Origin of the sequence: Nonomuraea fuscirosea, from assembly GCF_003001935.1 — a bacterium.
Classification (GTDB): domain Bacteria; phylum Actinomycetota; class Actinomycetes; order Streptosporangiales; family Streptosporangiaceae; genus Nonomuraea; species Nonomuraea fuscirosea.
In genome coordinates this window covers 57,004-97,763 of sequence record NZ_PVNG01000033.1, presented here as the reverse complement: position 1 = coordinate 97,763, position 40,760 = coordinate 57,004, and the positions used below count along the sequence as shown (strand labels likewise).

Here is a 40,760-nt window from a genome sequence, read left to right as displayed (position 1 = left end):
TTGCATGTGTTAAGCACGCCGCCAGCGTTCGTCCTGAGCCAGGATCAAACTCTCCAAACAATGTCTGGAAACAATCCCAACAAAAATCCATCAAGTACAAATGACTTGACGAGGTGTTGCATGAAAATCATGCACTGGCTTTTAACACACTGTTGAGTTCTCAAGAAACGGACGCGTACATCCGCACCGAAACCACTTCCGTGATCCCCGCTCGGAGGCGTTCACTCCGTTCGTTCTTCCGTTGTGTCTTAATTCTTTCAGCCGTTCAAGTCTCTGTCAAATTGACCGGACTCACTCGACCTGCGGGAATTAAGCTCTGCCCCCTTTCGGAGACAACCCCTCAAACTTACCAGCCGTTTCGAGTGGACGCGCACGCCGCACCGAAGTGGTGGTGTCTGGAGGTGGCCCCGAGTGAGTCCGGCGATCACGCCGTCCCCGTGGGACTGGTGAACTCTATGTACGCCTCCGGGAACCGTCAAATCGATGGTTCGCGCACCCGCCACGGGTAGGAACCGGGCGTGCCAGATCGATCCGTGCCCAGGGCGCTCACCATCCTGGTGGGCGCCGCCGCCGCGGTGGTCGTGCTCTTCGGGGTCCGTGAGGTGGCCTCCATCGCCGGCCCCGTCGTGCTGGCCCTCGTGCTGGTCATCGCCGTCTCACCGGTGCGGGCCCGGCTCAGCGGCTGGAACGCCCCCGCCTGGGTGCAGGTGGCGGTGCCGTTCCTCATCGTGGTGCTCGTGCTGCTGGCCATGGTCGCGATCCTCACCATCTCGGCCACCGAGCTCGCCGCGCTGCTGCCGTCCTACACCGACCAGTTCGCACGCCTCCTCGCGGACGCCCAGCACTGGGCCGTCACCCACGGGCTCAGCAACGACATGCTCAGCAAGGCCCTGGAGGCGTTCGATCCGGGGCGGGTCCTGGGCCTGGCGCAGTATCTGCTCGGCAGTCTGATCGGCGTGTTGTCCGCACTCTTCCTCATCGTGGTGCTGTTGCTGGCGATGTCGCTCGACGCGCCCGTGACCGCGCGCATTCTCGCCACCGGCGAAGGCGAACGGCCGCGGCTGGTGACGGCATTGGCCACGTTCGCCCACAAGACGAGGCGTTATCTGATCGTCTCCACTGTTTTCGGATTGATCAATGCGATTCTCGACATGGTCGCGCTTTCCCTGCTGGACGTGCCGCTGCCCTTGTTGTGGGGCGTGCTGGCGCTCATCGCGAATTACATCCCCAACATCGGATTCGTCATCGCGCTTCTGCCGCCGACGATGCTCGCCCTGCTGGACGGCGGAGTGCGGACGATGGTGCTCGTCATCGTGGCCTACATCGTCATCAACGTCGTCACGCAGTCGTTCATCCTGCCGAAATTCCTGGGGGACGCCGTCGGGCTGTCCACGACGATGACGTTCATCTCGCTGATCGTCTGGACTTTCGCCCTGGGGCCGCTCGGCGCGATTCTCGCCATTCCGCTGAGTCTGCTGACGCGGGCCCTGCTGATCGACAGCGACCCGAACGCGAAGTGGGTGCAGGGCCTGGTGTCGGGCAAACTCCCCAGCGCAGGGGCAGGCCACTGAGCGATGATTTCCTGCCGTGGCCGAGGTCCGTAACCTTCGACCGTTCCGCCGAGCCTGCCCGAGGAGCCCCGTGACCCACGACGAGAAGCCGTCCGATATGACGACCGGCCCCCGAGGCGTCTGGCCGCTGGTGCATGCCGAGCGGGCGGCCCTGGCGGCCGATCTGGCGGATCTGACCGAGGCGGAGTGGGCGACGCCGTCACTGTGCGCCGGGTTGAGCGTGCGGGAGGTGCTGGCGCATCTCACCTCGTCGGCGAGCCTGAACGGCGTCCGCTGGCTGGCCGGCGTGATCCGGTGCCGGTTCGACTTCGACAGGCAGGTGGCGATGCAGCTGGCCGAGGAGCTGGGCGCGACCGGGGCGGAGACGCACGCGAGGTTCCGCCGCGTCGTCACGAGCACGACCAAGCCGCCGCTTCCCGTCCTGGCGCTGCTGGGCGAGACGATCGTGCACGGCGAGGACATCCGGCGGCCGCTGGGCCTGCGCCGCGCCTACCCGATCGGGACCCTCACCCAAGTGGCCGAGTATTACCAGGGCTCCGACCTCGTCGTCGCGGCGAAGAGACGGATCGCCGGTCTGCGGCTCGTCGCCGACGACGGCCCGTTCGCCACTGGATCCGGACCGCTGGTGTCCGGCCCGACCCTGGCCTTGGTGATGACCACGACCGGGCGTTCGGCGTACTGCGACGAACTGGACGGGGACGGTGTCGAGATCCTGCGGGAGCGGCGCGACATGAGGTGAGCTCAGGCCCGAGGGAGCCGCGATCCGTCAGATGAGGCGGCTCAGCTGGACGCCGCTCAGGCGCTTGACGTCGTTGGCCAGGTGAGCCTGGTCGGCGAAGCCGGCTCTGACCGCCACCTCCGCCGGCGGGACGCCCGTACGGGCCAGTCGGAGCGCGCGCTGGAAGCGGACGACGCGCTGGAGGGTCTTGGGCGCGTAGCCGAACGAGGTCACGCTGCGCCGTTGCAGCTGGCGTTCGCTGTAGCCGAGGTCCCGGGCCACCTGGGAGACCGAGCGCCCGCTGCCGAGGGCCGCGGCCATGGCGTGCGCGGCGGGGTCGGCGGGAGCCGCCGCCAGGCGTCTGCCGACGGCGGCCCGCATGACGCCGAGCCGCGCCTCCGCCTCCGCGACGCGCACCGCCAGGGGGTCGGTGGCGGAGGCCGGCCGGCGCAGGACAGGCGGCGCGGGCGGACGGTCCGGCAGGCCGAAGCCGGGGCTCTGCGGACGCCATCGCGGCAGAGGAGTGGGCGGCGGGTCGGTCAGGTCGGTGAGCAGGGCCTCGTGCCCTGGCAGGTCGGTGAGCGGGACGCGCTGGTCGCGCAGCTCGTGGAGGGGGACGCCGAAGAAGCCGCCGACCGCGCCGGGCCGGAAGCGGATGCCGACGAGGGTCTCGCCCGGTGCGACCGACGCGGGCATGGGGCCGGTGTCGGGACCGGCCACGAAGAGGCCGGAGGCGCCCCAGATGAGGTCGACGCAGGCGTCGGGGACCACGAGCTGGGTGAACGACGCCTCGCTGATCCGGTGCCAGCCGCAGGCGATGCGGTCGGCGAGGCCGGGGCCGGGGTGCCGTTCGGCGTACATGCCACCAACGTACGTGAGCCCTCTGACAGAAACCGGGTCAGGCGGGGAGTCTTCCGTATGCGCGCAGCGTCTTGAGCCGCTCCATCGTGATGTGGCCGCCCCATTCGTGCTCCAGGAGAGGCGTCCACATCGCCCAGTTCGCCGTCCAACCCCCTTCCTCGGTCTGCGCGGCGAGGAGGGCGTCGAGGTGGGTGTCCAGGACGTCCTGCGGGAACAGCGGCAGCCGCAGCGGGGCGGGCGCGAAGTCCAGCGGGAAGTGCACGTGCCCGGACGCGGCCAGGTCGAAGGAGACGGCGGCGAGGAGGTCGTCGCGCACGCGCGCGAGCTCCGCCTCGGCCCGCTCCCGGTCGGGCACGCGGTCAAGGAACGTCACCACGGCGCCGGCCTGGTAGGCGCCGGGCTCCTTGAGCGCGGCGATCCGCGACCAGCAGAACTCGGTGGCGGGGGCCAGCCAGGGATGGTCGACGCCGTGCTCGTGCAGGAGCGCGGCGAGCGCGGCGGTGGGGACGAGGTCGCCGGGCGGGTCGTCGTCCGTCTGCCACCAGGGGGCGCGTGGCGTGTCCATGACGGACGGCAGCACCCACGGCACGCCGCCGTCGGAGGTGGTGATGGAGGCGAGGTAGTCGCAGGCGGCGGTGACCATGGGCGAGTCGAACGCGTCGATCTCGTCCAGGATCCAGAACGCCACCTCGACGGGTTCCGGCTGACTGCCCGCGCCGCGCAGGTCGGGCTCCAGCGCGTTGCCGAACCCGCCGTCGGCGTTCTGGTAGCCGCGCAGCGCGTCGAGCACGCGCTCGCGCGGCCCGCCGCGGAACATCGCCTCGAAGCGCAGCCGGTCGATGAGCCTTCCGTGCAGGAGCAGGTACTGCTCGGCGTGGTCGAGTACGTCCATGTCGGTATCTCTTTCTGAGGTGGGGTACGCCGCGAAGCTATCCGAGGGCCCACGCCGGGCGATTGTAGAAACCGGACGTGCTTTATTGCGTTGCCCGCCGGAAGAGGCCCTGCCTACAGTGACCGGCATGTCATGCACATTCTGCTCCTCGGTGTTCACCCGCATCCGCCACAGCCGGGCTCTGGCCCGCTAGCGGACGCGACGACCTGAGCTGAGCGTCCGCAGGCGCGCCCAGGGCCCTCCGAGACCGACGAATCTCGAGGACCCGGAAGGGCAGTGCTGTGGCGCAGAACTACGCGCACGGAAACTATTCACACACCCAGCGGAAACAGGTCAGGAACGGCGGCGGAGGCCGTACGCCCGCGGATCGGGCGCGGCGCACGCTGTCGCAGAACTTCCTGGCCGACGATCACGCCGTCGAGCTGATGATCAAGGCCGCCGCGCCCAGGGGGCTGGTGCTGGAGCCCGGCTCCGGCCCCGGTGTGCTCACCCTGGCGCTGGCCGGGGCGGGTGCGCGGGTGATCGGTTACGAGATCGATCCGCGGCTGGCCGGCCGGCTGGCCTCCCGTACCCGCAGCGATCCCCGGATCGAGGTGGTGCGGGGTGACTTCACGGCCGCGCGGGCGCCGCGTGAGCCGTTCGCGGTGGTGGGGAACATCCCCTACGCGATCACGTCGCGGATCGTGGACTGGTGCCTGCGGGCGCCGGCCCTGACCTCGGCGACGCTGCTCACGCAGCGGGAGTACGCCCGCAAGCGCTCCGGCGACTACGGCCGGTGGAGCCTGGTCACGGTGGAGTCGTGGCCGTGGTTCTCCTGGCGGCTCGGCGACACGATCGGCAGGCAGAGCTTCAGGCCGGTGCCGTCGGTGGACTCGGCGATCCTGCGCGTGGAGCGCAGGCCGCGGCCGCTGGTGTCCGGCGGCCACTCCTACCGGGAGCTGGTCGAGCTGGGCTTCGGCGGGGTGGGCGGCTCGGTGCGCGCCTCGCTGAGGCTCCGGTACGACGGCGTGGACGCCGCGCTGGCGGCGGCCGGGGTGGCCCGCGACGCCGTCGTGGGCCACGTCCACCCCGACCAGTGGGTCACGCTGTGGGGGCGCCTATGCCGGTGAGCTGATCTTGGTGGTGGCCGACCGGCCCACTGAGGCGGCCAGTCCTGGGACCGTCGCGACGCGGCGGCCCCAGGGCATGGCCAGCGCGAGGATCGGCAGCAGCACGATGGAGGCCCGCGACCAGTACGTGTGCTGCAGCCACCACCCGCCGCTGTCGAACTGCGTCATGACGAGGTAGCCGTAGCCGGCCCAGATCGAGCAGCCCAGGATGGCCGCCCAGGCCCACTTGGCCGGCCTGGCGACCAGGAACGGCATGAACCACAGCAGGTACTGGGCGCCCAGCCGGGGCGTCAGGACCATGAAGACGAGCAGGATCGCCGTGGTCATGTCGATCGGGTCGGCCCGCCGCCAGTAGACGATGACGAGGACGACGGCGGCGTAGATGAGGTTGGTGCCGAACGAGGCCAGCTCGGGCCGCAGGTCCCAGCTGCCGCCGGTGAACCACGGGGTCCAGCCCCATTCGCCGACGATGGGCCGGATGTCGCGGATGGTGTCGATGACCGCGGGGATCTGGTTGAGCGAGGTGCCGGCGAAGACCGGCAGCGTCACCAGGAAGAAGATCGGCAGCAGGCCGGTGGTGAACAGCGCGGCCACGCGGGCGCGCAGGCTGGGCAGGAGCAGCAGCATGCCGGGGATCAGCCAGATCGGCCAGCTCTTGGCGCACAGCGCCAGGCCCATCAGCACGCCGGCCAGCGCGCCGCGCCGCAACTGGGCGCGGTCGTCGTCGCCGGGCAGCAGGGCCCGGTGCAGCATGCCGCCGCGGCCGATCACGCGCGGGACGGAGCGCTTCACGCCGTACGCGGCCACGCCGGCGCGGACCTTGGCGACCACGTCGGTGACCATGCCGGGCCGGTCGGGGTCGCCGGGGCCGCGGGCGACGACGAACGCGGCCACGCCGAACACGAGCGCCACCGGCTCCACCTGGCCGTGCACGGAGGCGACGAGCACGGCGATCGGGTTGAGCGCGTACTGCAGGGCGCGCAGTGACGCCTTGGGCCCGCCGGCGAGCTTGGCGACCAGCGGGATGAGCACGATGTCGGCGACCACGGTGACCAGGCGCCCGGCGTATTCCCAGGGGATGCCCAGCCAGAGCAGGATGCCGTAGACGTAGGGGATGGTCGGCAGGAAATGCCAGCCGCCCTCGCTGGCCAGCACGGGGTCCTCGCCGCGCAGCACGGCCTCGCCCGCGGGCTTGAAGCTCTCCACGAAGTCGACGGGCTGCCAGGTGTCGATCGCCGAGGTGTACATGATGAGCACGCGTACGGCGACGCCCACGAGGATGGCGACGATCAGCGGAGGCCGCCAGTCACGCCACTGGGCGACGAGGGCGAGCGCGACACCGGCTACGAGGACGATCCCCGTGAGAGCTGCGTAATCCATGGCGGCATCTAGCCTGCCGTACCCCGGACACTGCCGCCACCAGGGCTATCCGATTCTTATCCCCGACATGCCGACACGTATCCCGATACGACATCACCGTCTGTGTTGAACTTTTTCCATGGGGGGATCGCAGGTCAACCAGGCACTGGTCAGGCTCTACTTCGAGGTGAGAGATGGGCTGCGCGACCCGGTCGCGGCCTGGGCGAAACTCACAGGGAACTCACAGCAATACCAGCGGGCCAGGGGCGAGAGACGGGTGCCGCTGGACGACGGCACGGCGGCGGAGCTGGCGGCGGCGGCGATCGTCTGCACCGCCACCCGGCACGGGCCCGAGCGGGTGGCGGCGCTGGCGACGTCGCCGCTGGCAGGGGTGGTGGGCGGGCTCGGCGGCGCGGTGCTGACCGAGCATCCGTGCGCGCCCGAGCAGGTGCTGGGCCCGTGCTACACGGGGCCGGGGGCCGACGACTGGGCGCGGGCGGCGTACGTGCTGCTCTGGGGGGAGAACAACCGGCTCGTCCGGACGGCGGGGACCCCGTGGGTGATCGCCGGGCGGTACAAGGGGCAGAAGGTGGTCGCGATCGGCACGCATCCGACGCGGCTGTCGGACGAGACGCTCGTGGTCCGGCCGGGCACGGACGGGGCGCTGGCCATGGCGATGGGGCATGTGCTGCTCAAGGAGTTCTTCCTGGACCGCACGCCGTTCGACGGGCACGCCATGGAGCGTACGGACCTGCCTTACCTGGTGCGGCTGCGCGGGCGGGAGGACGCGTACGTGCCGGGTGAGCTGACCGGCGGGGCGTGCGGGCGGCTCAGCGTGTACGGCGGTGAGGCGGTGGAGGTGCTGCTGCCGCGCTTCGACGACGGGCCCGGGGTGCTGCGGCGCGGCGTGCCGGTGCTGCGTGACGGGGACGACCTGGTGACGACGGTGTTCGACCTGCTGCTCGCGGTCTACGGGGTGGCGCGGCCCGGGCTGCCGGGGGTGTGGCCGGCCGGGTATGAGGACCGGGCGGAGCCGTACACGCCGGCCTGGCAGGAGGCGTACACGGGGGTGGCCGCGTCGCGGGCGCTGAAGACGGCGCGGGAGCTGGGGGTGACGGCGGAGAAGACCGGCGGGCGGTGCGTGATCGTGCCGGGGCGGCTGGAGACGCCGCACGCGGACACCGCCTACCGGGCGATGCTGGCCCTGCTGGTGCTCACCGGGTGCGGCGGCGGGTGGGCGCAGACGGGCGGGGCGGGGATCCCGCTGGTGCCGTACCTGTGCCTGCACGCGTGCGGCGAGGACCGTTCCGACGTGGGGGCGCTGAGCTGGGCGCTGGCGGAGGGGCTGTTCGCGCGCAGGACGGCGCGCTCGGTGCTGCTGGAGGCGGTGGCGGACGGCTGGCCGATGGCGCCGCCGCCCCGGGTGCTGGCGCTGCCGCGGCCGATCTATCCGCTGCCGCCGGAGGTGGACCTGCTCATCGGGCCGGACGAGCACTGCGACCTGTCGCCGCCGGAGCCCGGCCTGCTGGCCGAGGCGGTGGCCCGGCTGGCCGGGTCCCGCGCCCCGGCCGAACCGGGCGGGGCGCGGGAGGAGCGGCGGATGCGGCTGCTGGTGGACCACGCCTGGATGCACGAGTACGGCGAGGCGCTGCCCACCTACCGGCCGCCGGGGCTGGGCCTGCCGCTCAAGCCGACCCAGCTCGTCCGGTTCGGCTGAAACCCGGCTGAAGCCCGGCTGAAGCCCGGTGGAGAGCCCGGCTGAGGGCTCGGTTCGGAGCCCGGCTGGGAGCCGGGCTCGCGTCCGGGTCTCAGCCGAGTCTGTCCAGGTAGGCGCGGTGGCTGCGGGAGAACTCGGTCCCGTTGAACCGGTCCCAGTTGATCGACCAGGCCATCAGGCCGCGCAGGTCCGGGTAGACGCCGCGCGGCCGGTACGTCCCGCAGTTGCTCCCCTTGGTCAGGCAGTCGAGCGCCTTCTGCACCTCCGCGACGGTGGTGAACCCGTTGCCCGCGTTCACCGAGGCGGGCAGTCCGATGGCGACCTGGTCCTGACGCAGCGGCGGGAACCTGTTGGCCGCGTCGCCCATGATCGGGAAGCCGGCCAGCAGCATGTCCGTCATCGCCACGTGGAAGTCGTGCCCGCCCATCGTGTGGTACTGGTCGTCGAGGCCCCTGATCGGCCCCGAGTTGTAGTCCTGCACGTGGAGCAGGGTCAGGTCGTCGCGCATGGCGTGGATGACGGGCAGATAGGAGGCGGCCCTGCTGTCGGCCGCGCCGTTCGGCCCCGGGCCGTAGAACTGGTAGCCGAGCTGGACGAAGAACGTCTCGGGGGCCATGGTCAGCGTGAAGCGGGCGCCGTAGCGGCTCTTGAGCCTCTTGAGCGCGGCGATCAGGTTGACGACGACCGGCGTCGTGGGATTGGCGAGGTTGGTGTCGCCGGGGTCGAGGTGGAGGGAGTGGCCCTCGAAGTCGATGTCGAGGCCGTCGAGGCCGTACCTGTCGATGATCGCGCCGACGGACTCGACGAACTTGTCACGCGCGGCCGGGGTGGTGAGCTGGACCTGGCCGTTCTGGCCGCCGATCGAGATCAGCACCTTCTTGCCCCTGGCCTGCTTGGCCCTGATGGCGGCGATGAAGTCGGCCTCGGACTCGACGTTCGGGCACTCGGCGGCCGGGCACTGGCGGAACCTGATGTCACCCGAGGTGACGGAGGTGGGTTCGCCGAAGGCGAGGTTGATGACGTCCCATGCGTCGGGTACGTCGCTCATGCGCACGTAACCGGAGCCGTTGGCGAACGACGCGTGCAGGTAGCCCACGAGCACCCGCTTCGGCAGCCCGCCTCCCCCGCCGCCTCCCGCGGTCGTGGTGCCGCTCGCCTCGGAGCCGTAGGGCGAGCAGTTGCCCGCGGCGTCGCAGGCGCGGACCTTGAAGCGGTACGTGGTGGCGGCGGCCAGGCCGGTCGCCTGGTGGCTGGTGCCCGTGACGGCGACGGGGGCGGCGTTGCCGCGGGAGACCTCGTAGCGGGCCACGCCGACGTCGTCCGTCGAGGCGTTCCAGCTCAGGGAGAGGGAGGAGGAGGTGGCGCCGCCGACCGTCAGGTTGCCGGGAGTCGTCGGGGCCTGGGTGTCGGTCGTGCCGCCCGGGCCGTCGAGGACCACGTCGTCGGCCAGGTAGGGGCCCTGGCCGTACCAGCCGTTGAGGTGGATGGTGACCGACGTGACGCCGGCCCCGGTGGTGAAGGAGGTCTTGAGCTGGCCCCACTGGCCGCCGGGCGCGCCCCACGTGCTGGCGCTGACACCCGTTCCGGTGGCGCCGAGGAAGACGTAGTCGCCCTGCACCCACGCGGACAGCTGGTACGTCGTGCCCGGTCTGACCGTGACGACCTGCTGGCATCGGGCGAAGTCGCTGCCCTGCGGGGTCGCTCGGAGCGCCCGCGTGCCGCCGTGCACCGGCGCGGACACGGCCTGCGCGTCCGACGGGCAGGTCCAGCCGTTCAGACCGGACTCGAAGCCGGGGTTGGCCAGGATGTTCGCGGCCGCAGCCGGGGCGGCGGGCAGGACCGTCACGACTGTGGCGGGCAGGACGGTCAGAGCAGTGGCGAGCAGGACCGCTCGGAATCTCATGGAGGGTGTTCCTCACTGCGGCCCGCCCTCCGCGGGGAGGACGGGCCGCTCAGCGGGTCAGAAACCGGCGGTGGTGCGGGTGAACTCCCAGTCGGACTGGGCGATGCCGCTGCAGTGGGAGACGACTCCCCCGCCGGGGCAGGGCCGGTCGCGGTTGACCGCCCAGTAGGCGAGCCTGGTCAGTCCCCTCGCCCTGGCCCAGTCGCGGATCTGGGTCCAGGTGCCGGGCGTGGTCATCTCCTGCTGGTCGGACACGCCGTTCATGCCGGAGATGCCCATGTGCGCGTACGCCTGCGCGTCGTTCCAGCCGAACGCGCTCTTCAGTGCGTTCTTCAGGCCCTCGGAGGCGTTGACGGTGTCCTGGTAGATGTTCGGGCTGCCGAAGTCGAACGGCATGATCGTGTAGTTGTCGATCGGCACGCCGAGTGCCCTGGACTGGTTGATGAGCCTGATGCCGTGGTTGTTGGGACCCGTCCTGGAGGTGCCGAAGGTGACGACGACCTTGACGTTCGGGTTGTTCTGCTTGACGATCTTGAGCCCGTTCAGGATGCGGTCCTGGACGGTGTAGTTCTCGAACTCGTCGGTGTTCTCGATGTCGAAGTCCACGACGGCGGGGCCGACGGCGTTGATGACCTGCTGCACCGCGCCCGCGAACGCCTGCGGCGTGGAGCAGTTGGGGCCGAGCTTGTTGCCCTGCCAGCCGCCGAAGGAGATCTGGACGCTGCCGCCCTTCGACTTGATCGTGTTGATCGCCTGCTGGTCGGCGCCGCCGGTCAGCGGTCGGTTGCCGTCCCAGGCCGGGTTGCAGCCGCCGCTCGACAGGATGAACGCCATCGTGAACGACTTGACGCCGGTCGCGTCCATGACCGCGCCCGGGTTGGGCGGGTTGCCCCAGCCCATGTAGAGGTAGGGGGCGCCGGCCATCTTGGTGGGGTTGTCGCCGCCGCCCCCGCCGCCCGCGGAGGTGGTCGCGGTGACGGAGTTGCTGACGCCGGACAGGTTCCCCGCCGCGTCGCGGGCGCGGACCGTGTAGGTGTAGCCGGTGCTCGCGGCGCGGCCGGTGTCGGTGTACGACGTGCCGGTCACGGTCGTGACCAGGCTGCCGCCGCGGTAGACGTTGTAGCCGGTGACGCCGACGTTGTCGGAGGAGGCGTTCCAGGCCAGCGAGACGCTGCTGGAGGTGACGCCGGTCGAGCGCAGGTTGCCGGGCACGGACGGCGCCGAGGTGTCACCGCCGCCGCCGCCCGAGCCCTGCTTCCACAGGGCGGGCACGTTCGGCGGCTCCCAGCCGGGCTGGGAGGTGTGCGCCTGGAGGCACACGTAGTCGACGCCGTTGTAGGTGACGACCGCGCCGGTGGCGTAGGAGGTCCACGGGGCCCAGGCGGCGGCCAGCTGCTGGACATGCGCGGTGTCGCCGTACGCCGCGGGTGCGCCGGAGGCCAGGCCGGCGCCGGTCAGCGCGAGGGCCAGGCCGGTCGCCAGGGCGGTCAGTCTGCTGCGAAGTCTCATGGCATTCCCTGGAGGTGGGGCTTGACGGTGCGGGAGAAGTTCCAGTTGTTGCTGGCGTCCCAGTTGATGGACCAGGTCATCGCGCCCCTGATGCCGGGGTAGGCGCGCGGTGGCACGAAGGTCCCGCAACTGGTGCGCTTGGCCAGGCAGTCGAGCGCCTGGTTGACGAGCGACGGGGAGACGATGCCGCCGCCCGCGGCGCCGGGCCCGGCGGGCAGGCCGAGCGAGACCTGGTCGGGGCGCAGGCCGTTCTCCAGCTGGATGCAGGCCAGCGCGGTCATGAAGTTGACCGAGCCCTGCCCGTACGCCTGGGCCTGGTCGCAGCCGAGCATGGAGCCGGAGTTGTAGAACTGGGTGTGGACGACCGTGAGGATGTCCTTGATGGACAGGGCGAGCTTGAAGTACTCCATCCCGGTCGTCTGCATGTCGATGGTCTGCGGAGCCATCGTGATGATCAGGTCGGCGCCGGCCTTGGCGCGCAGCGACCGCAGGGCCTGGGCCATGTAGGTGGCGTTGAGGCCGTTCTCCAGGTCGATGTCCACGCCGTCGAAGCCGTACGAGCGCATGATCGCGTACACGGTGTCGGCGAACCTGGTCGCCGCCGCCGCGTCGGCCACCTGCACGCGCCCGGCCTCGCCGCCGACCGAGAGGATGACCTTCTTGCCGCGCTGGTGCAGGGCCTGCACGTCGGCCTTGAACTGGGCGTCGGTGTAGCCGCCGACCGCTGAGGCCAGCCCCGGGTCGACGGAGAAGACGACCTCTCCCGCCGTCGCGGTGGCCTCGCCGAACGCGACCGCGATGAGGTCGTACTCGTCGGGCACGGCGGAGAGCTTGAGCTCGACGGCCGGGTTGACGAAGTTGTGCCAGTAGCCGGTGAGGAAGTGCTTGGGCAGGGTTCCGCCGCCGCCGGTGCAGCCGGTGGTGGTGGCGGTGGCGTCCCGTCCCGGTGACTCGCCCTGGGCGTTGTACGCCTTGACCGTGTAGGTGTGGGTCTCGCAGGTGCCGAGCCCGCCGATCGTGGCGCTGGTGCCCGTGACCGTGGCCTTGACTGTCGTGCCTTCGTAGACGCGGTAGCCGGTCACCGTGCCGCTCGCGGCGCCCCAGCCGAGCGCGATGGAGTTGGCCGTCGCGGTGGCCGACGGCGTGCCCGGCGCTCCCGGTGCGCCCGGTGTGGAGCCGCCGCCCCCGCAGGCGGCGCCGTTCAGCGTGCAGCCGGTGACGCCGGGGAAGTTGCCGGGGGCGCCGTTGAAGCCGAAGCTCACGCTGGCGCCGGGAGCCAGCGGGGAGGCCCAGCTCGGGTTGGTGAACGTGTAGTGCTGTCCGCCGCGGGTCATGACCGCGTCCCACGCGGAGGGGATCGAGAAGCCCTGGGGGACGTCGAACTGGACGTTCCAGCCGCTCATGGGGGTGGTGGTGCCGTTGGTGACGGTGACTCTGCCCTCGAAGCCCGAGCCCCAGTCGGAGACCTTGGTGAAGGTGGCGGTGGCGGTGGCGGTGGCGGTGGCGGCCTGGGCCGGCAGGGCTTGGAGACAGAGTGCGGCGGTGGTGAGCGACAGGAGAATCGCGCGTAATCTCACGGGGTTCTTCCTTCGGGGGGTGTGCGTGCCGTACGGCTTGCACCGGGGGGTGAGAGCGCAAGCCGTACGGCACGGCCCGTGGAGGTGAACACGGGCCTTTCGGGGGGTGTCTGCGCGAGTAACCTTGCTGCGGATGTCAGGATTTGTCCGATTGAAGATTACTTTTAGGAAAGTTTACTAAGAGTTGCCGTGATCGTAGCTTTGACAGTCCGTCCTTACAAGACCCAAAAAGACTCCGCCGCACGGGACCGAAATCCCGTGCGGCGGAGTGGGTGATGCCGGGTGCTCCGGGTGCTCGTTCCGTTACGGCTGCTGGGTGATCCTGACGTCGTCCACGCCGGCCTCGACCAGGGAGGCGCCCGAGGCGTCGGCGGCGTCGATGACGATGCGGACGGTCTGGCCGGCGAACGCGTTCAGGCTCGCCGTGGCCGTGGCCCAGGCGCCGTTGCGGTTACTGGCCGCGCCGGCCTGGTTGAGCACGGTGGCCGTGGTGCTGCCCACGACGCGGACCCGGAGGTAGTCGGCGCTGCTCGAGTTCGAGCCGTGCGCCAGGTACCAGGAGAGCGACAGGTTCAGCGCGCCCGTCGAGGGGAGCGTGATCGGTGGCGACTGGATCGAGGTGACGCCGCCGTCGATGTCGTAGTCGCCCGCGGACGAGCCTGCCAGGCGGCCGGTGACCAGGTCGTTCGTGCCGCTGACCGTGGTGCCGAGCTGCTTGGCGCCGCTGGAGGTGGTCGCCGCGGGATCGCCGCGTTCCCACACGCCCGTGGTGGCCGTGTCGGCGCCGTTCGGGTCGACCGTCCAGCCGGTCGCCGTCTCGAACGTGTCGGAGTAGACGGTCACCGGCGGGGTGCCGGTGCCGCAGTACTGGGCCTCCTTGCCGATGATGCGGTAGACGCAGTCCGAGTACTCGAGGAAGCGCAGGACCGCCTCCCTGTTACGGGTCGTCTGGGGCACGACCTGCTCGTCCGGCGGGTAGAAGCCGGGGCTGGAACCGGTCGGGTACATCTCGAAGGTGAAGCTGAAGATCTTGTAGACGCCCCACAGCCAGTCGTCGATGGTGCCGTCGGTGATGTAGAGATCGCTGGCCTGCTGCGGCGTGTAGCTGTTGGTCGAGGCCATGTTCTGGCCCAGGGTGGCGTGGGCGTTGCGGTCGTCCGCGGTCAGGCCGGGCGCGGTGTCGTTGAAGGTGTAGCCGTAGGGCCACAGGACGAGTTCGCTGTAGGTGTGCCAGTCGATGTGCGCCTTGATCTGCTGGACGCCGCCGACCACCCGGCCGCGTACCCAGTCGGCCGCCGCCTTGACCTCGGGCGCCGACTCGGCGTTCGCGCCGCGGTAGGTCTCGCTGGAGGTCGATCCGGACGAGCCGCCGCAGCAGCCCCAGTTGTAGGCCCAGTTGCGGTTCAGGTCGGTGCCGACCGCCGAGGAGCCGGAATTGGGCTGGCGGTTCTTGCGCCAGGAGCGGTAGCTGCCGGTGGCGATGTCGTACTCGCCGCCGTCCGGGTTGAGGTCCGGCATGATCCAGATCTCCCTGGTGTTCACCAGGTTCGTGATCCGCGCGTCGGTGCCGTAGCCGTCGGCCAGCAGGCGCATGATGTAGAGCGCCATCTCGACCGTGAGGTGCTCGCGCGCGTGCTGGTGCGCGGTGAACAGCACCTCGGGCTCGTTCTCGTCGGTGCCCACGTTGTCGCTGATCTTGACCAGGCGCAACTGCCTGCCCTCGTACGAGGTGCCGTAGTTGCTCTGGCTGACAATGCCCGGATGGGCCGCGACGATGGCGTTGATCTCCGCGTTCATCTCGGCGTAGTTGTGGTACGCGGAGTCCGCCGGCGGGAAGTCAAACCCGTCGACGGACGGGGGTGTCGGGCGCGGCTCCTCCGACACCCGGTAGCCCAGCCGCCTGATCGCGGAGACCTCGGCTTCCGTGGCCGTGACCAGGACCGAGTCCTTGGCCACCTCTTCGATGGCGGCGCCGGTCGCCGCCACGGAGCTGCGCTGCTGCGCGTTCACCGGGCCCGCCACCCGGTACTGCTTGTTCGGCGGCGGCTCGGCGGCGGCGCCCGCCCCGGTCATGCCGGTCAGGCCGACCAGGCTGAGGGCTGCCAGCAGGATGACTAAACGGCGTTTCACCTCGTCCTCCCCAGGCGCTCGGGCTCGGGTGTCAACCGGCGCCTGAACGAAGAGTGATGACGTTGGTTGCCGTAGGAAAGGCCCAAATTTCTGGACATGTGTTGATCTGCGGGGCTATGGCCTGACAGCGGCTGACAGGTGCGTAACAGGCGGATGCCAGCGCGGCCCGGCACCGTAACCGGCATGAAGTACGCGATCGAAGCCGAAGGCCTGGTCAAAAGGTACGGCGGCAAGGCCGCCCTGGACGGCGTCGACCTGGCGGTCAGGACCGGCACGGTGCTCGGCGTCCTCGGGCCCAACGGCGCGGGCAAGACCACCGCCGTGCGCGTCCTGGCCACCCTCGTCGTCCCCGACGCCGGCCGGGCCGTGGTCGGGGGCCACGACGTCGTCCGCCGGCCTGCCAGGGTGCGCGAGCTGATCGGATTGACCGGCCAGTACGCCTCCGTGGACGAGCAGCTCACCGGCACCCAGAACCTGCTGCTCATCGGCCGCCTGCTCGGCCTGTCCAGAGCGGCGGCCAGAGCCAGAGCCGCGGCACTGCTGGCCCGCTTCGGCCTGGAGGAGGCGGCCGGCCGGCCCGTCGGCGGCTACTCGGGCGGCATGCGCCGCCGCGTCGACCTGGCCGCGAGCCTCGTCGGCGAGCCGCGGGTGCTGTTCCTCGACGAGCCCACCACCGGCCTGGACCCGCACGCCCGCGGCGAGCTGTGGGAGGTGGTCAAGGAGCTGACCGCGAGCGGGGTGACGGTGCTGCTGACCACCCAGTACCTGGAGGAGGCCGACCAGCTCGCCGACGACCTGCTCGTCATCGACCGGGGCCGGGTGGCCGCCTCGGGCACGCCCGCCGAGCTCAAGGCGCTGGCGGGCGGGCACCGGCTCGACGTCAGGCCGCTGCACGCCGCCGACCTGGAGAAGGCCGAGCGGGTCCTCGGCGTGCCGGCCGCCGGCGGTCTGCTGAGCGTCCCCGTGCACGATCTGGCCGTGCCGCCCGCCCTGCTGCGGCGGCTCGACGACGCGGGGGTGGTGCTCGCCGAGCACGCGCTGCGGCTGCCGTCCCTGGACGACGTCTTCCTCACCCTGACCGGAGAGCCGCGAACCCCGGCCGAAGAGACCCCCGCCCCGACCGGAGAGGGCCGAACACCGCGGATTCTGACTGGAGGGCCCAACTCCGACCGGAGAGACCCGGATTCTGACTGGAGAGTCCCGATGATCACCGCACTGTCCCAAGGGCTCACGCTGGCCTGGCGCAGCCTGATCCCGCTGAAGAACAACCCCGGGCAGTTCGCCGGACTGCTCTTCCAGCCCGTTTTCATGATCGTCATCTTCGTCTACCTGTTCGGCGGCGCGGCCGGCGGGGATCGGGCGGACGCGGTGGCGTACATGCTGCCCGGCGTCCTCGTCCAGGTGGCGCTGATGGCCACCATCAGCACCGGCATGAACCTGGCCACCGACATCGGCAACGGCGTGTTCGACCGGTTCAGGACGATGCCGATCGCCCGGTCCGCGCCGCTGACGGGCCGCGTCCTGGCCGACCTCCTCACGTTGCTCATCACGGTCGCGATGTCGCTGGCCGTCGGGTACGCCGTCGGCTTCCGCGTCACCACCGATCCGTTCAGCGCGCTGGCCGGGATCGGCCTCGTCCTGGTCATGGCCCTGGCGCTGAGCTGGGGCTCGGCCTGGATCGGGCTGGTGGCCAAGTCGGTCACCTCGATGCAGGGCATGGCCACCGCCGTCCTGCTGCCGCTCACGTTCGGCAGCAGCGCCTTCGTGCCCGCCGGCGACATGCCCGGCTGGCTGAGCTGGTGGATGGGCGCCAACCCGGTCTCGCACCTGGCCGGCGCCGTGCGCGGGCTCCTGGGCGGCGGGCTGGAGGCGGCCGACGTGGGGATCACGCTCGGCTGGACGGCGGCACTCCTCGTCCTCTTCGTCCCGCTCGCCCTCCGCGCCTATAACAGGCGGATCCGCTGATCAGCTCTCTGTTTCTGCAACAGGCGAATCCACTGATCAGCCCTTCGTGCCTGTAACACGCGGATCCGCTGATCAGCCCACCATCGCGGCCAGCTCCCGCTGGGACATGGCCGCGCCGTGGGCGAAGCACTCGGCGAAACGTGCCTCGCCCAGCGCGGCCCTGGCCGCGCGCGTCCCCTCGGCGGTCTCGGGCAGGTCGTCGGGCAGCTCGATCGCCGCCGCGGCCCCGAACAGCACCGCCGCTCGCTCCTGGTCGCCCCGTGCCTGCTCGGCCAGCCCGAACCCGGCCAGCACCGCCGACAGCAGCGGCCGGTCCTGGTCGCGCCGGCCGAGCGCCTTCAGGGCGGCGCGGTGCTGCTCCATGGCCGCCTCCACGTCGCCGCTCAGCGCCAGTGCCCGGCCGTAGGAGGTGTGCAACATGACGGTGAACGGCACGACCGGCACGACCTCGGGCAGCAGCTCGAACAGGCTCCGGTAGCGGGCCAGCGCCTCGTCCACGGCTCCGCGGCGGCAGGCGTGCAGGGCCTCGGTCTGGCCGAGCAGTAACCGCGCGTACGCGGCCGTCTCGCCGTCCACTCCCGCCCTGGCCCTGGCCAGGTCCGCGCCCGCCCCGTCCAGGTCGCCTCCCCTGGCGCGCAGGTCCGCCAGCCTGACCAGCGTGTAGATCGCCTCGTCGCCGCTGACCCACGCGCCGGTCAGCGACCGCGTACCGGCGATCAGGTCATCGGTCGGGGCTCCGCGGGACGCCCGCAGCTCGGCCAGGCCCAGCAGCGCCTCGTTCAGGCCCCAGCGGTCGCCGAGCTTCCTGAAGCCGGCCACCGCCCGTTCCAGCTTCTCCTCGGAACGCGCCGGGCCGCCGACCATGAGCGCCGAACTGGCCAGCCAGAGATCGTCGCCGGCCGCGTACGAGTCGAGCAGTTCGGTGGCGCGCTCGTCGAACCCGGCCATGGCCGCCGTGACGGCCCGGCCCAGCCGCAGCAGCGGATGCACGGGACCCTCCCGCTCCGCCGCCTCGATCAGCCGCTCGGTCGACTCCCACAGCTCGATCAGGCCGTCCCTGTCGTCGCTCAGCTCGCCGAGCCCGTCCACGCCGCAGGCGAACGCGCAGGCCGCGTACGCCTCGGCCAGGCCGGGCGGCGGCGTGTCACCCGCCAGCTCCAGCACCTGGGCGGCCCACGCCGCGCTCTCCCCGCGATAGCCGCACATCCACCAGTACCAGTTCAGCCCCGCGCACAGCCGCAGCGCCAGCTCGGTGTCCCGCACGTCGAGCGCCCAGCGCAGCGCCGCGGCGAAGTCGTCGCGCTCGGCGGCCAACCGCTCGACCCAGCCGATCTGCGCGTCCGTCCGCAGCTCGGGGGTGGCGCGCTCGACCAGGTCACGCAGGTACGCGGCATGCCGCCGCCGGTAGGCGCCCGCCTCGCCCGACTCCTCCAGCCGTTCGAGCGCGTAGGCCCTGATCGTCTCCAGCATCGAATAGCGACCCTCGGACGAGACCTGGACCAGCGACTTGTCCGCCAGCGCGCCCAGCACGCCGGCCGCTCCCGCGCACACCTGCTCGACGGCCTCCAGCGTCGCCCCGCCCGCGAACACGCCCAGCCGCCCGGCCAGCGCCCGTTCCTCGTCGTCGAGCAGTTCCCAGCTCCACTCGACCACGGCCCTCAGCGTCTGCTGGCGCGGCAGCGCGGTCCTGCTGCCGCCGGTGAGCAGCCGGAACCGGTCGTCGATCCGGTCGGCCAGCTGCCCGGGGGTCATGGTCCGCAGCCGCGCCGCCGCCAGTTCGATGGCCAGTGGCATCCCGTCCAGCCTGCGGCACAACGCCACCACGGCGGCCACGTTCGCCGCGTCGAGGGCGAACCCCGGCCTCGCGGCGGTGGCCCGGTCGAGCAGCAGCCTCACGGACGGGTACGCGCCGGCCGCCTCGGCATCGGCGCCGAGCGGCGGCGCTTCGAGCGGCGGCACCGGGGCCAGGTGCTCGCCGGGCACGCTCAACGGCTCCCTGCTGGTGGCCAGCACGCGCAGCTCCGGGCACTCCGTGAGCAGCCGCTCGGCCAGCACGGCGGCGGCCTCGACGAGGTGCTCGCAGTTGTCCAGAACGAGCAGTGCCCGCCGCCCCGCCAGCGTCGCGGCGACGGCCGCGACGGGGTCCTCCTCCACTGATCCCCCGTAGCGCGAGGGATCCTCCCGCAGGCCGAGCGCGCCCAGCAGCACCCCCGCCACGTCTTCCGGCTCGCCGGCCGAGGCCAGCTCCACCATCCACACACCGTCGAGCCCGCCGGCGCCCATCCGCAGCGCGACCTCGGTCGCCAGCCTGGTCTTTCCCGCTCCGCCCGGCCCGACGAGCGTCACCAGCCTGGCCTGGGTGAGCAGGCCGGACAACTGCTCCAGCTCCGTTTCCCGCCCGATCAGCCTGGTACGCGGAACCCGAACGTTGCCCGCACTCCCCACCACGCCACCCGCACGGACGGCCCTCGCCTGAACGTCTCCCCAACCGGCACCACCGAACGGCCCGACAACGGCTCCGGAGACGACGGCGAGGTGAGCGGCACGCAGCTCATCACCCGGATCGACCCCGAGCTCATCGGCCAGCGTCCGACGGGTCCGCTCGTACAGCTCCAGCGCTTCCGCCTGCCGTCCTGACGCGGCCAGCGCCCTCATGGCCAGCGCGCACAGCCGCTCGCGCAGCGGGTGCGCCGCCACCTCCGCGCTCAGGTCGACCGGCAGCCCTGCTGCCAGCCGCTGCCCGGCCCGCGTCTCGACGGCGGCCAGCCGCTCCTCCTCCAGCCGGGCGGCCACGTTCGCCAGCCGGGGCACGGCGAGCAGATCGGCCAGCGCGGGCCCCCGCCACAGCTCCAGCCCCTCCCCCGCCGTGCGCCGGAACAGCAGCGCGTCCACATCCTCGGCCCGCACGCTCAGCGCGTAACCACCCGGCCTGCTCTCCACCACGTCGTACGGCCGCAACGCCGCCCGCAGCCGCTTGACCAGCGTCTGCAACGCGTTGGGCCCGTTGACGGGCGGATCGTCCGGCCACAGGGTGTCGATCAGCCGCTCGGAGGTGACGGTGTGCCCGGCTTCGAGCGCCAGCACGGCCAGCAACGCCCGCAGTCGCAACCCTTTGACGACGATCGGCCCTCCGTCGCCCTCGACCTCCAGGGGGCCCAAGATGGATATCCGCACATGTCACATTCTGCCGTGCCACCTCCACCACCTGGCACGCGACTTTTTCTTACACCCGGTTGAATAATCCTTCCACTTGACCCTGCGGACGAACATGAGAACGACAAGAATTCGTCAAAAGGGCGCGCCGAATCGCGATAACGTCCCCGCATGCCAACCGCACAACACGAAGGGCTCCACCGCATATTTCGCGACAATCCGGAGCTATACACTCGCGCATTCGAGATGATCGATATTAAATTGCCCGTTCCGCAGGAGATCGCCGTCATAGATACGGACATGACGGAAATTCTCCCCATCGACCGGAAAGCCGACACGGTGGTGATGTTCCTCCTCGAACAGGAGGAAAGGCACATCATCATCACCGAGGCACAGCTCCGCGAAAGTGAGCAAAAGGTATCCTCCTGGGCCCACTACATCAGCTACGCGCACAGCAAGTACAAGTGTCCAGTGACACTCATGGTGACCTGCGCGGACACCGGAACGGCGACCTGGGCTCGTAAGGCACACCCCATCGGACTCGTGGACCACCCTTCCCTGGTCGTCAGCCCGATCGTGTTCGGTCCCGACAACGTCAAGGCGATCACCGACCCGGAGGAGGCGACCGAGAACGTGGTTCTGACCATGTTCTCAGCCTTCTGCCACGTAGAGTCGCCGGAGGTGAACGACATACTGAAGGCCCTGGACCACGCCCTGCACAAGATCGACCCGGAAACAGCCGGAGAGCTCGCCCTACAAACCGAAATAGGCCTAGGAAAGACCAAAGCCACACAGATCTGGAGGGACCTCGTGCAAGCAAGCGCCTACCGATTCAGGTCAGAGTCCGCACAAGAGTACATCGCCGAAGTCGAGGCCAAGGGGGAGGCAAAGGGCGAGGCGAAATCCATACTGAGGATCCTCGACAAGCGGGGCATCCCAACGGACCAGGCGTTCCGTGACAAAATTATGGAAACCACCGACATCGCCCTGCTCGAAGACTGGATCGATCGGGCCCTCGACGTCACCACCGCCGAAGACATCTTCGAGTAGCACCACCGGCCTGGATCAACGCCCCAACCGTGCCTGCCACCAGGCCCCCACCACGCCCCCTCCCATTGATCCAGGCCCCATCAGGCAGCAACGCACAAGACGGACCCGGAGGAACTTCGTGCACCCAGGCGCCTTCCTCTTCAGATCTGAGTCCGGACAGGTGTACCTCGCCGATGTTGTCGCCAGCGCCTTCGCAAGAGGCTATGCGAGGAGCTACACGAGATATTTTCCGGAGGATTACGAGAAGACTTATGCAGAAGGCTACGCGAGGGGCTATGCGGGATTCGTGCTGAGAGCCCTTGAGAAGCGGCGCATCCCCATCGATGAGCCCGTCCGTGACAAGATCATGAAAACCACCGACCTCGCCCTCCTCGAAGACTGGCTCACGCGTACCGTCCACGCCATCACGCTCGAAGAGGTCTTCGAGGAGGAGGCGCCAGACGGCACTCCCTCCCCCGACGTCACGAAGTAAGGACCTCCGCGAGGCGTTCGACCAGTTCGTCCGCGCCCGTCTCCATCGGGTGCCAGAGCACGTGGTCGGCGCCCAACTCCCGGGCCTGTACCAGGTCCCCGGCCACCTGCTCCGGTGAGCCGGTCAGCGGGGCGCGGTCGGTCAGGGGACGGTCCGTGACAGGGCCGTTGACCTGGAAGACCAGCGGGCCCGGACCCTTGCCGTACGCCTCCACGGCCTGCCTGGCCTGGTCCCAGTCGAACACCACCACCACGATCCCCATCCCGAGCGCCGCCGCGCGCTCGATCGCCGCCGGCGCCCCGACGCCGGCCAGCAGGGTGAGGCCGGACGGCGAGGGCTTCGGGCCGATGTCGGCCTCCGGGATCGAGTAGAAGCGGCCGGAGAAGCTCACCGGGTCAGGGCCCCAGCACGCCTGCATGGCCTGGACGTGCTCCGCGAAGCCGGCCCCGCGCCGCTTCACGGGTACCCCGGCCGCCTCGAACTCCTGCTCCATCCAGCCCTGCCCGAGCCCGATCATGGCCCGGCCGCCGCTGAGCCGGTCGAGGGTGGCCAGCCGCTTGGCCAGCACGACGGGGTTGTGGAACAGCGCGTCGACGACGCTCGTGCCGAGGCGGATCGTGCTGGTCCTGGCCGCCACGTACGCCAGCGTCTCCAGCGGATCGAGGACGCTGCCGTAGGAGTCGGGCAGCGGCACCGGCTGGTCCATGCCGAGCATGCGTGCCTGGGCGGGGCGCAGCAGCCGTTCGAAGGTCCATACCGCGCCGAGGCCCGCCTGCTCGGCCGTCTGCGCCACGCGGGCGATGTGCTCAGGGTCGACGTCGCCGCCGGTGACGGGGAGGCCCATTCCGAGATCCATTGCGTGCTCCTTTCCCTGTGTGCCCATGTTGACCGGTGGGCGGCAGGAAAGTCATCGCTCCTCACGCGCTACCGTGATTTGTCACCAGTTCTTCTGCGGGAGCAAGCGGCATGTTCTTCGGCATCATGGATTTCTGGGCCTACGTGGTCGGCGCTTTTCTGATCATCCTGCTGCCCGGCCCGAACTCCCTGTACGTCCTGTCCCTCGCCGCCCGGCGCGGCGTCCGTCAGGGATACCGTGCGGCGGCGGGCGTGTTCGTCGGGGACACCGTGCTGATGGTCCTGTCCGCCGCCGGGGCCGCGTCCCTCCTGCGGGCCAATCCGCCGTTGTTCGCGATCGTCAAGTACGCGGGCGCGGCGTACCTGGCCTGGATCGGGTTCCAGATGATCCGGGGGGCCTGGAGCGCCTGGCGGGCACTACCGGCCGCGGGGACGGAGGCGAAGGCGGGGGCGCAGGCGGCGACGGCCGACCAGGCTCAGGCCGCGGTGACCGAGGAGGAGCTCAGGGCACGGCCGTTCCGTAAGGCGCTGACGATCAGTCTGCTGAACCCGAAGGCGATCCTGTTCTTCGTCTCGTTCTTCGTCCAGTTCGTGGACCCGGCCTACGGCAACCCGGCGCTGTCGTTCCTCATCCTGGGCGCGGTCATCCAGATCTTCAGCTTCCTCTACCTGACGGCGCTCATCTTCGGCGGCACGTACCTGGCCCGGCAGTTCCGCCGTCACAGCCGGCTGAGCGCCGGGCTGACCTCCGGCGTGGGCGTCGTCTTCCTGGGATTCGGCGCGAAACTGGCCACCACGTCACTCGGATGAAAGACGCATTCAAGGCGTATCTGTTTTCGTGGAGACAGATGGAACGAGTCAAAAGAGGCAGTCCCACCTTCTCGCCTCGGGTACGGTAGGCCACCGGCGTGCTTCCCGGGACAACGGCGATGACGCCTCGGTGACATCCAGCCATCCATCTGGAAAGCCTGGTCCCCCGAAGCCCGGGTAGACGTCGATCGTCGGCCTATCTGCGGAGCAACCTTGAACCATCCACAGGTCACTCTTCCACGCCTCACCGCGCTCGCCCGGCAGGCCGCTCCCCGGCTGCTGGAGGGCGTGGTGGCCCCCCTCGCCGTGTTCTACCTCGCCATGGTCGTCCTCGGCTTCAAGTGGGCCCTCGCCCTGACCGTCGCCTGGGTCTACCTCGGGGTGGCCTGGCGGCTGGTCAGGCGGATCAAGGTGCCCGCCACGATGTACCTGGCCGCGTTCGCGATCACCATCAGGGCGGTCGTGGCGTTCTGGACCGGCACCTGGATGTGGTTCTTCATCCAGCCCGAGATGGGCACGATCTGCATCAGCATGGCCTTCCTCGCCTCCGTGCGGCTGAACCGGCCGCTGGTGCAGAAGCTGACGCTCGACTACATCCATCTGCCGTCGGCGGTGCTCAAGCACGAGCGGGTACGCAGGTTCTTCGCCAGGATCACGCTGCTGTGGGCGTTCGTGCTGCTGATGAACTCGACGCTGAGCATCTTCCTCGCGGTCTACGAGTCGCTGGGCGGCTCGCTGGCCGGCTTCATGATCATGCGTACGTCAGCGGTGGCCGTGATCAGCGGTGCTGCGATCACGTTCTCCGTGCTGGCGTTCAAGCGGCTGCTGCACCGGCTGCACGTCTCGCACGCCTGACCGTTCCACCAGCAGGAACGCCCCGCACATCCCCATGACCAGCCCGGTCAGCATGCCGAACAGGTCCACCAGGCCGCCCGCGCCGCCCGCCGAGAGCGGCCCGCCGACGGACTTGACGATCATCAGGTAGAGGCCCCAGCCGAACAGCGTGCCCGAGCCGAGCCAGACGAGCACGAGCGGCCGCCAGAACGGGCCGCCGCCGCGCCGCCGTACGACCGCCACGAGCGCGACGGCTCCGGCGATGGCGAGCAGCCCCTTCAGCCCTTCCTGGACGAGCACCGCCGCGTCCGCGCCGAACGCCTCCGCGAGCTTCGCCGCGCCGATCGCCACGGCCACCGGCAGCGCGCCCCAGGCGAGAACCTCCTGCAGCGGCCGGGTCGGGCTGGGGAAAGGCTGGTTCACGGCCGTGGTGAAGACGCCGGGCCAGCGGTCGCGCGAGTAGAGCACGAAGGCGATCATGAGGCCGACGGCCTGCCCCACGAACCCGCCGTAGACCATCATGTAGATCCACGGCGCGATGGGCCCGCCCCCGAAGACCTGCAGGCCGGAGATGACCGCGATGACGGGCGCGGCCACGGCCACCACCGACAGCAGGCCGATGCCCACCCAGAGCGGCAGCAGCACCAGCCAGGCGGGCAGCCGCAGGCCCCAGCGCATCGTGAACGACAGCGCCAGCAGCAGGGCCACGACGTCCATGCCGAAGGTCATCGCGTTCATCCCGACCATGGCCGGGTCGTTCATCAGGCCCGGCTCGCTCAGGCCGATGCTGCTGCCGGTCAGCCAGAGGATCTTGAGCGTGAGGTAGGGCAGCATGGCGGCGACCGCCACGATGGCGGCGGTGAGGCGGCCGATGCCCGGTCCGTGTGTGTTCATGCTCCGAGCCTCGTGTGAACGGCGGCCGGTTCCCTCACGACCGGTGGGGATCCTCCTCCCTCTCATGGGGGAGCTCATGCAGGAGGGTCACGGTCTCGTGCGGATGGGTCGCGGTCTCGTGCGGGAGAGTGACGGTCTCGTGCGGAAGGGTGACGGTCAGTTCGAAGCCGTCGCCGTACGGGCCGGCGGTGAGTGTGCCGCCGGACAGCCGTACGCGCTCGCGCAGCCCCGCCAGCCCCAGCCCGCCGGAGCGCGCCGTGGGCCTGGAGCGCGGCGGCTCGTTGCGGACGCGGATCCGGTGCGGGGAGAGCGTGACCTCGACCGCGGCTCCCGGGGCGTGCTTGGCGGCGTTGGTCAACCCCTCCTGGACGACGGCATGGACCAGGGCGGACGCGGACGGGTCCGTGGACCCGTGCAGGGTGATCGACATGCCGGAGTCCGCGGCGCGGCGTACCAGCTCGGAGACGTCCTCCCCCACCGGCGCGAGCGGCGCGGCGTCGGCGTCGTCACGCAGCAGCCCGATGATCTGGCGCAGCCGCTCCGTGGCGTCCGCCGCCGCGACGCGCAGCTCGCCCGCGGCCTTGACCTGGGCGGGCGCGAGGCCGGGGGCGAGCTCCAGGCCGGCGGCCCTGACGGCGATGAGGGCCAGGTCGTGGCCGAGTGAGTCGTGCATGTCGCGCGCGATCCTGGCCCGCTCGCGCAGCCTGGCCTGGGCCTCGCCGGACAGCCTGGCCTGCTGCCGCTGGTGCAGCAGCCGGCGGCGCAGCAGGCCGAACAGGTAGGGGACGAGGTAGGTGCCGGTCAGCGCGGTGACCATGGACACCCACAGCGCCAGGTCGCCGCCCTGGGTCAGCACGACGGCCACGCCGACCAGGGAGATGAGGCAGAACGCCACGAGGGCGGGCCAGAGCCGGACCATGCGCCGCCCGGTCAGGAACGCGTACCAGATCACCACCATCGACGACGGCAGCAGCGGGAAGATCTTGACGTTGCGCCGGGGCAGCAGCCAGCTCAGGTCCACGGTCGCGAACCCCTCGGTGAACCGCCACGGCCCCATCGGCAGCAGCAGCACCAGCGCGGCCAGCGGATAGCGCCGGCCGACGTAGACGGCCACCGCCGCCAGCCCCAGCCGGGGCACGGTCACCCGGGCGAACGCCGCCGCGTCGCGGTAGACGGGGTCGGGCCCCATCGCGATCACCAGGACGCAGAGCAGGACGAAGAGCAGCAGGTCGTAGCTCACCTGCTTGCGGTTCTGCCGGCGGGGGACGTGCGGACGCTTCACGCAACCGACGTTATCCGCGCGCCCGGGTACGCGGAGCCGCCGGAAGTCGGGTGCCACCCCTGACGAAAGTCAGGGTGGGGTGCGGACCACTGCCGAGGTAGGGCTAACCCCACCCGGAAACCGCCTACCTCCACTCCTGTTTCCGCCTGCGGAAACGGGTTTGATCGGTGGTGTCATCCGGAGGTCGCGGGCCCGCCCCTGACGAAAGTAGGGGGTGTCGCGTGCCGATCGTCCGATGTGCCGTGACCTGCGGAGTTTCTACCTTCATGGGGTACCGGCCCTGACCGGAGTAAGGGAAAGGGCCGCGTTCGACCGGGGGCATCCCCGATGTCCGCGGACCGCCCGCACCGAGACGCTGTGTGGGTGCCCTAAACGATCGGAGTACACACTCATGTCGCACGCCATCCTCGACCTGGTCGAGCAGGTGATGTCGTCACCGTGGTTGTACGTCGCGCTGTTCGCCCTGGCGTTGCTCGACGGGTTCTTCCCCATCGTGCCCGCCGAGACGTCGGTGATCACGGCCGGGGTGTTCGCCGCCACCGGCGAGACCAACCTGGCCCTGGTCATCGTGGTCGCGGCGCTCGGCGCGTTCGCCGGTGACCACATCTCGTACCTGATCGGCAACAGGTCGGCCGGCCGGCTGCGGGACAAGAAGGCGTTCATCTGGGCGCGCGGCGCCCTGGCGGAGCGGGGCGGGCTCGTCCTGGTCGTGGCCAGGTACATCCCCGGCGGACGCACCGCCACCACGCTCACCATGGGCGCGGTGAGGCATCCACTGCGCTCGTTCACCTTCTTCGACGCGATCGCGGCCGGCTCGTGGGCGGTGTACTCCGGGCTGATCGGCTTCTTCGGCGGGATGGCGTTCGAGAACGACCCGATCAAGGGGCTGCTGCTCGGCCTCGGCATCGCGCTGTCCGTCACCGCCGTGGTGGAGATCGTGCGCTGGGTGCGGAAACGACGCGCCGCCATCCAGGTTTCCCCGGAACGCCTTCCTGCGGACACGTCCGTTTGACCCTGCCTGGCAACCATCCGTCTGAAAGGAGTGCGCATGACTGTGCTGGCCGCGGTAATAGCCCTGGTCGGTTCGCTGTTCTTCGCGCTCGGGGCCGCGCTGCAGCAGTTCGAGGCGGCCGGCACCGCCAAGCCCGGACTGCTCGCCCTGCTCAGGAGGCCGCGCTGGCTGCTGGGCGGCGCGTCCATCCTGGCGGGTGGCGGCCTGCACATCGTCGCGCTCGGGCTCGGACCGCTGACCGTCGTCCAGCCGATGGGCGTGGCCAGCCTGCTGTTCGCGCTGCCTCTGGCCGCCGCGCTGCACGGCCGCCGGCCGGCGCGCAACGAGCTGGCCGCGGCCGGCGTGGTGGCGATCGGGCTGATCGGCCTGGTGCTGCTGGTGCCGGAGTCCGACGGCCCGACCCACCTCAGCCCGAACGGCGTGCTCACCCTGCTCGCCGTGGCCGGCATCGCGGCGGTGCTGCTGTGGGCGGGCTCGAAGGCCGCCTCGCCCGCGGGCCGGGCGGCGCTGCTGGCGACCAGCTCAGGCGTCCTGTACGGCGCCACCGCGACGCTCGTCCGCGTGCTGGTGGACGGCGGCTGGAACTGGTGGTACCTGCTGGCGCTGCCGGTCCCCGCCCTGCTGGCGCTGGTCATGCTCCAGCGGGCCTACGCCGTCGGGCACTTCGGCGTCTCCTTCGCCTCCCTGCAGATCACCGACCCCTTGACCGCAGTGGCGTTCGGCGCGCTGCTGCTGGGCGAGCCGCTGCCGACCGGGATCCTGCCGGTCCTGGCCGCCCTGCTCACCGCCGCGGGCACCGTGGCGCTGGCCAGGACCAGCCCACTGGAAGCACACCGAGAACCCGCCTGACCCCTGACCGACTCGATCATCAATCCCCCGGCTGTCCCCGCAGCCGCGACAGCAAGACCGGAGTAGACGACCATGGCCATGCCCCTCCACACCGTTTCCGACGTCGCCGCGCTCTCCCCGGCTCCCGAGCGCCCCCGCCGGATCCTGATCTCCACCGACACCTATCCCCCTGATGTGAACGGCGCCGCCTACTTCACCCACCGCCTGGCCACGGGCCTGGCCGCGCGCGGCAACGACGTGCACGTGGTCTGCCAGTCGGAGGCGGGCCCGGCCAGCGCCGACGTCGTGGACGGGGTCGTGGTGCACCGGCTGCGCTCGGCGCCGCTGCTGGTCCACCCGACCATGCGCGTCACCGTGCCGACCCGGCTCGACCGGCTCGTCGCCGACATCAACCCGGACGTGCTGCACACCCAGGGCCACTTCGTGGTCGGCCGGGCCGCCATCGCCGCCGCCCGCCGGGCCGGCGTGCCGGTCGTGGCGACGAACCACTTCATGCCCGACAACCTCTTCCAGTTCGCCCACATCCCCGAGAAGCTCAGGATCAAGGCAGGCCGGCTGGCCTGGCGCGACTTCAGCCGCGTCTTCAACCGGGCCGACCACATCACCACGCCCACCCCGCTGGCCGCGAGGCTCCTGTCCGACCAGGGCTTCGGGCGCGAGGTCGAGCCGGTGTCCTGCGGGATCGACCTGACCAGGTTCCACCCGCGCGCCGAGCCGAAGTCCTGGGCGCGCCGGATGTTCGACCTGCCCGACCGGCCCACGGTGCTGTTCGTCGGCCGGCTGGACGAGGAGAAGCGGCTGGACGAGCTGGTCCGCGCGCTGCCGCTGGTGCTCAACGAGACCGACGCGCAGGTGGCGCTGGTCGGCAAGGGCAACCAGCGCGACGAGCTGGAGCGGCTGGCGAGGAGCATCGGGGTGAGCGATCGGGTCTTCTTCCTCGGCTTCGTGCCCGACGAGAACATGTCGCAGGCGTTCTCCGCCGCCGACGTGTTCGCCATGCCGGGCGTCGCCGAGCTGCAGAGCATCGCCACGCTGGAGGCCATGGCCTCGGGGCTGCCCGTGGTCGCCGCCGACGCGATGGCGCTGCCGCACCTGGTGGACGGGAACGGCTACCTGTTCCAGCCCGGTGACGTGGTCGGGCTGGCCAGGCACCTGACCGCCGTCCTCGCCGACGACGGCCTGCGCGCCAGGCTCGGCAAGGCCAGCAGGGAGCTGGCGTTGACCCACGACGACCAGTCCTCGCTCGCCCGCTTCGAGCGGATCTACGACGAGGTGGCGCGATGACGCTCACGCGGAGCGTCTGGGTGACGCTGATCGGCACGATGGTGTCGGCGGGCGCGCTGGCCTACGCGCACGTGGCGCTGCCCAACCAGACGCTGCTCAGTGACTACGCGCTGGTCTCCGGCGGGCTGGCGCCCGTACTGATCGGGATGCTGGCACTCGCGGGAGCGTGCCTGAGCCTGGCGTACGGGCTGGCGATCGTGGACCCCGGGCGCACCGCGGCCACCCGCGTGCTGCTGCTGGCCGGAGCCTTCGGCCTGATGATGAGCGGCATCTTCCCCACCGACCCCGGCACCTCGCAGGTGGGCTCGTTGTCCGGCGAGATCCACCGCTGGTCGGCGGCGATCGTGTTCACCTCGCTGCCGGTCGCCGGCTGGGTCCTGGCCCGGGGCCGCTCCGCCGCCCCGAGGTGGAACGCGGTGCGCGCCATGAGCGTGGCCTCGGGGGTGGCGCTGGCGGTCTACCTGGCGGCCCATCCCGCCACGTTCACCTCGGCGCTGATCAACGGCGGCGCGTACTACGGGCTGCTGGAGCGCGGCATGGTGCTGGCCGAGATGGCGCTGCTCATGGCCATGGCGCTGGCGATCGGCGGCGGCAGGGGCGCCGCGCGGAACGCGGTCGCGCCTCCGGCCGCCACGGCGGCCGAGCGGAAGCGGCCGGAGAACCCGGAGCGGCCGGAGGGCCAGGAACGGCTCGCCGCCTGACGGCGGCACGCCGCCGTCGACGGAACCGCCTGCGTCGGCCGTCGGCCTTCAGCCGGCAGCCCCGGCCGCGGGACGTCCCCGCTCGGGCATACTTCGGCCGCCGTCGAAAGGACCAGGTCATAGCGTGAGTTCATGCTCATCACACGTCACGCAGAAGCCGAGGCGGTGCTCGCCGACACCAGGTACGTGCCGCCTCCCGTACGCCAGGACGGCGCGGAGGGGACGCTGGCCTGGCTGCGCGCCCACGTCTCGCGGTTCAGCACCGGCGAACCGCACGCGGAACGCCGCCGCGCCCTGACCGACCTGCTGGACGGGGTGGACCCGGCCGAGCTGCGCGAGCAGGCCAGGGCCATGACCGTACAGCGGCGCGGAGACTGGCGCGGCGTGCCCACAGATGTGCTGGGGACCGCGCTCGGGGTCGCCGACACCAGCGCCGTGCCGGCCGCCGCGGCCGGATACCTGTCGGGCGAGGAGAGCCCGCGGGCCGACGCCGCCGTCGCCGAGCTGCTGACGCAGGCCGGCCTGCCCGCGATCACGCTGCTGCTGCAGGGGTACGCCGCCACGGAGGGGCTCATCGGGAACGCCCTGGAGCGGGCCCGGCCCGGCGACGACGCCGACGCACTCCTGCACGAGACGCTGGCCTGGCACCCGCCGCTCACGGCCACCCGCAGGCTGGACACGCTCACCGGCGACGAGGTGACGATCGACCTGGTGACCGCCAACCGCGAGGCGCCCCACAGCCACCTGACCTTCGGTCACGGCGTGCGCCCGTGCCCCGCGCCCGCGCACGCGCTCGCCCTGGCGGCGGGCGTCCTGGAAGGGGTGCTCGGGTGAACTTCCACGACCTGCACCGTCCCGGCGACCCGCTGCTGCTGCCCAACGCCTGGGACTACGGCTCCGCCGCCTACCTGGCCGCGCAGGGTTTCCCGGCGATCGGCACGACCAGTCTCGGCGTGGCCGCCGTGCACGGCAAACCGGACGCGGCCGGCCGGACCAAGGCCGAGACGATCGAGCTGGCCGAGGCGATCAGCGGCCTGGGCGTCCTGGTGACCGTGGACATCGAGGGCGGGTTCAGCGACGATCCGGCGGAGGTCGCCGGCCTGGTCGCGTCGCTGGCCGCGCTCGGCGTCGCAGGCGTCAACCTGGAGGACGGCCGCCCCGACGGCACGCTGCGGCCCGTCGAGCTGCACCAGAGCATCATCGAGGCGGCCAAGGGGCACGGCGTGTTCGTCAACGCCCGGACGGACACGTGCTGGCTGCGTACCGGGGACACCTTGGAGCGCGTCCGCGCCTACGGGCACGCCGACGGGATCTTCGTGCCGGGGCTGAGCGATCTCCAGGAGATCGCCGAGATCGCGGCGAGCACGCCCCTGCCGCTGAACGTGCTCCACCAGCCGGACGGTCCCGGCCTGGCCCGGCTCGCGGAGGCCGGCGTGGCCAGGGTGAGCACCGGGTCGCTGCTCTACCGTGCCGCGTTGCGGGCGGGGCTCGCGGCGGCGCTGGACGTACGCGGGGAGCAGGCACCGCGCATGCCGACATATGCGGAGATCGCGGAGCTGTTGCCGCGATAATCGAGGAATGCGCTTCCAGATCCTCGGACCCACGACCGTGCTGGACGAGGACGGCGAGCCGGTCGCGCTCGGCGGTCCCCGCGTCCGCGCGCTGCTGGCGCTGCTCGCCCTGCACGCCGGCCGCGTCGTCGGCGCGGAGCAGCTCGTGAACGGCCTGTACGGCCCCACGCCCCCCGAGGGCGTGGCGAACGCGCTGCAGTCGCAGGTGTCCCGGCTGCGCCGGTCGCTGGGCAGGGATCTGGTGGAGTTCCACCCCGCCGGCTACCGGCTGGTGGCCGACCCGCAGGAGGTGGACGCGCGCAGGTTCGAGCTCCTGGTGTCCCAGGGCAGGAAGGCACTGGCCGGCGGGGACGCGGAGCGGGCGGCGGCGCTGCTGTGCGAGGCCCTGGAGCTGTGGCGGGGCGCGCCGCTGGCCGACGCCCCGCACGCGGGGGCCGCCGCCGCGGCCCTGGAGGAGCTGCGCCTGACCGCCACGGAGGACCGCCTGCAGGCGGACCTCGACCTGGGCCGGCATCGCGAGCTGGTGGCCGAGCTGAGCCAGCTCTCCGCCGCGCACCCGCTGCGCGAACGGCTGCGCGCCCAGCTCATGCGCGCCCTGTACGGCAGCGGCCGCCAGGCGGAGGCGCTGGCCGTCTACACGGACGCCAGGAAACTGCTGGACGAGGAGCTGGGCGTCGAACCGGGCGCCGAACTCGCGGCCGCCCACCTGGCCGTCCTACGCGCCGACCCCGCACTGGGCCCGGCCACGCCGCGAATCGAGACTCGACCGGACGGGACCGCGCCGGACGAAACCGTGCTGGACGAAACCGTGCTGGACGGGGCCGTGCCGGACGGGACGGCGTCGCAGGTGGAGGCGGCGCCGGTGCGGCAGCGGTCCAAGCAGGGGTCCAGGCAGGGGTTGCGGGCTCAGCTCACCAGCTTCGTCGGCCGGGCCGAGGAGCTCGGCCAGGTCAGCGCCAGGCTGCGGGCCGGGCGGCTGGTCACGCTGATCGGTCCGGGCGGCGCGGGCAAGACGCGGCTGGCGACCGAGGCCGCCGCCCAGGAGAGCGGCGACGTGTGCTTCGTGCCGCTCGCGCCCGTCTCCGACGCCGGCGGGGTGACGAACGCCGTGCTGGCCGCCCTCGACATCCGCGACGCGCTGCTGCACCACCCCGACCGGCCCGCCCTGGACCCTCTGTCCAGGCTGCTCACCGCACTGGCCGATCGCGAGCTGCTGATCGTGCTGGACAACTGCGAGCATCTCGTGGCGGCCACGGCCGAGCTGGCCGATCAGCTGCTGGCCGCCTGCCCCGGCCTGCGCGTGCTGGCGACCGGGCGGGAGGCCCTGGGCATCACGGGCGAGTCGATCCTGCCCGTGTCGCCTCTGAGCCTGCCGCCGCCTGAGGCGGGCAACCCGCTGGACTACGCGGCCGTGCGGCTGTTCGCCGACCGGGCCGCGGCCGTGCGGCCGGGCTTCGCCGTGGACGCGGGCAACGCCGGGCAGGTCGCGCACATCTGCCGGGCGCTCGACGGGCTGCCGCTGGCCATCGAGCTGGCCGCGGCCCGGCTGCGTACGCTGTCGCTCTCCGACGTCGCGGCCCGGCTGGACGACCGGTTCCGGCTGCTGACCCGCGGCAGCCGTACGGCGCTGCCCCGCCACCAGACCCTGCGCGCGGTCGTCGCGTGGAGCTGGGACCTGCTGGACGAGAGCGAGCAGCGGATGGCCGAGCGGCTGAGCGTGTTCGCGGGCGGCGCCCGGCCGGAAGCGGCGGAGCGGGTGTGCGGGCTGCCGGAGGAGGTGCTGTTCTCACTGGCGGAGAAGTCGCTGGTGGAGTTCGCCGACGGCCGGTTCCTGATGCTGGAGACGATCAGGGCGTTCTGCGCCGAACGGCTGGCGGAGTCGGGCGAGCAGGAGGCGGTCCGCGACGCGCACGCCGGCTACTACCTGGACCTGATGATGGAGGCCGACCCCCGGCTGCGCACCTCGGCGCAGATGGAGTGGCTGGCCCGGCTCGACGAGGAGAGCACCGACCTCGACGCGGCCGTGCGCTGGACCGTCGAGGCCCGGCGGCTGGAGCTGGGGCTGCAGCTCATGGCGCACAGCGCCTGCTACTGGTGGATGCGCGGCCACCGCCTCACCAGCGCGAACCTGGCCTTGGGGCTGCTGGCCGCGCTGGGCGAGACGCGTTTTCCCGGCCGCGAGGAGGAGTACGTCATGTGCGTCCTCATCACGGCCTGGTCGGGAGGCGCGGACGAGACCCTGCGGGCGCGCCTGAACGAGGCGAGCTGCCTGCTGCCGGTCACCCACCTGCCGATGCGGGTGGAGTTCCTGATGATGCTGCTGTCGATGTTCACCGGCCCGCCCGAGGATTTCGAGACCACGTACCACCTGCTGGAGACCGGGACCGAGCGGCTTCCGCCCTGGCAGGAGGCGCTGTCGTTCAGCGGCCAGGCGTTCGTGCTGCAGGTGCTGGGCCGAACGGAGGAGTCGCTGGCCAAGTTCGAGCGCAGCCTGGCCGCGTTCAAGGCGCTCGGGGAGCGCTGGGGCACGGTGCTGGTGGTGTCCGGGCTGGGCGCGCTGCGCCAGGCGCAGGGCGACTACCGGGCCGCGTACGCGCTGGCCGACGAGGCGCTCAGCACGGCGCTCGAACTGGACGCCACCACGGAGATCGCCGAGAGCCTGTGCCGCCGCGCCGACGCGCTGATCCACCTGGACGAGCCCGGCAGGGCGCAGGCCGACTACGCGCGGGCCGCCGAGCTGTCGCGCCGGAACGGCTCGATGGAGACGCTGGCCTGGGCCTGCCTGGGGCAGGGTGAGGCGGCGCTGGCCCGCGGCGAGCTCGACCGGGCCCGCGCGCTGCTGCTCCAGGCGCGCGAGGTGTGCCCGGACGGCTGGTTCAGCACCGAGGACACGCGCGAGCGCATCGCCGCCGGGCTGGCGGCGGTCAGCCGGGCGGTCAGCGAGCGGTAGGCCCTCGGTCAGCCGCCGCTCCGACAGTGGACGGCATGAAGAACAAATGGTCCAGCCTGGCCGTCGCCTGCCTGGCCACGCTGCTGCTCTCCCTCGACCTCACGGTCCTGCACCTGGCGCTGCCCCGCCTGGTGACGGATCTCGGCGCGAGCGCCACCCAATTGCTGTGGATCGGCGACATGTACGGCTTCGCACTGGCCGGCCTGCTCGTCACCATGGGCAACCTGGGCGACCGCATCGGCCGCAAGCGCCTGCTGCTCATCGGCACGGCCGCGTTCGGGGCCGCCTCGGCGGTCACCGCGTACGCGCCCACCCCCGAACTCCTGATCGCCGCCAGGGCGCTGCTAGGCGTGGCCGGCGCCACGATCATGCCCTCGACCCTGTCGATCGTGCGCAACGTGTTCACCGACCCGGGGGAGCGGACCGCGGCCGTCGGCATCTGGAGCGGCATGAGCGCCGCCGGCTTCGCCGTCGGACCCGTGGTGGGCGGCCTGCTGCTCGACCACTTCTGGTGGGGCTCGGTCTTCCTGATCAACGTGCCGATCATGGCGCTGGTGCTGGTCGGCGGCATCGCGGTGCTACCCGAGTCGCGCAACCCGCACGCGGGCCGGATCGACCTGGTCAGCGTGGCGCTGTCGTTCACCGGCGTGGTGACCACCGTCTACGCGATCAAGGAGGCCGCGCACCGGGGGCCGGAGCACGCCGACGTCCTGGGCGCGGGCGTGGCCGGGATCGTCCTGCTGGCGCTGTTCGTGTGGCGGCAGACCCGGCTGGCCGAGCCGCTGATCGACGTACGGCTGTTCGCGCGCAGGGCGTTCAGCGTCTCGATCCTGACGAACCTGCTGGCGATCTTCGCCATGTCGGCCATGATGCTGATGTTCGCGTGGTACCTGCAGCTCGTGCTCGGCTGGTCGCCGCTGCTGGCGGGGCTGGCCCAGCTGCCCGGCGGCCTGAGCGGCGCGGTGGGCGGCGTCCTGGCCGCCAGGCTCATCCAGCCGCTCGGCAGGAACGGCGTGGTCGCGCTCGGCCTGGCCATGAACGCGGGCTCGTTCCTCTACTACACGACGCTGGGCGCCGAGCTGAACTACCTCACGCTGCTGCCCATCTCGATCATCGGCGGCATGGGGGTCGGGTTCGCCTTCACCGTCAACAACGACAACGTCCTCGCCACCGCGCCGAGGCAGCGGGCGGGGGCCGCGGCGGCGGTGTCGGAGACGGCGTTCGAGCTGGGCGGGGCCCTCGGCATCGCGATCCTGGGCACGGTGCTGACCAGCGCCTACCGCTCCGGCCTCGACCTGCCCGCCGGGGTGCCGGGCGGAGCCGCCGCCGCCGAGTCGATCGCCGGTGCGGTGGGCGCCGCCGCCGCGCTGCCGGCCGAGCAGGCGGAGCGGCTGATCCGGGCGGCTCAGGCGGCCTTCATCGAGGGCATGCACCTGACCTCGTACGTGACGGCGGCCCTGCTGGCCGTGGTGGCGGTGCTCGCGCTGGCCGGGCTGCGCGGCGTGCCGAAGGTGATCCCCGAGGAGGTGCCGGCTGCCGAACGCCGCTGAGGATTGGTCGGGAAGGGTCAGGCGATGGGCTCGGTCGGGCAGGGGCGGGTGATCACCGGGGAGAGGTCGTCGAGGCGGGCGCCGATGAGGCGGGCGATGCCCTCGATGGTCTGGATCCCCGTCCCCTCCCCCGGCTGCCGATCCGTCTGCACCGACACCAGCAGCTCGCGCCCCGGCCCCGAGACCCGCCCGTAGCTCGTCACGGCCCACGTGTTGTGGATGAACGGCCGCGGCGTCCACCCGTTCTTCAGCGCCACCCGGTCCCCCGCCCTGGCGGCGGCGCTGACCCCCCACGCCTGGTCCTGCTGCACCCGTTCCATGAGCCCGAGCACCGTCCGCCGGTCGGCCGCGCTCAGCCCTCCGCCGCCCTTGACGAGCGCCCTCAGCAGGCGGATGCGGTCGGCGGGGCTGGTGGTGGTGCCGCCCCAGTACTTGCTCGGCCCCGGCGTGGTCTCCCTGAGCCCGATCCTGCGGTAGAACTCGCTCATCCCGCCGCCCGCGCCCACCCGTGACCAGAGCGCGTCGGCGGCGCTGTTGTCGCTCTCGGTGATCATGCGGGTGGCCAGGTCGAGTTCCCCTTCGCCGAGCCGGCCGTCCTTACGCGACAGCAGGGCCGCGAGGATGTCGACCTTGGCGCCGCTGGCGGTGATCAGGTCGTGCTCGTGCTCGCCCTGGCCCACCCTGATCCCGCTGACGAGGTCGAGTGCGCCGTAGACGATCCGCCCTGGGCGGCCGTGCACGTAGCGGGCGATGTCGCGTTCGAGCCGGGCGCGCGCGACAACTCCGGCCCTTTTGTCAGGAAATTTCAGCAAGCATCGGGCGACCTTGACCGGGGCCTGCACCGCGACGGACACCACCGGCGCCCGCTCCTGCCCGCACCCCGCCGTCACCAGCGTCACCACAAGGACCGGCCACAGCCACTCTCTACGCACGCGCGAACCCCCGTGATCTCGACGGGGGTCACCCGGATGATGCCCGGCAAGCTGCCCGACCCCATCTGACCAGGCGCTTTCCTGGTCAGATGTTCAGCACGACCTTGCCGAGCACGGCTCAGAGGTGCTCGGCCAGGAAGCCGGCGGTCGCCTCGACGGCCTGCCCGACGTACGGCTCGCGGTCGTAGAGGTCGATGTGCCGCTGGGCGTCCAGCCAGACGATCCGCTTCGGCTGGTCGAGCCGCTTGAACGCCTCCTCGGCCCCTTCCGGCGAGCAGAACCGGTCCACCACCCCGTGCACAATCAGCGCCGGCTTCGGTGACAGGAAGTCACTGCCCATGATGTTGTCCATGGTGAGCAGCTCCAGCACGCTGGCCCTGGTCACCTCGTTCGCCCAGAGCGGCGTGGCGCCGCGCTCGCTCCCGTAGTACGCGTACGGCTCGTCGCCCGGCATCGCGGCCTCCCCTCGCTCCGCCACGGCGGGCACGTACTCGACCGGCCCGCCGCGATCCTGCCGCTCGACCACCTCGGTCAGGGCCGCCAGCGCCTCCTGGTAGTCCATGCCGGACCGCATCGCGTACGGGTTGTTGTAGGCCCCGGCGATCCCGGCGAAGACCCGTACGCGGGGGTCGAAGGCGGCGAACTTCAGCGCGTAGCCACCGCCGAGACAGATGCCCACCACCCCGATCCGCTCCGCGTCCACCTCGGGCCGCGAGCGCAGGAACGACACCGCCGCCCGCAGGTCGTGCAGCTTGCCCTGGGGGTCCTCGTGCCGGCGCGGCCGCCCGTCCGAGTCGCCCCAGTTGCGGTGGTCGAAGGCCAGCGTGGCGTAGCCGCGCTCGGCCAGCCTGGCCGCGTAGAGCCCGGTCACCTGATCGCGCACTCCGGTGAACGGCCCGGTGAACACCAGCCCCGGCCACGGCCCCTGCCCGCCGGGCACCCGCAGGTCCCCGGCCAGCGTGAGGCCGTCGGCGTTGAAGTCAACTCTCATGCGCACAAGTGTGCTACGAGTCGAACCCGAGGCCCATCCGGTCGAGGGCGCGCAGCCACAGGTTGCGCCTGCCCTCGTGCTGGTCGGCCTGGGCGATCGACCAGCGGGTGAACTGGATGACCCCCGAACGCACCGGCTCGGGCGGGAACGGGATCGGCTTCTCCCGCACCATCCGCAGCCCCGTCCGCTCGGTGGGCTCGCCCGACAGCAGGTCGAGCATGACGTTCGCGCCGAACCGGGTGGCACCGACGCCCATGCCCGTGTAGCCGGCGGCGTAGACGAGCCGCCCGCCGTGCGCCTGCCCGTAGAAGGCGCTGAACCGGCTGCAGGTGTCGATCACGCCACCCCATCTGTGGGTGAAGCGCACGTCGGCGAGCTGCGGGAAGGTGTCGTAGAAGTGGCCCGCGAGCTTGACGAACGTCTCGTCGCGCTGCTCGTACTCGGCCTTGACCAGGCCGCCGTTGTAGTAGACGGCGTCGTAGCCGCCCCACAGGATCCGGTTGTCGTCGCTCAGCCGGTAGTAGTGGAACCGGTTGCCCGAGTCGCCGACGCCCTGCCGGTTGTGCCAGCCCACCGAGGCGAGCTGGTCGGCGGTCAGCGGCTCGGTCATCAGGGCGTAGTCGTACACCGGGACCACGAAGTGGCGCAGCCGGCGCAGCAGCGGCGGGAACACGCCGGTGCCCAGCGCCACCCGGCGGGCGGTCACCACCCCGTACGGCGTGCGCAGGCTGATCGTGCCGCCGTCGTCGCGCATCGAGCGGACGGGAGTGCGCTCGTGGACGCGGACGCCGAGCCGCAGGCAGGCCGCGCGCAGGCCCCAGGCCAGCCGGGCCGGGTCGAGCATGGCGCAGCCGCTGCGCTCCCAGAGCCCGGCCAGGTAGGTCGGCGAGCCGACCTCGGCCCGCACCTGATCCCGGTCCAGCGGCACGTAGTCGAGCCCCAGCTCCGAGATCAGGTCCAGGTGCTCGTTCAGGCTCTCGACCTGCCACGGCTCGGTGGCCACGTGCAGCTCGCCGGTGCGGTCGAACGAGCAGTCCACGCCGTAGCGGTCGAGGGTGCGCTCGATCTCGTCGAGGTTCTCCACGCCCATGCGTTCGAGCCGGTCGATCTCCTCCGGCCACCGCTCCAGCCCGTTGGCCAGGCCGTGGGTGAGCGTCGCCATGCAGAACCCGCCGTTGCGGCCGGTGGCGGCCCAGCCGATCCTGCGGCCTTCGAGCAGGACGACGTCGAGCGAGGGGTCGCGTTCCTTGGCCATCAGGGCGGTCCACAGCCCGGAGAAACCGCCGCCGACCACGACCAGGTCGGCGGTGGTGTTCGCGGTGAGCCGCGGTGTGGGCCCGGGTCTGGCCGGGCTGTCCAGCCAGTACGGCTTGCGCTCCGCGTCAGCCAGCGCCTTCAGCGGATCCACGAAATCCCACTTCCCTCGTTCTCAGGTGCGGCGGCGGGTGGCGACCGCGTTGGCGATCGCGATCAGCACGCCGATGCCGAAGATCAGCGTACCCATGACGTTGACCTGCGCCGGGATGCCCGTCTTGACCGCGCCGACGATCCACAGCGGGAACGTCACGGTCGAGCCGTTGACGAAGCTGGTCACCACGTAGTCGTCGACGGACAGCGCGAACGACAACATCGCGCCCGCCAGCACACCCGGCATGATCGCCGGCAGCGTCACCTGCCGGAACGTGCCCCAGGCCGTCGCCCCCAGGTCCCTGGCCGCCTCCTCCAGCGACGGGTCCAGCGTGACCACCCTGGCCCGTACGGTGACGACCACGAACGACAGCGAGAACAGCACGTGGGAGACGATGATCGTGTTGGCGTCGCGCGGCACGTTGCCGGAGACGAACAGCGACAGCAGCGAGGCGCCCATGACCAGCTCGGGCGTGGAGATGGCGGCGAAGACGAGGAAGTTCGTCACGCCCTTGCCGCGGAAGCGGTGCCGGCCGAGCGCCAGGCCCAGCATGGTGCCGATCACGACCGTGATGACCGTGCTGACCAGGGCGATGACCAGGGTGTTGCGCAGCGCCACGGTCAGGTCGGGGATGTCGAACAGCTCGCCGTACCAGCGCAGGGTGAAGCCCTGCCAGGTGGTGTTGGACTTGCTCCGCTTGTCGTTGAACCCGAACAGGATCATCACGGCGATCGGCGACGACAGCCAGACGATGACCAGCCAGGTGTAGAGGTGCAGCAGGCGGTCGCCGAACCGCGCGCCCCTCATCGGGCCGCCGCCTCAAGGACGTTCTCGGTGCCGAGCGCCCGCGC

The 40,760-nt window shown here is 71.3% G+C and carries 33 protein-coding genes, 1 rRNA gene and 1 pseudogene (1 of these 35 running past the window's edge); 18 read left to right on the top strand and 17 right to left on the bottom strand.

The window, feature by feature from the left end; translation table 11 throughout:
• Positions 1 to 60 (bottom strand): 16S ribosomal RNA (locus B0I32_RS50800); the annotation flags it as partial.
• Between the two features lie 497 nt (positions 61 to 557).
• Here B0I32_RS50800 and B0I32_RS50795 point away from each other — a divergent pair.
• Positions 558 to 1,571: an AI-2E family transporter gene (locus B0I32_RS50795; protein ID WP_106252117.1), complete on the top strand. Its 1,014-nt coding sequence runs from the start codon at positions 558 to 560 to the stop codon at positions 1,569 to 1,571.
• Between the two features lie 97 nt (positions 1,572 to 1,668).
• Positions 1,669 to 2,310 carry a maleylpyruvate isomerase family mycothiol-dependent enzyme gene (locus tag B0I32_RS50790; protein ID WP_106252089.1) on the top strand — a complete coding sequence of 214 codons (642 nt, stop codon included), beginning with the start codon at positions 1,669 to 1,671 and terminating at the stop codon, positions 2,308 to 2,310.
• Positions 2,311 to 2,337: 27 nt separating this feature from the next.
• On the opposite strand, the gene B0I32_RS50785 is transcribed toward B0I32_RS50790, so the two are convergent.
• Positions 2,338 to 3,150 (bottom strand): helix-turn-helix transcriptional regulator, encoded by an 813-nt coding sequence (locus B0I32_RS50785; protein ID WP_106252087.1) that lies wholly within the window; start codon positions 3,148 to 3,150, stop codon positions 2,338 to 2,340.
• Positions 3,151 to 3,187: 37 nt separating this feature from the next.
• Entirely contained in the window at positions 3,188 to 4,042 is an 855-nt protein-coding gene (locus B0I32_RS50780; protein WP_106252086.1) for a hypothetical protein, read from the bottom strand.
• A gap of 281 nt (positions 4,043 to 4,323) precedes the next feature.
• On the opposite strand from B0I32_RS50780, the gene erm reads away from it, so the two are divergent.
• The gene (gene erm, locus B0I32_RS50775) at positions 4,324 to 5,151 is read left to right on the top strand and encodes an ErmE/ErmH/ErmO/ErmR family 23S rRNA (adenine(2058)-N(6))-methyltransferase (RefSeq protein ID WP_106252084.1); all 828 of its coding nucleotides are present in this window, start codon (positions 4,324 to 4,326) and stop codon (positions 5,149 to 5,151) included.
• On the opposite strand, the gene B0I32_RS50770 is transcribed toward erm, so the two are convergent.
• On the bottom strand, positions 5,140 to 6,531 hold the full coding sequence (locus B0I32_RS50770) for a hypothetical protein (protein WP_106252083.1): 1,392 nt from the start codon (positions 6,529 to 6,531) through the stop codon (positions 5,140 to 5,142). The genes erm and B0I32_RS50770 overlap by 12 nt on opposite strands.
• Before the next feature lie 118 nt (positions 6,532 to 6,649).
• Between B0I32_RS50770 and B0I32_RS50765 the strand changes: the two genes are divergently transcribed.
• A complete protein-coding gene (locus tag B0I32_RS50765; protein WP_106252081.1) occupies positions 6,650 to 8,227 on the top strand; it encodes a molybdopterin-dependent oxidoreductase in 1,578 nt (525 codons plus the stop codon).
• 91 nt (positions 8,228 to 8,318) lie between these two features.
• On the opposite strand, the gene B0I32_RS50760 is transcribed toward B0I32_RS50765, so the two are convergent.
• From B0I32_RS50760 to B0I32_RS50740, 4 genes are all read right to left on the bottom strand, one after another.
• Positions 8,319 to 10,130, bottom strand: a complete 1,812-nt coding sequence (locus B0I32_RS50760) for a chitinase (RefSeq protein WP_106252079.1) — start codon at positions 10,128 to 10,130, stop codon at positions 8,319 to 8,321.
• Positions 10,131 to 10,187: 57 nt separating this feature from the next.
• Positions 10,188 to 11,639, bottom strand: a complete 1,452-nt coding sequence (locus tag B0I32_RS50755; RefSeq protein WP_106252078.1) for a carbohydrate-binding protein — start codon at positions 11,637 to 11,639, stop codon at positions 10,188 to 10,190.
• The gene (locus tag B0I32_RS59270; protein ID WP_219912438.1) at positions 11,636 to 13,216 is read right to left on the bottom strand and encodes a chitinase; all 1,581 of its coding nucleotides are present in this window, start codon (positions 13,214 to 13,216) and stop codon (positions 11,636 to 11,638) included. The genes B0I32_RS50755 and B0I32_RS59270 overlap by 4 nt, the downstream gene beginning before the upstream one ends.
• Positions 13,217 to 13,519: 303 nt before the next feature.
• Positions 13,520 to 15,346: a M14 family metallopeptidase gene (locus tag B0I32_RS50740; RefSeq protein WP_219912437.1), complete on the bottom strand. Its 1,827-nt coding sequence runs from the start codon at positions 15,344 to 15,346 to the stop codon at positions 13,520 to 13,522.
• Between the two features lie 183 nt (positions 15,347 to 15,529).
• Here B0I32_RS50740 and B0I32_RS60625 point away from each other — a divergent pair.
• Positions 15,530 to 16,462: pseudogene (locus B0I32_RS60625) on the top strand (ATP-binding cassette domain-containing protein); the annotation flags it as partial.
• An 87-nt stretch (positions 16,463 to 16,549) separates the two neighbouring features.
• On the top strand, positions 16,550 to 17,311 hold the full coding sequence (locus tag B0I32_RS60620; RefSeq protein ID WP_245956657.1) for an ABC transporter permease: 762 nt from the start codon (positions 16,550 to 16,552) through the stop codon (positions 17,309 to 17,311).
• A 72-nt stretch (positions 17,312 to 17,383) separates the two neighbouring features.
• Here the strand turns inward: B0I32_RS60620 and B0I32_RS50730 are convergent, their stop codons facing one another.
• The gene (locus tag B0I32_RS50730; RefSeq protein ID WP_106252074.1) at positions 17,384 to 20,485 is read right to left on the bottom strand and encodes an AfsR/SARP family transcriptional regulator; all 3,102 of its coding nucleotides are present in this window, start codon (positions 20,483 to 20,485) and stop codon (positions 17,384 to 17,386) included.
• Between the two features lie 150 nt (positions 20,486 to 20,635).
• On the opposite strand from B0I32_RS50730, the gene B0I32_RS50725 reads away from it, so the two are divergent.
• Both B0I32_RS50725 and B0I32_RS50720 read left to right on the top strand, forming a co-directional pair.
• Positions 20,636 to 21,514: a hypothetical protein gene (locus B0I32_RS50725; RefSeq protein WP_146178622.1), complete on the top strand. Its 879-nt coding sequence runs from the start codon at positions 20,636 to 20,638 to the stop codon at positions 21,512 to 21,514.
• 118 nt (positions 21,515 to 21,632) lie between these two features.
• Entirely contained in the window at positions 21,633 to 21,986 is a 354-nt protein-coding gene (locus tag B0I32_RS50720) for a hypothetical protein (protein ID WP_106252071.1), read from the top strand.
• Here the strand turns inward: B0I32_RS50720 and B0I32_RS50715 are convergent.
• Positions 21,976 to 22,842, bottom strand: a complete 867-nt coding sequence (locus tag B0I32_RS50715; protein ID WP_181308692.1) for a TIGR03619 family F420-dependent LLM class oxidoreductase — start codon at positions 22,840 to 22,842, stop codon at positions 21,976 to 21,978. The two genes, B0I32_RS50720 and B0I32_RS50715, sit on opposite strands and share 11 nt — an antisense overlap.
• 110 nt (positions 22,843 to 22,952) lie before the next feature.
• On the opposite strand from B0I32_RS50715, the gene leuE reads away from it, so the two are divergent.
• Positions 22,953 to 23,651: a leucine efflux protein LeuE gene (leuE, locus tag B0I32_RS50710; RefSeq protein WP_106252068.1), complete on the top strand. Its 699-nt coding sequence runs from the start codon at positions 22,953 to 22,955 to the stop codon at positions 23,649 to 23,651.
• 213 nt (positions 23,652 to 23,864) lie between these two features.
• Positions 23,865 to 24,506, top strand: coding sequence for a VC0807 family protein (locus tag B0I32_RS50705; protein ID WP_106252066.1), 642 nt, complete (start codon positions 23,865 to 23,867; stop codon positions 24,504 to 24,506).
• Here B0I32_RS50705 and B0I32_RS50700 read toward each other — a convergent pair.
• Positions 24,414 to 25,379, bottom strand: a complete 966-nt coding sequence (locus tag B0I32_RS50700; RefSeq protein ID WP_106252065.1) for a hypothetical protein — start codon at positions 25,377 to 25,379, stop codon at positions 24,414 to 24,416. The two genes, B0I32_RS50705 and B0I32_RS50700, sit on opposite strands and share 93 nt — an antisense overlap.
• 34 nt (positions 25,380 to 25,413) lie before the next feature.
• On the bottom strand, positions 25,414 to 26,661 hold the full coding sequence (locus B0I32_RS50695) for a sensor histidine kinase (RefSeq protein WP_106252064.1): 1,248 nt from the start codon (positions 26,659 to 26,661) through the stop codon (positions 25,414 to 25,416).
• Positions 26,662 to 27,052: 391 nt separating this feature from the next.
• Here B0I32_RS50695 and B0I32_RS50690 point away from each other — a divergent pair, with 391 nt between their 5' ends.
• From B0I32_RS50690 to B0I32_RS50655, 8 genes are all read left to right on the top strand, one after another.
• Positions 27,053 to 27,673: a DedA family protein gene (locus tag B0I32_RS50690; RefSeq protein ID WP_106252062.1), complete on the top strand. Its 621-nt coding sequence runs from the start codon at positions 27,053 to 27,055 to the stop codon at positions 27,671 to 27,673.
• Between the two features lie 36 nt (positions 27,674 to 27,709).
• Entirely contained in the window at positions 27,710 to 28,522 is an 813-nt protein-coding gene (locus B0I32_RS50685; RefSeq protein ID WP_181308691.1) for a DMT family transporter, read from the top strand.
• Between the two features lie 72 nt (positions 28,523 to 28,594).
• Positions 28,595 to 29,806, top strand: a complete 1,212-nt coding sequence (locus B0I32_RS50680) for a glycosyltransferase (RefSeq protein ID WP_106252061.1) — start codon at positions 28,595 to 28,597, stop codon at positions 29,804 to 29,806.
• Complete coding sequence (locus tag B0I32_RS50675) at positions 29,803 to 30,507, top strand: DUF998 domain-containing protein (protein ID WP_106252059.1); 705 nt, start codon at positions 29,803 to 29,805, stop codon at positions 30,505 to 30,507. Before B0I32_RS50680 ends, B0I32_RS50675 begins: the two co-directional genes overlap by 4 nt.
• Positions 30,508 to 30,639: 132 nt before the next feature.
• Positions 30,640 to 31,341 carry a cytochrome P450 family protein gene (locus tag B0I32_RS50670; protein WP_106252057.1) on the top strand — a complete coding sequence of 234 codons (702 nt, stop codon included), beginning with the start codon at positions 30,640 to 30,642 and terminating at the stop codon, positions 31,339 to 31,341.
• Entirely contained in the window at positions 31,338 to 32,078 is a 741-nt protein-coding gene (locus tag B0I32_RS50665) for an isocitrate lyase/PEP mutase family protein (RefSeq protein ID WP_106252038.1), read from the top strand. Before B0I32_RS50670 ends, B0I32_RS50665 begins: the two co-directional genes overlap by 4 nt.
• A 7-nt stretch (positions 32,079 to 32,085) precedes the next feature.
• Positions 32,086 to 35,028: an AfsR/SARP family transcriptional regulator gene (locus B0I32_RS50660; RefSeq protein WP_106252036.1), complete on the top strand. Its 2,943-nt coding sequence runs from the start codon at positions 32,086 to 32,088 to the stop codon at positions 35,026 to 35,028.
• Between the two features lie 35 nt (positions 35,029 to 35,063).
• Positions 35,064 to 36,578: an MFS transporter gene (locus tag B0I32_RS50655; protein WP_106252110.1), complete on the top strand. Its 1,515-nt coding sequence runs from the start codon at positions 35,064 to 35,066 to the stop codon at positions 36,576 to 36,578.
• 17 nt (positions 36,579 to 36,595) lie between these two features.
• Here B0I32_RS50655 and B0I32_RS50650 read toward each other — a convergent pair whose 3' ends face one another.
• The 5 genes from B0I32_RS50650 to B0I32_RS50630 form a co-directional block, all read right to left on the bottom strand.
• Positions 36,596 to 37,510, bottom strand: a complete 915-nt coding sequence (locus B0I32_RS50650; protein WP_146178621.1) for a serine hydrolase — start codon at positions 37,508 to 37,510, stop codon at positions 36,596 to 36,598.
• 118 nt (positions 37,511 to 37,628) lie between these two features.
• A complete protein-coding gene (locus B0I32_RS50645) occupies positions 37,629 to 38,501 on the bottom strand; it encodes an alpha/beta hydrolase (RefSeq protein WP_219912436.1) in 873 nt (290 codons plus the stop codon).
• Positions 38,502 to 38,514: 13 nt separating this feature from the next.
• The gene (locus B0I32_RS50640; protein ID WP_106252032.1) at positions 38,515 to 39,909 is read right to left on the bottom strand and encodes an NAD(P)/FAD-dependent oxidoreductase; all 1,395 of its coding nucleotides are present in this window, start codon (positions 39,907 to 39,909) and stop codon (positions 38,515 to 38,517) included.
• 21 nt (positions 39,910 to 39,930) lie between these two features.
• Positions 39,931 to 40,716: an ABC transporter permease gene (locus B0I32_RS50635; RefSeq protein ID WP_106252030.1), complete on the bottom strand. Its 786-nt coding sequence runs from the start codon at positions 40,714 to 40,716 to the stop codon at positions 39,931 to 39,933.
• Positions 40,713 to 40,760, bottom strand: partial view of an ABC transporter permease gene (locus B0I32_RS50630; RefSeq protein ID WP_106252028.1) — the 3' end only. It continues 804 nt past the right edge of the window; the window shows 48 of its 852 coding nt (coding positions 805–852); its start codon lies off the right edge, out of view; the stop codon is at positions 40,713 to 40,715. The genes B0I32_RS50635 and B0I32_RS50630 overlap by 4 nt, the downstream gene beginning before the upstream one ends.

Excerpts from the sequence above, each read along its gene's own strand:
- B0I32_RS50790 (WP_106252089.1), top strand. The coding sequence starts at position 1,669 with ATGACGACCGGCCCCCGAGGCGTCTGGCCGCTGGTGCATGCCGAGCGG.
- B0I32_RS50785 (WP_106252087.1), bottom strand. The coding sequence starts at position 3,150 with ATGTACGCCGAACGGCACCCCGGCCCCGGCCTCGCCGACCGCATCGCC.
- B0I32_RS50780 (WP_106252086.1), bottom strand. The coding sequence starts at position 4,042 with ATGGACGTACTCGACCACGCCGAGCAGTACCTGCTCCTGCACGGAAGG.
- B0I32_RS50770 (WP_106252083.1), bottom strand. The coding sequence starts at position 6,531 with ATGGATTACGCAGCTCTCACGGGGATCGTCCTCGTAGCCGGTGTCGCG.
- B0I32_RS50765 (WP_106252081.1), top strand. The coding sequence starts at position 6,650 with ATGGGGGGATCGCAGGTCAACCAGGCACTGGTCAGGCTCTACTTCGAG.
- B0I32_RS50760 (WP_106252079.1), bottom strand. The coding sequence starts at position 10,130 with ATGAGATTCCGAGCGGTCCTGCTCGCCACTGCTCTGACCGTCCTGCCC.
- B0I32_RS50755 (WP_106252078.1), bottom strand. The coding sequence starts at position 11,639 with ATGAGACTTCGCAGCAGACTGACCGCCCTGGCGACCGGCCTGGCCCTC.
- B0I32_RS60620 (WP_245956657.1), top strand. The coding sequence starts at position 16,550 with ATGATCACCGCACTGTCCCAAGGGCTCACGCTGGCCTGGCGCAGCCTG.
- B0I32_RS50725 (WP_146178622.1), top strand. The coding sequence starts at position 20,636 with ATGCCAACCGCACAACACGAAGGGCTCCACCGCATATTTCGCGACAAT.
- B0I32_RS50715 (WP_181308692.1), bottom strand. The coding sequence starts at position 22,842 with ATGGATCTCGGAATGGGCCTCCCCGTCACCGGCGGCGACGTCGACCCT.
- leuE (WP_106252068.1), top strand. The coding sequence starts at position 22,953 with ATGTTCTTCGGCATCATGGATTTCTGGGCCTACGTGGTCGGCGCTTTT.
- B0I32_RS50700 (WP_106252065.1), bottom strand. The coding sequence starts at position 25,379 with ATGAACACACACGGACCGGGCATCGGCCGCCTCACCGCCGCCATCGTG.
- B0I32_RS50690 (WP_106252062.1), top strand. The coding sequence starts at position 27,053 with ATGTCGCACGCCATCCTCGACCTGGTCGAGCAGGTGATGTCGTCACCG.
- B0I32_RS50685 (WP_181308691.1), top strand. The coding sequence starts at position 27,710 with ATGACTGTGCTGGCCGCGGTAATAGCCCTGGTCGGTTCGCTGTTCTTC.
- B0I32_RS50680 (WP_106252061.1), top strand. The coding sequence starts at position 28,595 with ATGGCCATGCCCCTCCACACCGTTTCCGACGTCGCCGCGCTCTCCCCG.
- B0I32_RS50675 (WP_106252059.1), top strand. The coding sequence starts at position 29,803 with ATGACGCTCACGCGGAGCGTCTGGGTGACGCTGATCGGCACGATGGTG.
- B0I32_RS50670 (WP_106252057.1), top strand. The coding sequence starts at position 30,640 with ATGCTCATCACACGTCACGCAGAAGCCGAGGCGGTGCTCGCCGACACC.
- B0I32_RS50660 (WP_106252036.1), top strand. The coding sequence starts at position 32,086 with ATGCGCTTCCAGATCCTCGGACCCACGACCGTGCTGGACGAGGACGGC.
- B0I32_RS50655 (WP_106252110.1), top strand. The coding sequence starts at position 35,064 with ATGAAGAACAAATGGTCCAGCCTGGCCGTCGCCTGCCTGGCCACGCTG.
- B0I32_RS50645 (WP_219912436.1), bottom strand. The coding sequence starts at position 38,501 with ATGAGAGTTGACTTCAACGCCGACGGCCTCACGCTGGCCGGGGACCTG.
- B0I32_RS50635 (WP_106252030.1), bottom strand. The coding sequence starts at position 40,716 with ATGAGGGGCGCGCGGTTCGGCGACCGCCTGCTGCACCTCTACACCTGG.